This window comes from Luteibacter sp. KNZ12-1A (assembly GCF_056755675.1).
The window spans coordinates 1-53,309 of the sequence record NZ_JBPGXU010000017.1 but is presented as its reverse complement, the minus strand read 5'-3'; the positions used below and the strand labels follow the sequence as shown (position 1 = coordinate 53,309).

Annotated in this window: 52 protein-coding genes and 1 tRNA gene; 22 read left to right on the top strand and 31 right to left on the bottom strand. The window is 66.9% G+C overall.

From position 1 onward, the window contains the following. Positions 1 to 185 precede the first annotated feature (185 nt). Together ACR9ZJ_RS06095 and ACR9ZJ_RS06090 are read left to right on the top strand one after the other, a co-directional pair. Positions 186 to 3,083, top strand: a complete 2,898-nt coding sequence (locus ACR9ZJ_RS06095) for a TonB-dependent receptor domain-containing protein (RefSeq protein ID WP_481287178.1) — start codon at positions 186 to 188, stop codon at positions 3,081 to 3,083. A 23-nt stretch (positions 3,084 to 3,106) separates the two neighbouring features. Continuing rightward, positions 3,107 to 4,669: a DUF5597 domain-containing protein gene (locus ACR9ZJ_RS06090; protein WP_481287179.1), complete on the top strand. Its 1,563-nt coding sequence runs from the start codon at positions 3,107 to 3,109 to the stop codon at positions 4,667 to 4,669. 15 nt (positions 4,670 to 4,684) lie between these two features. On the opposite strand, the gene ACR9ZJ_RS06085 is transcribed toward ACR9ZJ_RS06090, so the two are convergent. The 3 genes from ACR9ZJ_RS06085 to ACR9ZJ_RS06075 all read right to left on the bottom strand — a co-directional run bounded on the left by ACR9ZJ_RS06085 (position 4,685) and on the right by ACR9ZJ_RS06075 (position 8,171). After that, complete coding sequence (locus ACR9ZJ_RS06085) at positions 4,685 to 5,422, bottom strand: 3-oxoacyl-ACP reductase family protein (protein WP_481287177.1); 738 nt, start codon at positions 5,420 to 5,422, stop codon at positions 4,685 to 4,687. A gap of 140 nt (positions 5,423 to 5,562) precedes the next feature. Next, complete coding sequence (locus tag ACR9ZJ_RS06080) at positions 5,563 to 6,147, bottom strand: TetR/AcrR family transcriptional regulator (RefSeq protein WP_481287176.1); 585 nt, start codon at positions 6,145 to 6,147, stop codon at positions 5,563 to 5,565. A 68-nt stretch (positions 6,148 to 6,215) separates the two neighbouring features. Further along, positions 6,216 to 8,171: a formylglycine-generating enzyme family protein gene (locus tag ACR9ZJ_RS06075; RefSeq protein WP_481280093.1), complete on the bottom strand. Its 1,956-nt coding sequence runs from the start codon at positions 8,169 to 8,171 to the stop codon at positions 6,216 to 6,218. Positions 8,172 to 8,281: 110 nt separating this feature from the next. Between ACR9ZJ_RS06075 and ACR9ZJ_RS06070 the strand changes: the two genes are divergently transcribed. After that, on the top strand, positions 8,282 to 9,397 hold the full coding sequence (locus ACR9ZJ_RS06070; RefSeq protein ID WP_481287175.1) for a ribonuclease D: 1,116 nt from the start codon (positions 8,282 to 8,284) through the stop codon (positions 9,395 to 9,397). A 60-nt stretch (positions 9,398 to 9,457) separates the two neighbouring features. On the opposite strand, the gene ACR9ZJ_RS06065 is transcribed toward ACR9ZJ_RS06070, so the two are convergent. Then, positions 9,458 to 10,045 (bottom strand): NADPH-dependent F420 reductase, encoded by a 588-nt coding sequence (locus ACR9ZJ_RS06065; RefSeq protein ID WP_481280091.1) that lies wholly within the window; start codon positions 10,043 to 10,045, stop codon positions 9,458 to 9,460. 21 nt (positions 10,046 to 10,066) lie between these two features. After that, positions 10,067 to 10,477, bottom strand: a complete 411-nt coding sequence (locus tag ACR9ZJ_RS06060) for a DoxX family protein (RefSeq protein WP_481287174.1) — start codon at positions 10,475 to 10,477, stop codon at positions 10,067 to 10,069. Positions 10,478 to 10,589: 112 nt separating this feature from the next. On the opposite strand from ACR9ZJ_RS06060, the gene ACR9ZJ_RS06055 reads away from it, so the two are divergent. The 3 genes from ACR9ZJ_RS06055 (at position 10,590) to ACR9ZJ_RS06045 (ending at position 12,212) form a co-directional block, all read left to right on the top strand. Then, on the top strand, positions 10,590 to 11,477 hold the full coding sequence (locus ACR9ZJ_RS06055; protein WP_481280089.1) for a LysR family transcriptional regulator: 888 nt from the start codon (positions 10,590 to 10,592) through the stop codon (positions 11,475 to 11,477). A gap of 50 nt (positions 11,478 to 11,527) precedes the next feature. After that, a tRNA-Ala gene (locus ACR9ZJ_RS06050) sits at positions 11,528 to 11,603 on the top strand. 147 nt (positions 11,604 to 11,750) lie between these two features. Next, a complete protein-coding gene (locus tag ACR9ZJ_RS06045) occupies positions 11,751 to 12,212 on the top strand; it encodes an N-acetyltransferase family protein (protein ID WP_481287173.1) in 462 nt (153 codons plus the stop codon). Positions 12,213 to 12,217: 5 nt separating this feature from the next. Here ACR9ZJ_RS06045 and chrA read toward each other — a convergent pair whose 3' ends face one another. The 3 genes from chrA to ACR9ZJ_RS06030 are packed head-to-tail and all read right to left on the bottom strand — an operon-like array spanning position 12,218 to position 14,384. Further along, complete coding sequence (gene chrA, locus ACR9ZJ_RS06040; RefSeq protein ID WP_481287172.1) at positions 12,218 to 13,405, bottom strand: chromate efflux transporter; 1,188 nt, start codon at positions 13,403 to 13,405, stop codon at positions 12,218 to 12,220. After that, positions 13,402 to 14,031 carry an ATPase gene (locus ACR9ZJ_RS06035; protein ID WP_481280086.1) on the bottom strand — a complete coding sequence of 210 codons (630 nt, stop codon included), beginning with the start codon at positions 14,029 to 14,031 and terminating at the stop codon, positions 13,402 to 13,404. The genes chrA and ACR9ZJ_RS06035 overlap by 4 nt, the downstream gene beginning before the upstream one ends. Then, positions 14,028 to 14,384, bottom strand: coding sequence for a hypothetical protein (locus ACR9ZJ_RS06030; RefSeq protein ID WP_481280085.1), 357 nt, complete (start codon positions 14,382 to 14,384; stop codon positions 14,028 to 14,030). Before ACR9ZJ_RS06030 ends, ACR9ZJ_RS06035 begins: the two co-directional genes overlap by 4 nt. A gap of 119 nt (positions 14,385 to 14,503) precedes the next feature. Here ACR9ZJ_RS06030 and ACR9ZJ_RS06025 point away from each other — a divergent pair, with 119 nt between their 5' ends. Continuing rightward, entirely contained in the window at positions 14,504 to 14,695 is a 192-nt protein-coding gene (locus ACR9ZJ_RS06025) for a hypothetical protein (protein WP_371024038.1), read from the top strand. A 4-nt stretch (positions 14,696 to 14,699) separates the two neighbouring features. Here the strand turns inward: ACR9ZJ_RS06025 and ACR9ZJ_RS06020 are convergent, their stop codons facing one another. Both ACR9ZJ_RS06020 and ACR9ZJ_RS06015 read right to left on the bottom strand, forming a co-directional pair. Then, positions 14,700 to 15,449 carry a MipA/OmpV family protein gene (locus ACR9ZJ_RS06020; RefSeq protein ID WP_481287171.1) on the bottom strand — a complete coding sequence of 250 codons (750 nt, stop codon included), beginning with the start codon at positions 15,447 to 15,449 and terminating at the stop codon, positions 14,700 to 14,702. Then, positions 15,446 to 15,685 carry a hypothetical protein gene (locus ACR9ZJ_RS06015; RefSeq protein WP_481280083.1) on the bottom strand — a complete coding sequence of 80 codons (240 nt, stop codon included), beginning with the start codon at positions 15,683 to 15,685 and terminating at the stop codon, positions 15,446 to 15,448. The genes ACR9ZJ_RS06020 and ACR9ZJ_RS06015 overlap by 4 nt, the downstream gene beginning before the upstream one ends. A gap of 163 nt (positions 15,686 to 15,848) precedes the next feature. Here ACR9ZJ_RS06015 and ACR9ZJ_RS06010 point away from each other — a divergent pair, with 163 nt between their 5' ends. The 6 genes from ACR9ZJ_RS06010 to pgaD all read left to right on the top strand — a co-directional run bounded on the left by ACR9ZJ_RS06010 (position 15,849) and on the right by pgaD (position 23,744). Then, entirely contained in the window at positions 15,849 to 16,559 is a 711-nt protein-coding gene (locus tag ACR9ZJ_RS06010; RefSeq protein WP_481280082.1) for a response regulator, read from the top strand. Beyond that, positions 16,556 to 17,899, top strand: coding sequence for an ATP-binding protein (locus ACR9ZJ_RS06005; protein ID WP_481280081.1), 1,344 nt, complete (start codon positions 16,556 to 16,558; stop codon positions 17,897 to 17,899). The genes ACR9ZJ_RS06010 and ACR9ZJ_RS06005 overlap by 4 nt, the downstream gene beginning before the upstream one ends. A gap of 223 nt (positions 17,900 to 18,122) precedes the next feature. Beyond that, positions 18,123 to 20,177 carry a poly-beta-1,6 N-acetyl-D-glucosamine export porin PgaA gene (gene pgaA / locus ACR9ZJ_RS06000; protein WP_481287170.1) on the top strand — a complete coding sequence of 685 codons (2,055 nt, stop codon included), beginning with the start codon at positions 18,123 to 18,125 and terminating at the stop codon, positions 20,175 to 20,177. Then, positions 20,174 to 22,057, top strand: a complete 1,884-nt coding sequence (pgaB, locus tag ACR9ZJ_RS05995) for a poly-beta-1,6-N-acetyl-D-glucosamine N-deacetylase PgaB (protein WP_481287169.1) — start codon at positions 20,174 to 20,176, stop codon at positions 22,055 to 22,057. The genes pgaA and pgaB overlap by 4 nt, the downstream gene beginning before the upstream one ends. After that, the gene (pgaC, locus tag ACR9ZJ_RS05990) at positions 22,054 to 23,304 is read left to right on the top strand and encodes a poly-beta-1,6-N-acetyl-D-glucosamine synthase (protein WP_481287168.1); all 1,251 of its coding nucleotides are present in this window, start codon (positions 22,054 to 22,056) and stop codon (positions 23,302 to 23,304) included. Before pgaB ends, pgaC begins: the two co-directional genes overlap by 4 nt. Beyond that, entirely contained in the window at positions 23,301 to 23,744 is a 444-nt protein-coding gene (pgaD, locus tag ACR9ZJ_RS05985) for a poly-beta-1,6-N-acetyl-D-glucosamine biosynthesis protein PgaD (RefSeq protein WP_481280077.1), read from the top strand. Before pgaC ends, pgaD begins: the two co-directional genes overlap by 4 nt. A gap of 121 nt (positions 23,745 to 23,865) precedes the next feature. On the opposite strand, the gene egtB is transcribed toward pgaD, so the two are convergent. Both egtB and ACR9ZJ_RS05975 read right to left on the bottom strand, forming a co-directional pair. Beyond that, positions 23,866 to 26,064 (bottom strand): ergothioneine biosynthesis protein EgtB, encoded by a 2,199-nt coding sequence (egtB, locus tag ACR9ZJ_RS05980; protein WP_481287167.1) that lies wholly within the window; start codon positions 26,062 to 26,064, stop codon positions 23,866 to 23,868. Positions 26,065 to 26,087: 23 nt separating this feature from the next. Beyond that, positions 26,088 to 26,465, bottom strand: coding sequence for a DUF427 domain-containing protein (locus ACR9ZJ_RS05975; RefSeq protein WP_481280075.1), 378 nt, complete (start codon positions 26,463 to 26,465; stop codon positions 26,088 to 26,090). Positions 26,466 to 26,717: 252 nt separating this feature from the next. Between ACR9ZJ_RS05975 and ACR9ZJ_RS05970 the strand changes: the two genes are divergently transcribed. The 8 genes from ACR9ZJ_RS05970 (at position 26,718) to ACR9ZJ_RS05935 (ending at position 36,408) form a co-directional block, all read left to right on the top strand. Then, positions 26,718 to 28,229 (top strand): GGDEF domain-containing protein, encoded by a 1,512-nt coding sequence (locus ACR9ZJ_RS05970; RefSeq protein WP_481280074.1) that lies wholly within the window; start codon positions 26,718 to 26,720, stop codon positions 28,227 to 28,229. Positions 28,230 to 28,285: 56 nt separating this feature from the next. Further along, entirely contained in the window at positions 28,286 to 30,010 is a 1,725-nt protein-coding gene (locus tag ACR9ZJ_RS05965) for a vWA domain-containing protein (protein ID WP_481287166.1), read from the top strand. A gap of 16 nt (positions 30,011 to 30,026) precedes the next feature. Continuing rightward, the gene (locus tag ACR9ZJ_RS05960) at positions 30,027 to 30,581 is read left to right on the top strand and encodes an RNA polymerase sigma factor (RefSeq protein WP_481280072.1); all 555 of its coding nucleotides are present in this window, start codon (positions 30,027 to 30,029) and stop codon (positions 30,579 to 30,581) included. A gap of 1 nt (position 30,582) precedes the next feature. After that, positions 30,583 to 31,311: a hypothetical protein gene (locus tag ACR9ZJ_RS05955; protein WP_481287165.1), complete on the top strand. Its 729-nt coding sequence runs from the start codon at positions 30,583 to 30,585 to the stop codon at positions 31,309 to 31,311. After that, the gene (locus ACR9ZJ_RS05950) at positions 31,308 to 31,910 is read left to right on the top strand and encodes an IMPACT family protein (protein ID WP_481287164.1); all 603 of its coding nucleotides are present in this window, start codon (positions 31,308 to 31,310) and stop codon (positions 31,908 to 31,910) included. Before ACR9ZJ_RS05955 ends, ACR9ZJ_RS05950 begins: the two co-directional genes overlap by 4 nt. Before the next feature lie 55 nt (positions 31,911 to 31,965). Further along, positions 31,966 to 33,729, top strand: a complete 1,764-nt coding sequence (locus tag ACR9ZJ_RS05945; RefSeq protein WP_481280070.1) for an ABC transporter transmembrane domain-containing protein — start codon at positions 31,966 to 31,968, stop codon at positions 33,727 to 33,729. A gap of 61 nt (positions 33,730 to 33,790) precedes the next feature. Further along, positions 33,791 to 34,813 (top strand): ligase-associated DNA damage response exonuclease, encoded by a 1,023-nt coding sequence (locus ACR9ZJ_RS05940; protein ID WP_481287163.1) that lies wholly within the window; start codon positions 33,791 to 33,793, stop codon positions 34,811 to 34,813. Beyond that, complete coding sequence (locus ACR9ZJ_RS05935; RefSeq protein ID WP_481280068.1) at positions 34,813 to 36,408, top strand: ATP-dependent DNA ligase; 1,596 nt, start codon at positions 34,813 to 34,815, stop codon at positions 36,406 to 36,408. Before ACR9ZJ_RS05940 ends, ACR9ZJ_RS05935 begins: the two co-directional genes overlap by 1 nt. Positions 36,409 to 36,412: 4 nt before the next feature. Here the strand turns inward: ACR9ZJ_RS05935 and ACR9ZJ_RS05930 are convergent, their stop codons facing one another. From ACR9ZJ_RS05930 to ACR9ZJ_RS05870, 13 genes are all read right to left on the bottom strand, one after another. Next, positions 36,413 to 37,132, bottom strand: a complete 720-nt coding sequence (locus tag ACR9ZJ_RS05930) for a copper homeostasis protein CutC (RefSeq protein ID WP_481280067.1) — start codon at positions 37,130 to 37,132, stop codon at positions 36,413 to 36,415. Positions 37,133 to 37,134: 2 nt separating this feature from the next. Beyond that, on the bottom strand, positions 37,135 to 38,154 hold the full coding sequence (locus tag ACR9ZJ_RS05925) for a glycosylasparaginase (protein ID WP_481280066.1): 1,020 nt from the start codon (positions 38,152 to 38,154) through the stop codon (positions 37,135 to 37,137). Next, the gene (locus ACR9ZJ_RS05920; protein WP_481287162.1) at positions 38,081 to 38,395 is read right to left on the bottom strand and encodes a hypothetical protein; all 315 of its coding nucleotides are present in this window, start codon (positions 38,393 to 38,395) and stop codon (positions 38,081 to 38,083) included. Before ACR9ZJ_RS05920 ends, ACR9ZJ_RS05925 begins: the two co-directional genes overlap by 74 nt. Further along, a complete protein-coding gene (locus ACR9ZJ_RS05915; protein ID WP_481287161.1) occupies positions 38,379 to 38,912 on the bottom strand; it encodes a PulJ/GspJ family protein in 534 nt (177 codons plus the stop codon). Before ACR9ZJ_RS05915 ends, ACR9ZJ_RS05920 begins: the two co-directional genes overlap by 17 nt. Next, complete coding sequence (locus ACR9ZJ_RS05910; protein ID WP_481287160.1) at positions 38,894 to 39,238, bottom strand: type IV pilus modification PilV family protein; 345 nt, start codon at positions 39,236 to 39,238, stop codon at positions 38,894 to 38,896. The genes ACR9ZJ_RS05915 and ACR9ZJ_RS05910 overlap by 19 nt, the downstream gene beginning before the upstream one ends. Positions 39,239 to 39,520: 282 nt before the next feature. Beyond that, positions 39,521 to 39,727, bottom strand: coding sequence for a cold-shock protein (locus ACR9ZJ_RS05905; protein ID WP_306846354.1), 207 nt, complete (start codon positions 39,725 to 39,727; stop codon positions 39,521 to 39,523). Positions 39,728 to 39,862: 135 nt separating this feature from the next. Beyond that, the gene (locus ACR9ZJ_RS05900; RefSeq protein WP_481280062.1) at positions 39,863 to 40,609 is read right to left on the bottom strand and encodes an S-methyl-5'-thioinosine phosphorylase; all 747 of its coding nucleotides are present in this window, start codon (positions 40,607 to 40,609) and stop codon (positions 39,863 to 39,865) included. Positions 40,610 to 40,614: 5 nt separating this feature from the next. Beyond that, positions 40,615 to 41,160, bottom strand: a complete 546-nt coding sequence (locus tag ACR9ZJ_RS05895) for a hypoxanthine-guanine phosphoribosyltransferase (protein ID WP_426284899.1) — start codon at positions 41,158 to 41,160, stop codon at positions 40,615 to 40,617. Between the two features lie 7 nt (positions 41,161 to 41,167). Continuing rightward, entirely contained in the window at positions 41,168 to 42,169 is a 1,002-nt protein-coding gene (gene nagZ / locus ACR9ZJ_RS05890) for a beta-N-acetylhexosaminidase (RefSeq protein ID WP_481287159.1), read from the bottom strand. Next, positions 42,163 to 42,687: a CYTH domain-containing protein gene (locus ACR9ZJ_RS05885; RefSeq protein ID WP_481287158.1), complete on the bottom strand. Its 525-nt coding sequence runs from the start codon at positions 42,685 to 42,687 to the stop codon at positions 42,163 to 42,165. The genes nagZ and ACR9ZJ_RS05885 overlap by 7 nt, the downstream gene beginning before the upstream one ends. 14 nt (positions 42,688 to 42,701) lie before the next feature. Then, positions 42,702 to 44,003, bottom strand: a complete 1,302-nt coding sequence (rlmD, locus tag ACR9ZJ_RS05880) for a 23S rRNA (uracil(1939)-C(5))-methyltransferase RlmD (protein WP_481287157.1) — start codon at positions 44,001 to 44,003, stop codon at positions 42,702 to 42,704. A gap of 85 nt (positions 44,004 to 44,088) precedes the next feature. Continuing rightward, entirely contained in the window at positions 44,089 to 44,694 is a 606-nt protein-coding gene (locus ACR9ZJ_RS05875; protein WP_481287156.1) for a YdbL family probable chaperone protein, read from the bottom strand. A 44-nt stretch (positions 44,695 to 44,738) separates the two neighbouring features. Continuing rightward, positions 44,739 to 46,766 carry a translocation/assembly module TamB domain-containing protein gene (locus ACR9ZJ_RS05870; RefSeq protein WP_481280057.1) on the bottom strand — a complete coding sequence of 676 codons (2,028 nt, stop codon included), beginning with the start codon at positions 46,764 to 46,766 and terminating at the stop codon, positions 44,739 to 44,741. A 45-nt stretch (positions 46,767 to 46,811) separates the two neighbouring features. Between ACR9ZJ_RS05870 and ACR9ZJ_RS05865 the strand changes: the two genes are divergently transcribed. Continuing rightward, positions 46,812 to 47,543, top strand: coding sequence for a response regulator (locus tag ACR9ZJ_RS05865; RefSeq protein WP_481287155.1), 732 nt, complete (start codon positions 46,812 to 46,814; stop codon positions 47,541 to 47,543). Positions 47,544 to 47,554: 11 nt separating this feature from the next. On the opposite strand, the gene recO is transcribed toward ACR9ZJ_RS05865, so the two are convergent. From recO to lepA, 6 genes are all read right to left on the bottom strand, one after another. After that, the gene (gene recO, locus ACR9ZJ_RS05860) at positions 47,555 to 48,247 is read right to left on the bottom strand and encodes a DNA repair protein RecO (RefSeq protein WP_481280055.1); all 693 of its coding nucleotides are present in this window, start codon (positions 48,245 to 48,247) and stop codon (positions 47,555 to 47,557) included. Positions 48,248 to 48,268: 21 nt separating this feature from the next. Further along, positions 48,269 to 49,201 (bottom strand): GTPase Era, encoded by a 933-nt coding sequence (gene era / locus ACR9ZJ_RS05855; protein ID WP_371025037.1) that lies wholly within the window; start codon positions 49,199 to 49,201, stop codon positions 48,269 to 48,271. Further along, positions 49,198 to 49,854 carry a ribonuclease III gene (rnc, locus tag ACR9ZJ_RS05850; RefSeq protein ID WP_481282684.1) on the bottom strand — a complete coding sequence of 219 codons (657 nt, stop codon included), beginning with the start codon at positions 49,852 to 49,854 and terminating at the stop codon, positions 49,198 to 49,200. The genes era and rnc overlap by 4 nt, the downstream gene beginning before the upstream one ends. Before the next feature lie 6 nt (positions 49,855 to 49,860). After that, a complete protein-coding gene (locus ACR9ZJ_RS05845; RefSeq protein WP_306846329.1) occupies positions 49,861 to 50,235 on the bottom strand; it encodes a DUF4845 domain-containing protein in 375 nt (124 codons plus the stop codon). 139 nt (positions 50,236 to 50,374) lie between these two features. Then, on the bottom strand, positions 50,375 to 51,277 hold the full coding sequence (gene lepB, locus ACR9ZJ_RS05840; RefSeq protein ID WP_481280054.1) for a signal peptidase I: 903 nt from the start codon (positions 51,275 to 51,277) through the stop codon (positions 50,375 to 50,377). A 98-nt stretch (positions 51,278 to 51,375) separates the two neighbouring features. Next, positions 51,376 to 53,166 carry a translation elongation factor 4 gene (gene lepA, locus ACR9ZJ_RS05835; RefSeq protein ID WP_481287154.1) on the bottom strand — a complete coding sequence of 597 codons (1,791 nt, stop codon included), beginning with the start codon at positions 53,164 to 53,166 and terminating at the stop codon, positions 51,376 to 51,378. Between the last annotated feature and the right edge of the window lie 143 nt (positions 53,167 to 53,309).

Genomic DNA, 53,309 nt, shown 5'->3' with positions numbered 1-53,309 from the left:
CCGTCTATGGGCCGGCGGACAGGCCGGCCGCGGGCGCCAACTGCGCCCCGGCGAGCGCGCGGCCGCGCTATCGCATTCCAACTCCCGAGGTCGCGGTCCTGCCGCGCCCCTGAGCGATCGGTCCCATGCCGAGCGCCGAGCGAACTCGCCCGTCTTCCGTACGCCCACCGCCAACGAGGGAAGCCATGCACCAGCGCCATAGCGATTCGCCCGACCACACGCCCCGCCACGTGCTGGGCCAAGCCGTACGTGCGGCCCTCCTCATCGGTCTCATCAGCGGTGCCGGATCACTGCATGCGCAGGACGCCGCTGGTGGCGAGGCCGCCGAAACCAGCAAGGCCAAGGACCTGGAAGGCATCACCGTCACTGGTTCGCGCATCCGCCGCGTCGACGTCGAGACGGCCAACCCGGTGGTCACCCTCGATCGCGCCGCCATCGAGGCCACCGGCAAGGCCACCCTCGGCGACCTCGTACAGGAACTGCCCTCCATCGCGGGTAACGCCACCAACCCGAACACCAACAACGGCGGCGGCACGGGCGCCTCCACCGTCTCGCTGCGTGGCCTCGGCGAGAAGCGCACCCTCGTGCTCGTCAACGGCATCCGCCTCGCGTACAACGACGTGAACGCCATTCCGGCGAACATGATCGATCGCATCGAGGTGCTCAGCGACGGTGCGTCCGCGATCTACGGTTCGGATGCGATCGGTGGCGTGGTCAATTTCATCCTACGCGACCATTTCGACGGTGTGCAGGTCTCCAGCGACTTCGGCACCAGCAAGCGCAGTGACGGCAATCGCCGCAACTTCTCGTTGACCGCCGGCCATACCGGCAAGGACTACGGCGTGATCGCCGGCCTGTCCTACAGCGACATCGACGCCGTCTCGGCCGATGCGCGCAATTACTCAAAGGATGCCTTGTACCTGATCGACGGCGCCTCGGTGAAACAGGGTTCGTCGGCCACGCCCACCGGCTCGGTCAACTTCAACGACGGTTCGGCCGCCTCGAAGGCGTTGGCCAGCTCGAACGGCTGCTCGCGCGTGACCCTCAACCCCGGCGTGACCGGCGCGACGGGACCAGGCGATTTCCATTGCTACACCGGTTCGGACTCGTACAACTACCAGCCATACAACCTGCTGCAAACGCCGCAGAAGCGTACCAACGCCTTCCTGCTCGGCCACTACAAGTTCAACGACTACGTGCAGGCCTACGTCAACAGCTATTTCAGCAAGACGAAATCCTCGTCGGTGATCGCGCCGATACCGATCTTCGCCAACGGCGACAATTTCCTCGCCTCGGCCAACAGCTACTACAACCCGTTCGGCGTGGACTTCGGCACCGACCGTGCCACGGGCACGTCCACGAACGACTTGAACACGCGCCTCACCGTGCTCGGCAACCGGCGCTATCAGTACAACACCTATAACCTCCAGGTGAATCCCGGCCTGCGTGGAAGTTTCGGCGACAGTTCATGGCAGTGGGACACCTCGATCAACTATGGCCGCGTGCGCCAGGATTCGATCAACTACGGCTTCCTCGATTACGCGAAGTTCAACCAGGCGGTCGGCCCATCCTTCATGGATACGGATGGCACGGTACGCTGCGGCACGGCCGGCAACGCGATCGCAGGCTGTACGCCGCTGAACATCTTCAACATCAACGATCCCTCCGGCCTGTCCAACCTGCAATCGATGGTGGTGAATCCCTCGGTGGGCAGCGTCTATACCGTGAAGCAGCTGGAGGCGAACGCCAACGGTGACCTGTTCGACCTGCCGGCCGGCACGGTGAGCCTCGCCACCGGGCTGTCGTATCGCAAGGAAAGCACGTCCACGAGCGCCGATCCCTTGTGGACCGCCGACGAGAACGGCCTCTGCGGCGTGATCGAGTATTGCGCATCCACCCTGGCCGGCCGCTTCAATGTGAAGGAGGCCTACGCCGAAACCCTGATTCCCCTGTTGGCCAACCTGCCCGGCATACGTTCCCTCAACCTCACCGTGGGCACGCGCTGGTCCGACTACAGCACCGTGGGCAGCAGCACGAACAGCAAGGTATCGCTGGAGTGGCGTCCCGTGGAGGACCTGCTCCTGCGCGGTACCGTGTCGGAAGTGTTCCGCGCACCGAACACCAGTGAACTCTATGCGGGCGTGGCCGGCGACGCCGCCACGGTGAACGATCCCTGCAACGGCTACACCGGCGGTCACGATGCCGCCTGTGCCAACGTGCCCACCGACGGCAGCTATCGCCAGGCGGATGGCCAGATATCGGGCAAGGCATCCGGTTCGGAAGTGGCCGGCTACCAGCTGAAACCGGAAACGGGGCGCTCGTACGACATCGGCCTGGTCTACGATCCACACTGGCTGGAAGGCCTGTCGTTCAGCGTAGACAGCTGGAAGATCAACCTGAAGGACACGATCTCCACGGTTTCCGCGCAGACCGTGCTCAACCAGTGTTATGCCAATCCCGCCAGCGCCTTCTGCGCGCTGATCCATCGCAACGGCAATGGCACGATCAACTACGTGGCCGAGCCCACCGTGAACCTGGGCAAGCTCTGGGCCGCCGGTACCGATTTCGCCGCGACCTATCGCCTGCCCGAGACCCGCTACGGACGCTTCACCGCCAGCCTCAACGGCACCTACATGAAGCGTTACGACATCAATCCCGACACCACCGATCCCAGCTCGGTCGTGATCCACAACGCGGGCATCTTCACCTACAGCTACGGCAACTTCCCCCGTTGGCGCGCACTGGGCACGCTGAACTGGTCGCAGGGCGACTGGAGCGCATCCTGGCGCCTGCGCTACGTGGGCCGCAGCCAGATCGGCAACGCGGATCTCCGCCAGGGACTCTCCGCCGACTACGACCAGGCCGGTGTCGAGCGCAAGATCGGCGCGTACGTCTACCACAACGTGCAGGTGGGTTATAACGTCGAACCCTGGCACACGAAGCTGGAGCTGGGCGTGGACAACCTCACCGACAAGCAACCGCCGTTGTACTACGCGAACAACACGACCAATGCAAATACCGACGTCGCCACCTACGACCTGCTGGGGCGCTTCTACTGGATGCGCGCGACGGTGTCGTTTTGAGGCGTTTGCTCTTCCTGGTAGCGATGCTCTGGCTGGCCATCGCCGCGTCGTCGGCAGCGCGCGCCACGTCCATGCCGCGTGTCGTCCACGAACAGGGCCGCCACGCCCTGCTCGTGGACGGCCGGCCCTACACGGTGCTGGCGGCACAGCTGCATAACTCCAGCGCCTGGCCCGACATGCTGCCGGGCGTATGGAACGACGTGCTGGCCCTGCATCCGAACACACTGGAAGCGCCGGTCTACTGGGAACAGTTCGAGCCGGCCAGGGGTCGGTTCGACACCCGCCATGTCGATGCGTTGGTCGAAGGCGCGCGAGCGCACGGACTGCGCCTGGTCATCCTGTGGTTCGGCAGCTGGAAGAACGGGCAGATGCATTACGTTCCGGAATGGATCAAGTCCGATCCCGTGCGCTACCCACGCGTGCTGGACGAGCACGGCCAGCCGGTCGACGACCTTTCGACCCTGGCCACCTCCAACCTGGAAGCCGACAAGGCCGCGTTCGCCGCGTTGATGGCGCATATCGAACGCATCGATGGCGACCGCCATACGGTGATCATGGTGCAGGTGGAGAACGAGCCGGGCGCCATCGGCACGGTTCGCGACCACTCACCCGCCGCCGAAGAGGCCTTCCGTGGCAACGTGCCCGCCGACCTGGCGAAGGCACTCGGCAAGCCGGCCGGCAAGACATGGACGGAGGTATTCGGCGCGGACGCCGACGAGCAGTTCAACGCCTATGGCATCGCGCGATACATCGATCAGGTGGCGTCGGCCGGCAAGGCCGTCTACCCGCTGCCGATGTACGTCAACACCTGGCTTCGCTACAAGGGCAAGCACCTCCCCGGCAACGACTATCCCAGCGGAGGCGCCACGTGGAACGTCCTGGACCTGTGGAAAGCCAGCGCACCGCACATCGACCTCATCGGCACCGATCTCTACAGCACCGACTACAACGAGTTCACCAAGGTGGTCGGCCAGTACACGCGCACCGACAACCCGCCATGGATCTCCGAGACCGGCTACGACGCCGGCAACGCGCCCTACCTGTTCCACGTGCTGGCGAACGGTGGCATCGGCTTCTCCGTCTTCGGCGTCGACAACGATCCGGACACGCCCGAGCGCCGCAAGGCCACCCAGGCGCATGCGCGCAACTTCGCGCTCGTGGACGCGATCAATGAACAGGTCGCGGCCGCCGCCTACCGGGGTACGTTGCGTGCATCCGTGGAACAACGCGGACAGGCGAAGCGAACCGTCGCACTGGATAACCACTGGCGCGCCGATGTCTCCTACGGCGCACCCCGCTGGGGCGATGCGCCCGCCGAACTGCCGGGCACGCCCGACGCGACCGGGCACGTGCTCTTCGTGCCGCTCGGCGCGGACGAGTACCTGGTGGCCGGCTTCGACGCACGCGTCGAGTTCAGCCGCGACGACGCGGACGGGCGTCACGGCCAGTTGCTGCGCGTGGAGGAAGGCAGCTATGTCGAGGGTCGGTGGAAATCGATCCGCTGGTGGAATGGCGACGAAACCGACTACGGGCTCAACTTCACGGACAAGCCCGTGCTCCTCAAGGTCCGGCTCGGCAGCTACTGAGCCGGACCGCCTGCCTCAACTCAGGAAACCACCGTCGATGCTGAGGCTGGCACCGTTGATGTAACGCGCTTGCGGACCGGCGAGATAGGCGACGAGCGCGCCCACTTCCATCGGCTCGCCAAGACGACCCACCGGGAGCATCGGGATCAGCATGTCCTCATGGCCGGTCACCATGTCGGTGGCGATCGGTCCGGGCTGCACATTGTTCACCGTGATGCCGCGCGGACCCAGGTCGCGGGCCAGCCCACGCGTCATCGCCTGGATGGCGCCCTTCGAGGCGCCGTAGATCGACGTTCCCGGCAGGCCGGCGCGATCGGCCACGACGCTGCCGACGTTGACGATGCTGCCTCCGCTGCGCAAATGCGCCGCCGCCGCCTTCGAGGCGATGAAGACCGCACGCACGTTGATCGCGAACAGTCGATCGAAGTCAGCCAGCGAGGTGTCGTCGAGCGTGGCATACACGAGCACGCCCGCGCTGTTCACCAGGATGTCGAGGCCACCGGTCGTCCTGGCGGCATCGTCGATCGCGCTGACCAGCGACGCTTCGTCGGCGCTATCGGCACGAACGGCTTCGGCCTTCCCACCGGCCGCGCGCACCTCGTCCACCAACGCCTGGGCGGCGCCGGGCGAATTGGCATAAGTGAACGTCACATGGGCACCTGCCGCCGCTAGCGAGCGGACGATGCCCGCCCCGATGCCGCGGGAACCGCCCGTGACGAACGCCGACTTGCCCTCGAGAAACTGGATGGTCATGACATGCCTTGTTATGGAATGATTGGTCAATAAATAGGGGGAAAAGAAGGGGCTTTTGCCCCTTCCCGGTCGCGCGATACGTGCCTTGAGAGGCACGTGCCGCATAGCCTATCAAATACTTGACTTATCAGTCCACTATTTTAGCGAGGCGCCAGCGCGCCCAGTGCCACCCTGACGATGCCGCGCAGGATCCCTGCCGATGCGCCACCCCGTGCCGCCACCTTGAGGCCTGACAAGGTCGCGAGAAGGAAGTGCGCCGCTTCCGCGGGGTCCAGTGTCTTTGCCAGCTCTCCACGGGCGACGCCATCGCGAATCCTGCTTTCGAACGCGAGCAGCGTTCGCGCCTTCACATCCGCCGTCACCGCCGCCACGTCGGGAGCGGTGGTGCCGAACTCGGTCACCGCGTGGATGCCGAGACAGGCCTGCCCGGTACCCGTTGCCGCCTCTTCGCCGAAACGAAGCAACGCATGCTCGATGCCGTCGAGCACCGATTCGCTGGCGAACATCGCCGAAAGCGTGGCCCCGACGCTGTCTTCCGAGTAACGGCGCAACGCCTCGAGATACAGCTTCCGCTTATCGCCGAAGGTGTCGTAGAGACTTTGACGCCCGATCTTCATCGCCGACAGCAACATGGGCGTGGTCGTGCCTTCGAAACCGTGCATGGCGAAGGTTTCGATGGCCCGTTGCAGGGCCGTATCCCGGTCGAATTCACGCGGACGCGCCATGCGAGGGCCTTTATGGAACGAAGAGTCCACAAAGAATACCATCCCGCCCCGGCGCCGGCACGCCGGGCTCAGAGTTCGCGGACGATCCTGAAACCGACGCGGGCGTTGCGCAGGTCGGCCGATGCTCCCTGGCGATACGCGGAGCGGACCATGTCCGGGGCACTGCCCCAGGAACCGCCACGAATCACGCGGCGACTGCAACCGGGGTTGACCCACGCCTCGGCCGTGCGTGGCGCGCGGATGTAGTTGTCATGCCAGCAGTCCGCCACCCATTCCGAGACGTTGCCGCCCATGTCGTAGAGACCGAAGGGATTGGGCGTGAAGCTCATCACCGGCGCCGGTCCCCAATAACCATCCTTGTAACCCTGGAACGCGTTGCTCCAGCGCCGGCCCGACCCGGAGCGATCGTTGCCACCGGTGAGATTTTCGATACGCGAGCCGGGATTTCCGTCGCCCCACCAATAGCGGGTGGTGCTGCCGGCGCGCAGCGCATATTCGAATTCCGCCTCGCTCGGCAGGCGGTACTTCTTGCCCGTGCGCTGCGAGAGCCAGTCGGCGTACGCCTTGGCGTCGTTCCACGACACGTTGATCACGGGCAGGCGTTCCTGTCCCGGCTTGCCCGCGTAGTCGTCCTGCCAGGTGACCGACGGCTCGTCGCGGAGTCCACCGCTCTGTTCGTCGTACACGCTGCCGCCGCCCATGGACTGCGACTGTGGCACGTAGCCGGACGAGCGCACGAAATCGCGGAACTGGCCGATGGTGACGCTGCTGCGCGCCATGGCGAAACCCTTGTCGACCTGCACCTCGTGCACGGGCGCCTCGTCGGCGTCGTGCCCTGCCTCGCCGTCGGGCGAACCCATGAGGAACTTGCCGGTGGGAACCACGACCATCGCCGGCGCCTGTCCCGTGGAGTCGACGAAGCGATCCGCGAACACCTGGCCCGGCTTGTAGCTGGAATACAGCTTCGCGTTGGTCACCCGCTCGTTGAAGTCGTCGATCCCGGCCAGGTCGGGGCTCACCTGTTGCGCCTTGGCCGCCAGCTGCTGGGCGAGGTCGATATTGCCGGCGTCGAGGGCCGAACGGGCCTGCGCGAGCATCGCCGTGGCGCTCTGTCGGCGCATGCCCTCGATGCGGCCACGCGTGTCCTGCAACGCCTGCGATTCCGGCGCGATGGTGGCGGCCTCCGCCAGTGCCGCGTCGGCGGCGGCGAAATCGTTCTGCGCGACGGCCGCGAGCGCCTTGTCCAGCACGCTGCGCTGCACGGTCGTGATGCCCTGCTCGGCCACGGCGTTCTCCGGATCGAGTTCGAGCACGTCGCGGTAGGTATCCAGCGCACTGTCGCCACGCGGTTGGCTGGCCTTGCCTGCCTGCAACTGCGCGGCGGCCTTGCCGAGCAACGGGCGGACCTTGTCGAGCACGGCCAGCTTCTGTTGCAACGGCGCGGCGTCCTTGGCGCTGGACGGAAGCGACTTGAGCGCCGCCAGCGATTCGCGCGCGGCGTCGGCGTCACCCAGGGCGATGTCCTGCTCGATCTCCGCGGCGAGGCGCGCACGTACCTCGTTCATGCCCTCCAGGGCGCGCTGGCTATCCGCTTTTTCCTTGAGCGCGCTGGTGAAGAGCACGGCGGCACTGTCCTTGCCGCCCACCAGCCGATCGACCGCCAACGCCTTGTCGGCTCGATCGAGCAAGGCCGTGAGTTCCGGCGAATCCGGCGTCTTCTGCGCGGGCAGCTCGATCTCGTTGGTCTTCTCGCGGCGGCGCGCGGCGATCACCGAGGCCGGGGCGAGCATGATCGGTGGCCCGGCGTCGATCTCGGACACCACCGCCGGCGGCGCGGCTTGCGGACGCTGGTCGAAGCCCATCACGGTGGGCTGCCCGCGCAGCGGCGAACGCGAGGTGTTCTGCGTGGGCTGGACGTGCAGGGCCTGCGGGAAGAAATGGTAGAACAGCGCGAACGCGAGCACGGCAACGCCCAACGCGCCGCCAATGGCGCGCTGTCGGCGGACGGTCTCGTTATTCGGCATGGTGGGCGGTTCCGTGCAGGCCTGCTATCGTGCGCTGCCACCTTAGGGAATCGCGCGCGGCAGGGCAACACGAACGTCGGCGCGCTCCCGAGTTCAACAAGGACGCCTGCATGACATCGAGCGAACTCGCTCCCGACGCCCCCTGGATCGACCGCCGCGAGGCGCTGGACGCCTGGATCGCCCCCATCGGCCCCGCCGCGGTCGTCGGGCTCGACACGGAATTCATGCGGCGCAATACCTTCTATCCCCAGCTGGCATTGCTCCAGCTCGCCCACGAAGGGCGATACGCGTTGATCGATCCCCTCGCCGTGCCCCTGGCCGATGCGCTGGCGCCGACCTTCGCCGCGCAGCCCGTGGTCACCGTGATGCACAGCGCGGGCGAAGACCTGGAGGCGATGTCGCCATGCCTGCCGGACGGCCCGCATACGCTGTTCGACACGCAGATCGCGGCGGCCTTCGTCGGCATGGGCCTGGGCATCAGCTACCGCGCGCTGGTGGCCGAGCTGGTCGGCGCCGAACTCGACAAGGGCGAAACGCGCAGCGACTGGCTGCAGCGTCCGCTCACCGAATCGCAAAAGCTCTACGCCACGCTGGATGTCGTCCATCTGCATCCCGTGCACGCCATCCTGGCCCAACGCCTGGACGAGCGCGGCCGCGCCGGCTGGCATGCCGAGGATTGCGCGCGCATGAAGCGCCGCGCCAGCCATCGTGAAGGCGATCCGCAACCGCAACGCGGGTTCAAGGCGGCCAGCGAATGGCCTGTGGAGAAACAGGCCCTGCTCCGCCGCGTGCTGCGCTGGCGCGAAACCACGGCGCGCGAACTGGACAAGCCGCGCTCGTGGCTCCTGGAGGATGTCCAGGCGCTGGACCTCGCCGGTAACATCCCCGGCACGCAAGCCCACCTCGACGAACGCACCCGCGGCACGCGTGCCCTGCGATCCGCGCAGCGGCAGGAACTCTTCGAGCTGCTTCAACGCCCCGTGGATAGCGACGAGGTCGCGGCCACGGCCCCGGTCGTCGGTCATCCCATGGGCGAAGCGAAGCGGGCCATCAACGAGATGCGCAGCGCCATCGACACCCTCGCCACCCAGCTCGACCTCCCGCCGGGCCTGCTTTGCGCCCGACGCTCGATGGAGGAATTCGTCATGACCGGCGCATGGCCCGAAGCGCTGGAAGGCTGGCGGCGCGAGGTCCTCTTCGAGCGCTTGTCGGCCCTCCTGCCGTAACGAAAGAGCCGCCGGCGCCCTTCTCGAGGCGCCCGGCGGCCTTCCCTGCTCCAACCGTTCTCAGCGCTGCTTCAACAGGTCCTGCACCATCAGCGCGCCACCGAATTGCTGTAGCAATCCACCGTCGGCGATCTTGCCCAGAACGATCGGGCTGAATCCCAGCGAGGCGACAAGCTCGGCCACGGTGTCGTTCGCCTCGGCATGATCCCCCGAGACGAAGATCACGCGGTTACCACCGTCTCGCCGGGGGTCCTCGGCGAGTACGGGTGCCGGCAAGGTATTGAACGCCTTGACCACGTGTGCGCCGGGGAACGAAGCCTGCACGATAGCCGTGGATGGACGGCCGCCGAGGTTGCGCGGCCGGAACGCCGGAAACTCGATGGCGTTGGTGGCGTCGACCACGATCTTTCCCGACCAGTCGGGGCGCAGCGCCGCGACATCGGCCACCGCGTCGAAGGGCACGGCAAGGATCACGATGCCGGCATCGACCGCACGATCGATATCGACCGGCGTGACCCGCGTGGTGAAGTCTTCGTGGAACGAATCCGGGCCGCGGCGGTTGGCGATGACGGCGGCTATACCGCTGCGGGCGAACTGGGTGGCGAGGGCGCCGCCGATGGCGCCCGACCCGATGATGGCGTAGTTCATGGCTGTGCCTCCTGGATTCGCTTAGGAAAGACGACGCGTGCGGGCGTCGAGGCTGAACCGGCCGGCGCCGTTGGCGGCAAGCAGGAGGAAGGCACCCGCGATGGAGACGTTCTTCATGAACATGATCATCTGGATCTGATCGGCGAAGTCGTGATGGAAGACGATGCCGGTGAGAAGGGTGAACCCGGCCAGGAGGACGGCGACGATGCGGGTCTTCCAACCCAGCAGGATGGCGATTCCGCCGAGAACCTCGGTCGCGATCACCAGGGGCAGCACAGCGGACGGTACGCCCATCGCGGTCATGTAGCCGGCCGTCGCCGCATAGGCCGCGATCTTGCCGAACCCGGAGAGCAGGAACAGGCCGACGAGAAAGAGGCGTCCCACCAGTTCGGTGGTGCTCTTGAGTACAGGGGTTTCGACATTGCCGCTCATAAATATCCTCGGTGGATACGTGTGTAGGTGGTATGGGAGAGAGGTTAGACGGTGGCGAAGTATCCGAATAGCCTTTATATTTCGATGGAATCCATCTTATTTAACGATACATATGCTTGACGGCGTCACCCTCGACCAACTCCGGACCTTCATCGCCGCCGCCGAGGAAGGCAGCTTCTCCGCGGCGGGGCGCAAGTTGCGTCGCGCGCAATCGGTCGTTAGCCAGACGCTTCTGAACCTGGAGGCCCAATTGGGCGTCCCTTTGTTCGATCGCAGCCAACGCTACCCGCGACTGACGGAAGCCGGACACGCCCTGCTCCGCGACGCACGCGGCGTCGCCGACGGCATGGACAGCTTCAAGGCACGCGCACGCTCGATGAAGGAAGGCCTGGAGCCCGAGCTGTCGGTGGCGATCGACGTGATGTATCCCATGCACGGTGTCACCCGTGCCGCCGGTTATTGCCGTGAATTCTTCCCACACACGCCGCTGCGGCTCTACGTGGAAGCGCTGGGCGGCGTCATCCAGCCAGTCGTCGACGGTACTTGCCGGGTCGGCATCGTCGGCTCGCTGCCATTGATACCCGAGGAGGTGCGCGCCGAACCGCTGCTGGACCTTCCCTTCACCACTGTCGCGTCGCCGATGCATCCGCTGGCCGCGATCAAGGGTGAGGTCGACAAGGACACGGCCGGAAAACACGTGCAACTGGTCCTCACCGACCGCACCGCGCTATCGGATGGCCGCAGCTTCGGCGTCGTCTCGCCGCTGATCTGGCGCCTGGCCGACATGGGCGCCAAGCACGCCTTCCTCGTCGCCGGGCTGGGCTGGGGTCACATGCCGCTGCACATGGTGCGCAAGGAGCTCGACGAGGGCACGCTCGTCACCCTGGAAGTGGAGGGCTACAACACCCGCAACATGACGCTGCCGATGCACGTGGTCTACCGCAAGGACAGCCTTCCCGGCCCCATGGCACGCGCCTTCATCTCGCAATTGCGCGCCTGAAACCCCTCTTGGCGACCGCCGGAAGCCCTGCTAACATGCCCCGCTCGTGTGGGGCGGTAGCTCAGCTGGGAGAGCGTCGCGTTCGCAATGCGAAGGTCGGGAGTTCGATCCTCCTCCGCTCCACCAAGAATCAATGCCCGACTGTCATCAGCCGGGCATTTTGATTTGGGCTTCCACCAGCCGTACCTCCCAAGCCGCCCTGCCCATGCCGTTGCCCCAAACGTTCAGCGAACGCGGCATCATGAAGGCACCCTAACCCTCCCAGGTGAAAACATGGCCGAGCCCCTCACGATCAGGTACGTGACCGACCGGGACTTCGACGCCTGGAAACCCCTGTGGGACGGTTACAACGCGTTCTATGGCCGGGAAGGAGCGACAGCGCTACCGGAGCCCATCACGCTGGCGACCTGGGCGCGTTTCCTCGATGCCGCCGAACCCATGCACGCCCTGGTCGCCGAGCGCTCGGGCCAGCTGCTCGGCCTGGCGCACTTCCTGTTCCATCGCACCACCACCAGCACGAGCGACAACTGCTACATGCAGGACCTGTACACGACGGAGGCCTCGCGTGGCACGGGCATCGGCCGCGCCTTGATCGAACGTGTGTACACCGAGGCCGGAAAGGCGGGTGCGGGACGTGTCTACTGGCAGACCCACGAGACGAACACGCACGCCATGCAGCTCTACGAGAAGGTGGCGGAAAAGTCCGGCTTCATCGTGTACCGCAAGCTGCTTTGACGCCTTCAGCCCAACGCCACGCGCGCCACGGCCGCCGCCACGCATAGCGCGACCACCGGCAAGGCCGACCAACGCGCGATGAGCAAGCCGAAAGCCGCGGCGGCGATGGCGGCGTCCGGCACATCGTGCACCGCGCTGATCCACACCGGATCGTAAAACGCGTACGCCAGCATGCCGACCACCACCGCGTTCACGCCGGCGAGCATGCGCGCCGCGTCGTTGCGCATGGCCAGCGCGCGCCAGAACGGCAAGGCGCCAGCCACCAGCAGCAGGCCCGGCAGGAAGATCGACATCAATCCCACGAACGCCCCGGCGAATCCGCCCTGCTCCCCTTGCAAGCGATAGCCAAGGAATGCGGACAGGGAAAACATCGGGCCGGGTACCGCCTGCGCCGCTCCATAGCCCGCGAGGAAGGTGTCGTTGCCTATCCAGCCGGGATCGACGACGGCCTGCTTCAACAGCGGCAGCACGACATGCCCGCCGCCGAACACGAGCGCACCGACGCGATAGAACGCGCCAGCCACCCGCCCCAGCGGCGACAGGCCCGGTGCGACGATCAAGGCGAACAGGAGCAACGACGCGAACACGCAAAGCAAGGCGAAACCCATGGACCGGCCATAGGCCAGCGGGAACGTCTCGCCTTGCCGCGCCTGCACGCCACGGCACAACCATGGCCCGAGCACGGCACCACACACCACAACACCCAGCTGCATCGCGGGACCCGTGCCGAACGCGATCGCGCCCGCGGCGGCTGCGGCCATCAGGAGGCGCGTGCGATCCGGGGTCAGCGTACGGCCCATGCCCAGCACCGCATGGGCGACGACCGCCACGGCGACCAGCTTCAATCCATGGATCGCACCTTGCCCCAGCGGCCCGGCCAGATACGCGCTCAACGTGGCGAAGGCGAACAGCAGAAGGACGGAGGGCAAGGTAAAGGCGACGAAAGCGGCGATGGCGCCCGTCCATCCCGCGCGAAGCAAGCCGATCGAAAAACCGAGCTGACTGCTGGCCGGCCCCGGCAGGAACTGGCATAGCGCGAGCAACTGGCTGAAATGCTCCTCGTCGAGCCAGCGCCGCCGTTCGACGAATTCGCGACGAAAGTAACCCAGGTGCGCGACCGGGCCGCCGAACGAGGTGAGGCCGAGCTTGAGGAAGGCCGCGCCCACTTCCCATGCGCCGCCCTCGGCGCTCATGAGGAAAGCGCCGCTTCGAGAACGGGCTTCGCCCATTCCGGCGTGCGCCGCAACGCATCGATGTCGGTGGGGCCGATCAAGCGGCCATCGGCGATCTCGGCGATGAACAGCGGATCGGGAATCGCTTCGCCACGCGCGACATCCACGCTGTTGTCGTACACCTGCAGCAAGGTGATCGCCGGCAGCAGCGCGATGAGGTTCTCCAGCGCCGCGACGTAGCGTTCGCGGATCTTCGCTTCCGGAATGTCGTGCCCGCCGGCGGCGACGCGCGCGGCGACACGGGCGATATGCCGCTCGGGCGACGACAGTCCACAAAACCACATGAGTACATCGTGCGTCCGCGCGGCGGCGGCGATCTTCGCGGGAACCGTGTTACCGCCCAGCGTGGTCTCGAAAGCGTAAGTCGTGCCACGTGCCATCGCATCGTCGAAGCGGCGCATGCCTTCGCTCCATGCGACGGCGTTCGCTTCCACCTGCGCGCATCCGGTGTCGGCGACCAACTCGCGTGCGAAGGTGTCCGGGTTGAACCAGTCGAGTCCGGCCTCTCGCAGGCGGTAACCGCCGATGGAACTCTTGCCCGCGCCGTTCACTCCCGCTAACACGTAGAGGACGGGGCGTTCCTTCAATGCGTGTCCCCGGCCTTGACCTTGCCAACCAACGTCGTCCGGCCGCGCATGAGGGAACGCAGGCGGTCGCCGGCATCGTCGGCCTGTAGCGAGGCGAGGCGTTCATCGAAACGGTGGCGAAGCGCGTCGAGCGCGGACTCGTGCCGCGACCCCGCATCGTTGAGCGCGCGCATGATGATCTCGTATTCCCCCGCGGAGAGGATCACCGCCTCGGGCTCGCTGTGGTTCGTCACCACCACTTTCCCCGCGCGGCCGATCGCCCGCATCACGCCGCGCCAGCCGAGCTTCTTCACGTCGGAAGCGGCGGTATGCGGAAGGTCTTCGATGGCGTCGAGCTTGAGGGTCATGGCCATGACGGCACTCCGGAGGGGCTTGAGGGCCAATATACCCTAATTTCCCTTTTTGGGCCGCCTACACCGGTCCCAGACAAAGCTGGCCACATGCTTGGGGCCCCTTCCAAGGAGTCCGATCCATGACCCCGCTGGATAAACCGCTCAAACGCGAACTCGAGGTCGATGGCCAGGCCTATACCCTCACCATCGACCCCGACGGCCTGAAACTGGTAGCCAAGGGCAAGCGAAACGGCGTGTCGCTTGCCTGGAAGGACGTACTGAGCGGCGACGCCGGCCTGGCCGCCGCATTGCAGGCCTCGGTCAACCCCTGACGCGTCAGAACCGGTAGGCGTAACCGACCCGGACCATCGTCGAGTTCGACCGGTCGACGATGGGGCTGTCACGAATCTCGCTTCCGTAGCGCGTGCCGCTCACGTCCAGGAACAAGGCATGGCGCTGGGCGAACGGGTAGTCGGCACGAACGCCGGCCGAGACGTTCACCGTCGCATCCGCCTCATAGGCGGGACGACCGGGACGCGCCTCGGACGAGCGGACGCCGAAATACCAGGTGGCATAGGTCCGATCGACCCATCCGGCGGCGACGTAGGGCGTGATTCGCAGCGGACCGGCGTGGAGCGGCACCCCCAAGCTCAGGTTGGCCTTCTTTCCCTTGGCGCTGCCCAGGCCTGCCAGCCAGTCGAGCGACATCTCCATCGGACCGGGTCGCCAGACCACGGCGGCACCCGCCCGGAATCCACCCTTGCGGTCGGCCATCCCGCGCAGGAACGAGGAATCGCCGGCATCGTAGCCATCGCCGAAGTCGTAGCGAGCGCGCAGGCGGAAAGAGAACGCGCCGACCGGGGCGAACTTGAAGTCGGCGCCGGTGCCGAGGATGTTGAGCCGTTGGCTTTCATAACGAATGAAAGGGAACGCCACGGTGTCGTTATCCATGCCCTTGTACGGCCGGCGCACCACGCCGAAACCCGCACCGAGCGCCCACGAGGAACCGGCATCCTCGGCGGCCAGTGCGACGGCCGGCACGGCAAGCAAGCCACCCATCGCCACGGAGAAGAAGCGACGCGTCATCGTCCGCGCCTCCCCGCTTCGATGGAGCGCAACAACCGCACCAGTTCGCCGGCCTTGCCCGAAGCGATGGCGCGTTCCGCGGTCAGGCCGCGAAGTTCGTGGATGGGATCATGGTGGAACCAATCGTCGCGGAGCGTGGGATCGGGCTCGAGGCGCGAGGCGATCGCGATCGCCTCGATGGAAGGGTCGCGTGGACGGCCGCGCAGGCGGGAACGAACGAGGACGGGCAGACGCATCGTGGCACCTGATGGGAAGAGGTGTGACAAGCGTGCCCATGGACGTTTGCTTCGATTTGTCTGTTTTCCTGCGGTGGCGACATATTGTTTCGACCGTGAAATAAATGACTTGGCGCACTCCAGCGGCTATAACGACGGTATTTTCGCAACGAGACCGACGGGCTTGAGACGCATCCTGGTAGTGGACGACGACGAGGAAATCGGTGCCCTTCTCCGGCGCTTCCTCGAACGCAATGGCTTCGAAGTGGACGTGGCCTCGTCCGGCGTGGCCATGGACGAACGACTGGCCCGTGGCACGTACGACCTGATGACGCTGGACCTCATGCTCCCCGGCGAGGACGGCCTGTCGCTATGCCGGCGCGTGCGCGCGAAGTCATCGCTGCCGATCATCATGGTGACCGCCACCAGCGCCACCTCCGAGCGCATCGTCGGCCTGGAAGTCGGCGCCGACGATTACCTGGCGAAGCCGTTCGATCCGCGCGAATTGCTGGCGCGCGTGCGCGCCATCCTGCGTCGCGCGGACGCCGCGTTGCCGGGCCCGGCCACGGGCACGCGCGTGGCCGTGCGCTTCGCCGGCTGGCAACTCGACGTCGCGCGTCGCGAGCTTCGCGCGGGCGACGGCACCCTCGTCCCGTTGTCCGGCGGTGAATTCGATCTCCTGCTGGCCTTCGTCGAGCATCCGCAGCGCGTGCTCACGCGCGAGCAACTGATCGACCTGGCACGCGGCAACCGCCACGAAGCCTTCGATCGCAGCATCGACGTGCAGGTGAGCCGCCTGCGCCGCAAACTCGGCTATGACAGCGCGGCACCGGAATTGATCCGCACCATCCGCAACGCCGGCTACATGTTCGCCGTGCCGGTGGAGAGCACATGAGCGTCTTCAACTGGCGCTTGAACACGCTCGCCGGCTGGCTGATGGTGAACATCGTCTTCGCCATCCTCATGGTGGCGCTGCTCAATGTCGCCGTCATCGCCTTCGCCAGCGTCTGGGCCCGACCGGATATCGTCCGGAGCGGACTCTTGAAGCAGATGGGCATCATGTTGAAGGCCGTGGACGCCACTCCCGTGGCCGACCGGCCACGCATGGCCGCCGCGATCTCGGATCACGAGGAATACGGCGTGCACTGGTACGCATCGCGTGACCAGGTGCCGATGCCGGCTTCGGACCAGGATGCGACATCGTTCAAGGAGCCACTGGTGGAGATACTCGGGCACCGGCGAATGGAAGCCTTCGACCCGCATGACGACGATCCCGAGGGGCGCTCCGGACAGACCCACTACATGCTCGCCGTGCAAATGGACGACGGCAGCTGGCTGACTTTCGACACCGCCACGCGCATCTGGGGCGTCCACCCTTACACGCGCTACCTGGTGATCGGGCTGTTCGTGATGTTCTCCAGCGTGGTCGTGGCCGCGGTGGCCAGCCGCCACCTCTCCCGGCCCATGCGTCGGCTCGCCGCGGCCGCCGAACGTTTCGGCGCCGACGTGAAGGCGCCGCCGATACGTCCCGAGGGTCCGATGGAGCTGCGAGTGGCCATGCGGGCCTTCAACGAGATGCAGGGGCGCATCCAGCGGTTCGTCCGCGACCGCACGGATATGCTGGCGGCGATCTCCCACGACCTGCGCGCGCCGCTCACGCGTATCCGCCTGCGCGGCGAATACATCGACGAGCCCGAGCAACAGCGCAAGCTGTTCGCCGACGTGGACGAAATGCGCTCCATGATCGACGCCGCCCTCGCCTTCTTCCGGGGCGACGGCGAGGAAGAGGCTCCCACCCGTTTCGACCTCGCCGAGCTGGTCCAGACCGTGATCGACGACGGCCGCGACGAAGGTGGCGAGGTGACCTACGCCGGCCCTGCCCGGTTGATCTATGAAGGTCGCCCGATCGCGCTGAAGCGAGCCATCGCGAACCTGCTGGGGAACGCCATGCGCTATGGCGGCCAGACCCACGTCGAACTCGACACGGACATCGAGCACGTGCGACTGCGCATCCTCGACAACGGGCCGGGCATTCCCGAGCCGCTTCAGGAGACCGTGTTCCGTCCCTTCTTCCGCGGCGAGAGCTCGCGAAACCGGAACACCGGCGGCGTCGGCCTCGGCCTGCCCACCGCGCGCAGCATCGTGCGCGGCCACGGCGGTGATGTCGTGCTGGGCAATACGGCGCATGGCTTGGCGGCGACCCTGCTGCTGCCCATCGAGTCCGCCCGGACCTGAGCGCGCCGCGGGCGCACACGCCACGTCGACAGACGATGATGGAGTTTGCGTCGAGGCTATGCCTTTCGGCCTAGCCGCGATGGCCGGCATGCCTTTTCGCGGTGCCGGCTACCCTCGGCATGGTGCTTGCAGCGAAAATACCGTTCTTCTTTTCACCCCGTGCCGGTAATGACCATCCGGAACGGCCGTTAGGGATCATGTTTACAGGATGGGACGGAATTCGATGACAGCTCCGCGCAACAGGCGTGTGGCAAGGGGACGACTGTGCCTGGCATTGCTGCTGGCACTGCACGGACCGTTGGCCGTGGCCGCCGACAAGCCCGCGGAGCGCGATGCGCTGATGGCCAGGCTGCACCAGGAGCGGGATGCGGGCCACCGCGTGGACGCCCTCGCCCTCTGCCAGGCGATCCTCGACCGCTGGCCCGCCGATGGTGAGGCGCAGGCGCTCAACGTCACGTTATTGACGGAATTGGGCGCAACGACGCGCGCCAAGGAATTGGCGGAAAAACTGCGGCCGGCCCCGGATGCCGCCGCGACGCACCGCCGCGACGCCGACCACGTCGCCCAGGAAATACGCTGGGCCGACGGCGAACCCGCCGATCCCACCCATCCCTACGCCGAAGCCGATCGCGCGGTCGCCGACGCACGCCGCCTGGCCGACGACCCGGCGCTGCCCGCCGGCTTGCGCCAACGCGCGGAACTCGACCTGCTCGTCGCGCTGGATCGCGCCGGCCTCGCCGACGAGGCCGTCTCGCGTTACGACGCCTTGCGCAAGCAAGGCGTCGAGTTGCCTCCTTACGTCCAACGCGCCGCGGCCGACGCCCTGCTGGTGAAGCGCCGGCCGGCCGAAGCCGCCACCCTCTACGAAGCGAGCATCGCGAAGGACCCCGGCCCCTACGGCGCCAACGAAAGCGAACCGCGGATCGGCCTGATGTACGCCTACCTCGAGGCGGGCGAGACGGCGAAGGCGTTCAGGACGATCGACGACCTGGCCGCGAAGGAACCGGCGTGGGAGCGCGTGCCCGGCATCCGCCTGCCGATCCAGAATGCGCGCAAGGTCGACGCCGACCTCAACGCCGCGACATTGCGCGAGTACGTGAACATGCCGGCGGAAGCGTATGCCCGGCTGGAACCGCTCAGCCGCGAAGCCCCGGCCAATTCGCAGATCCGCCGCGAACTGGGCATGGTGGAACTCGCCCGTGGCTGGCCCCGCCGCGCACAGGACGATTTCAACATCGCCGCCACGCTCGACCGCCGCGATGTCGGTGCGTATATCGGCGAGGCCGACGCAAGCCGGGCGCTGAACGACTACGAGGGCGTGGACGAGAACCTCGCCCTCGCGCAGACCCTGGCCGATCGCAACGGCCGCGTCGAGCGCGCGCTGCGCTCATGGGATCGCGAACGCGGGTGGCAGTTCGACCTGGGCACCGAACAGGGCAAGGGCTCCAGCCCCGACTTCGGCGATCGCGACGGCACCACCCAGGCGACCATCGCCAGCCCGCTCATCGACGATCACTGGCGCGTGATCGCGCTCGGCCGCTATTCGACCGCGGACCTGCCCGAGGGCGACGTGCGGCGCAGTCGCGTGGGCTTCGGCATCCGTGGCTACGCCCGTCGCCTCGAAGCGTACGTGCAGGCGCTGCCCGCGACCGACAGCTACGTGGACAAGACGGCGATCGAAGCCGGCTTCGACTGGTCGCTGAGCGATCATTGGTCGTGGGCCGCCGATTTCAGCACCGCCGGCGAAGATACCCCGCTGCGTGCGCAGTACTACGGCATCTCGGCGAAGACGCTGGATACCGCCGTGACCTGGCGTGCCAGCGAACTCACCCAGGCCCGGCTCGGCCTGTCGCGCGACGATTTCAGCGACGGCAACAAACGCAGCGGCTGGCTCGCCACGCTGACGCAGCGCCTGCACACGGCGCCGAACCTCACCCTCGATGGCGGCCTGGAACTCGGCGGCTCGATGAACACGCGAACCGACCGTCCCTACTTCAATCCGCGCCGCGATCACAGCTATGCGGTCACCGGCCGGCTGGAAAACCTGCTCGGCCAGTTCTACGAGCGAAGCGTGACCCAGCGCATCGACGTGGCCGTGGGCCAGTACGCCGAACAAGGTTTCGCCACCGACTGGATGGCCACCGTACGTTATGGCCAGACGATCCAGACCGGCCCCGGCGTGCATTTCGGCTGGGGCATCGGCTGGCACAACCAACCTTACGACGGCCGTCGCGAACACCGCGTCGTCCTCGACCTGACGATGCACTGGGGAGAATGAGTACGATGCGCCCGCTGTTGATCCTGCTTGCCCTGCTCGGGCTCGCGCTTCCTGCGTTCGCGCAGCCGGCCGCATCCGTGCAGCCGCGCCTCATCGTGCTCGCCTACCATGACGTCCGCGACGACGTCGGCCTGACCGCCGATCGCGATCCGGACGCCACCAGCACCGACCATCTCGTCGCCCACTTCGACTGGCTCAAGGCCAACGGTTACCACGTCGTCAGTCTCGACCAGGTCGTGCAAGCCAGCCATGGCGGTGCTCCGCTGCCCGCCAACGCCGTCCTGCTGACCTTCGACGACGGGTTGGAAAGCTTCTACACGCGCGTCTATCCCCTGTTGCGGGCTTATAACTACCCCGCGGTGCAGGCACTGGTGGGCTCCTGGATGGACATGGCACCGGGGCAACGCATGCCCTACAACGGGGCCGATTGCGACCGCTCGTGCTTTCTGACCTGGGAGCAGGTCGCGGAAATGCATGCTTCCCGCCTGGTCGAGTTCGCTTCGCACTCCTGGCAGATGCACCAGGGCCTGAACGCGAATCCGCAGGGCAACCTGCTGCCCACGGCGGCGGCTCTGGCCTACGACACGGCGAAGCGGCGTTACGAAACCGCCGGCGAATATGCGGATCGCATCCGCACCGACCTTACACACAGCGCGGACGAGATCGAGAAGCACATCGGCGTACGGCCGCGCGCGATCGCGTGGCCGTACGGCGCGTATACCCAGGTAGGTCGCGACATCGCCGGCGAGCTGGGCATGACGGTGACCTTCAGCCTCGGCGACAACCTGCCCAACCTGGTCCCGGGGCGCACGATTCCGCGACTGCTGGTCAGCGGCAACGTCACCGCCAACCGCCTCGGCTGGCTGATGCGCCACCAGACGCGAGTCGACCCGATACGTGCCGTGCAGGTCGATCTCGACTACGTCTACGATCCCGATCCCGCCCAGCAGGATCGCAACCTGTCCCACCTGCTCGACCGGATCAAGCGCATGCATCCGAGCGTGGTGTGGTTGCAGGCCTATGCGGACCCCGACGGCGACGGCGTGGCCGATGCCGTGTATTTTCCGAACCGCCACCTGCCGGTGCGCGCCGATCTCTTCTCGCGCGTGTCGTGGCAGTTGCGTACCCGCGCCGGCGTTCGCGTGTATGCATGGATGCCGGTATTGGCCTTCCGTTTCCCGAACGGCAAGGACCTGCCCTCGCTGGCGGGCGAACCCAAGCCCGGCGGCGATCACTACCGCCTGGCGCCGTACGACGCCACGGTGCGTGGCCTGATCGGCGACGTCTACGAAGACCTGGCGATGCACACCGACGAAGCCGGCGTGTTGTTCTCCGACGACGCCTACCTGCGCGATACCGATAACCTCGGCCCCTGGGCCAGGAATACGCCGGCGCAGAACACGCAGGCGTTGATCGATTTCACCCTGGAACTGGCCCGGCGCATGAAACGCTGGCGCCCGCAGTTACTCACCGCGCGCAACATCTACGCACGGCCGATCCTGCAACCGAAGGCCGAGGCCTGGTTCGCGCAGGCGCTGCCGGCCTTCAACAACGCCTACGACATGACCGCGATCATGGCCATGCCCCAACTCGACCGGCAAGCCGACCGGTTGGGCTGGTACCGCACGCTCGTCGCGCAGGTGAACGCCACGCCGGGGGCCATGGAGCGCACGCTGTTCGAGTTCGCCACGCGAGACTGGCGAACGCACCAGCCGATCGCCGATCGCGACCTCGCCGCGCGCATGCGCGCGGTGCAGGCCGCGGGTGCGCGCCACATCGGCTACTACCCGGACGACTTCGTCCACGACCATCCCGCCCTGGAAGCGATACGTCCCTATATCTCGGCGGCCGATTATCCTTACCGGGAGCCCGCGCGATGAACAGCGGCATCCTGCACGCGCTACTCGAGTTCGCCTTCTACTATCCCTTGGTGATGTCGCTCATCTGGATGAGCGGCGGCATCATCTATTTCGTGCGCTGGGAGCGCCGCGAGCCGGCACGCGTGCAACCGCACGTGCTGCCCTCTTATCCGATGGTCACCCTCGTCGTGCCTTGCCACAACGAGGGCGACCAGGTACGCGAGACCATCGCGCACCTCGCCACGCAGCAATACCCGAACTTCGAGATCATCGCGATCAACGACGGTTCCACCGACGACACCGGCGCGCAACTCGACCAGCTGATGGAGCAGTACCCCGCCCTGCGCGTGATCCACATGTCGAGCAACCAGGGCAAGGCCATGGGCCTGCGCGCGGCGGCGCTCGCCGCCCGCTCGGACTTCCTTGTCTGCGTCGACGGCGACGCCCTGCTCGACGACTACGCCACGCACTGGATGATGATGCACATGCTCGAAAGCCCGCGCGTCGCCGCGGTCACGGGCAACCCGCGCATCCGCAACCGCTCCACCTTGCTGGGCAAGCTGCAGGTCGGCGAGTTCTCCTCGATCATCGGCCTGATCAAGCGTGCGCAGCGCGTGTATGGGCGCATCTTCACGGTATCCGGCGTGATCGCCTGTTTCCGCAAGAGCGCGCTGCACGACGTGGGTTACTGGAACACCGACATGGTCACCGAGGACATCGACGTGAGCTGGCGGTTGCAGATGCGCCATTGGGAAATCCGCTATGAGCCGAACGCGCTGTGCTGGATCCTCATGCCGGAAACGCTTCGCGGCTTGTGGAAGCAGCGCCTGCGCTGGGCCCAGGGAGGGTCCGAGGTCCTCCTGCGCTACACGACGAAACTGTTCAAGTGGCGCCAGCGGCGCATGTGGCCTGTAGCGTTCGAATACGTGATGAGCCTGCTCTGGTCGTACACCATGGCCATCATCATCGTGCTCTGGTTGCTCGGTCGCTTTATCGATCTGCCACCGTCGCTGTACATCGACACGCTGCTGCCGCAATGGCATGGCGTGGTGCTCGGCGCGATCTGCCTGCTCCAGTTCCTCATCAGCCTGCTGGTGGACCGTCGCTACGAGACGCGCATCGGCCGCAACTACTACTGGATGATCTGGTACCCGCTGGTGTACTGGCTGCTCAACACGGCGACCTCGATCGTCGCGATGCCCAAGGCCTTGCTGAAACGCAAGGGCACGCGCGCGGTCTGGGTCAGCCCGGACAGGGGACTGCGATGAAAGCCGAAGCCATCCTCATCCAGCGGCCCGAACGTCAATCGAAGGCGCAAAAGGCGGTGTTCACCACCGTCACCATCTTCGCCTGGCTATTCTGGGTCTTCCTGTGGCTGCCCTTGCTCACCCTGGGCGCGTGGGCGTTCGGCGTGCGCAGCGCCTGGTTGCAGTTGCACGTGCTCGGTCCGATCGGCGACGGCGGCGATATCAACGTCATCCTCATCGTGGCCATCGCCTGTGCCGTCGTATTCACCAGCTGGTCGGGCTACAACCACGCCCGCTTCGCGGGAAAGCAGAAGCGTCGCGGCAACAAGCCGGTGGGCGTGGCCGAGACCGCTTCGGCGATCGGCGCCTCGGTGGACGACGCGGTGAAGATGCAGGGCCACCGGCGCTCGGTGGTCAGCGTTTCGGATGGGGGTTACATGAAGGTGATCGAGGTTCGGTGAGCGATCGCGCCCCAGGGCGCTTCCCACCCCTTGCAAGCAGCATCCCACCCTGCAAGCGGCACACAGGGTGGGAAGCGGCCTCGGCCGCGATGCTCGTAGCCGGTAGAAGGCGGCCGATCCCCTACGAAGCCGCCACCAGGGAAAACACTCCGAACGCCGGCGCCGCCGACACCCATTCCTTCTCGATCCGCCACCCACCCGCTTCCGCCAGTAATGCGAACGACGCCGGCGTGAACTTGTGCGAGTTCTCCGTGTGGATCGACTCGCTGGCGGCGAAGGCGAACGACTGACCGGCGACCGTCACGCGCTGCGCCTCGCGGCTCACCAGGTGCATCTCGATGCGTTCGAGTTCCGCGTTCCACACCGCGCGGTGTTCGAACGCCTCGGGATCGAAATCGCCGTCGAGTTCACGGTTGATGCGAACGAGCACGTTGCGGTTGAACGCGGCGGTCACGCCGGCGGCATCGTCATAGGCGGCGAGCAGCACGTCCACGTCCTTGACCTGATCCGCTCCCACGATGAAGCGCGCACCCGGCCCGAGCCGTTCCCGCACCGAACGCAGCAAGGCGATGGCCTCCGCTGGCGTGAAATTGCCGATCGTGGAACCAGGGAAGAACGCCACGACGGGACGTCCCGCCAAGGCCTTCGGAACCTCGATCGCGTGGGTGAAATCACCCACCACCGGATGCACCGCGAGCGACGGATACGCCTCACGCAAACGAGTCACCGCGCCATCCAGCGCGGCGGCGCTGATATCCACCGGAACGTAGGCGGAAATCCAGGGCGCGGCGTCGAGCAGCATCCGCGTCTTGTCGCTCGCCCCACTGCCCAATTCGAGCAGCACGGCGCCTTGCGGAATACCTGCGGCGAGCGCAGGAGCGATCTCATGAAGCAAGGCCGTCTCCGTGCGCGTCGGATAATACTCCGGCGTGACGCATATCGCCTCGAACAGGTCGGACCCCGCCCCGTCGTAGAAGTACTTCGGCGAGAAGGTCTTCGGTGACGAGGACAGCCCGGCCAGCGTGTCGCGCAGGAAGGCCAGGCGGTCGCCATCCGGCGTGAACGCGGGATCGCGCGCGAGGCGCACGCCGCTGAACATCCAGCGCTGCCCGGGCCGGTAGAAATTACGGTACGAGATCCGTGCGTGCCCTGACGGCGTGACGCTGGCGCCACCACGCAAGACCATCTGGCCGATCATGAACTTCCCGTTGTACTCACCGACCGCATCGTCCGCCGCGCGAAACCCCGGATACGGCGAGTACGAACTGGCCGTCCACTGCCAGGCGACATCGTCGACCTGCTCCAGGTCGTCGCGTGTACGCATGGCGTGCTCCCACTCCGCTTCCGTCGGCAGACGTGCACCGGCCCAGCGCGCGAAAGCCTCCGCTTCGTAGTAACTGACATGGGTTACCGGCGCGTCGGGATCGACCGGCCGCCAGCCGCCGGGAGTCATGTGCGACCAGGCTTCGCCGTCGTGCTGCCAGTAGAGCGGCGATTCCCATCCTTCCTCCTGGCGCTGAGCCCATCCGTCGGAAAGCCACAGGTCGGCGCGGCGATAGCCGCCGAGCGCCATGAAGGCCAGCCATTGGCCGTTGGTGACCAGGCGGTCGGCGATCTCGAACGGCTCCAGCCAAACCGTGTGCCTGGGACCTTCGTTGTCGAAGGCGAAGGATTCGTCGACGGCACCGATGCGCACCGGCCCACCGCCCACCGGGCGGAACCGGCCTGTCGGACCGGGTGCCGGCGCGGACCATGCCGGATCGAAGGCCGGTTTCAGCGGCGACTGCGCGAACAGGTGCTGCACATCCATCACCAGCAGTTCCTGGTGCTGTTCCTCATGGGCGAAGCCGAGCCGCAGCAGCGCTTCCAGCTCGGGGCCTATCGCGCCAGCGAGAAAGGCCCGCATATGCGTGTCCACGTGATGGCGATAGGCGATCACGCGATCGATCGACGGCCGGGTCAGCAAGCCGCGCAACGGTCGCGGATGACGCGGGCCGACGGTTTCGTAGTAGGAATTGAAGAGATACCCGAATTCGGCATCGAAGACGTCGTAGCCGGGCACGTTCGGTCCGAGCAGGAAGGTCTCGAAGAACCATGTCGTGTGCGCCAGGTGCCATTTGGCGGGGCTGGCATCGGGCATCGACTGGACGACCATGTCCTCCGGGCCGAGCGACGCGACGAGCGCCTCGGTACGCGCCCGCACGGCGTCGTAACGTTCGCGGAGCGAGAGGCCGGGCTGACATCGGGCGGCGGTCGCGCTCGTGCCGGCGCGGTGGGAGGCGGCGCCTGGCGCCCAGGTGGTGTCGACGAAAGCTTGCATGGATGGGCTCCGTGGCGGGACGGTCAGCCGGGCGTGTGCTCGATGCGCACGCGGTCGGGATAGAAAGCGAGGTGACCGCGGATCGACGAGACCGCCTCGTGCGGCTCCTCGTAGGTCCAGATCGCATTGATCGCCCTTTCCTCGTTGCCCGGGAGGCTGTAATACGAGGCTTCACCCTTGTAAGGACAATGCGTATGGTGCTCGGTCCGGCGCAACGAGGCCATGTCGGCATCGGCACGGGGGATGTAGAACACGGGCGGGTAGCTGGCTTCCTTGAGCACGAGCGCGTCGCGGGTGTCGGCGACGACCCGGTCGCCGTCACGCACCACCACCCTGCCACCCGCCGGCGCGATCGTGATGGGATGGTCGGGGCCGGGGATCTTCACGGGATGTGAGGACATGGCACGCTCCTTCGGTGACGAAATCAGGCTGACATCCTGCGACCCCTACGCAGGGAATCCAAGACGACGACCCGGAACAGGTGAGATTACCGATAGGCAAAGATTGGGGTCTTGGACCGGAAAACCGCCGCCCCGGTCCGTCAGTACCTTCACATCTTGGTCCGCCCCAGGCTTAACATCCGTTCATGGACCTCAACTTCCCGCCGTCCCCGCCGATATGACTATTGCGTTGCAGGCAGGGGGAGGCACGCCATGAAAGCAGTCATCGTCGCGGTGGCCATCGTCCTGGTCCACGTGATCGCACTGGCGAACATGCCTTCCGGGGGCATGGAAGTCTCCTATGTGTGCTTCTTTACCGTCGCGGCGCTGGCGCTCGGCAGCGTGGTATCGGCCTGGCGCCGCTCGGGGCCGCCGCGTGACCGGCGCTGGTGGTTGCTGTTCGCCAGCCTCGCCCTGTGGACCGTGGGCATGTCGCTGTCCGCCCGGCAGAACTATGTGTTGGAAAACTCCAACCCTGCGCCCGGCGACAGCATGTTCTTCTACATCCTGTACGTGCTGCCCGTGCTGGTGGCCGTCTCGTCGGCTCCCGTGCCGGCGCGCAAGAAATGGGCCGTCACGATCGACCTGATCCTGGCCGCCCTGCTCGGGGTACTGTTCTACGTGCGCACGTTCTCCATCGTGTCGGTGCAGGGCGCGATGGCGACGCAGCAGGCGATCGACATCGCCTACATGCTCGACTTCGAGAACGCCTGCCTCGCGCTGGCCGCGTCGCTGCGCTACCTGGCGACCGACCGCGCGGACGATCATTTTTTCTTTCGTGGCGTGACGGCGTTCTTCGTCACCTATGCGCTTTCCGGTTACTTCTACAACCACTATGTGGCGCTGGGTGGACATCCGGAATTCGGCACGTCGCCCTGGGACGCGTTGCTGGACCTGCCCTTCCTCGCACTCTTCGTCACGGCGACAATGCGCCAGCCGAGGCGGCACTGGCATCCGCCGGTCTACCTCGTGCGCTTCGTGCTGAGCGCGAGCCCGACCTTCCTGGCCATGAGCGTGCTGGGTTTCGGGCTCATGGTGATCCCGGGCTATCCCACGCTGGGCATCGTGGGGGCCATCGCCGCCGTGATCGGCATCGGCCTGCGCGGCACGCTGGCCCAGGTCGGCCTGGTCGAGGAGGAATACCGGTTATCGCGCAGCCGCGACGAGCTGCAAGGACTGGTCTTCGTCGACAGCCTCACCGGCCTGGCCAACCGACGGGCGCTCGACGAGCGCCTCCTGCGCGAATGGCATCGCCCGGGCCAACAGGAACCGATCTCCCTGTTGATGATCGACGTCGACTTCTTCAAGGAATACAACGACCGCTACGGCCACCTGGCGGGCGACGACTGCCTGCGTTCCCTCGTCGGCGGACTTATCGGACGCGGCGTCCGCGCGGGAGATTTCGTCGCCCGGTTCGGTGGCGAGGAATTCGCCGTCATCGCTCCCGGCACCCGCCTTACCGACGCCCTGGCCCTGGCCGAGGACCTGCGGGCACAGGTCGAGGCGCTGGCGATCATCCATCCTTCGAGTCCCTTCGGCGTGGTCACCATCAGCATCGGCGTGGCCCACGTGCAGGTGAGTGCGCATGGCGGCCCGCTGGACCTGCTCAACGCGGCCGACCGCGCGCTCTACCGGGCCAAGCAGACCGGCCGGAACCGGGTGAGCGCGGGCGAGGAACCGCGGGCGGATCCGACCCGGCTGAACGAATCGCGTCACACCGGTTAACCCCGATCCATCCCTCCCTGCGTTTCACCGTCATGTCACCCACGAGGCCATGCACGATGAATACGCTCCGCGTCACGCTTTCCCTCCTGTTCGCCGGGTTGGTCGCCACCGCCGGGGTGGCCGCCTCGGGCGATGCCTTCGCCGCGCGGCACGACACGTCACCGCCGCCGGCCGATGAGAACGGCTGCCAGCCCGGCCAAGGCATGCCGGTTCGGCGGATGCTCGCGCACGCGATGGCCGCTCCGGCCACCGCACCCGCACCGCCGGCCATGACGAAGGCCGCACCGCAGGCGCTGGTCGAATCCGTGGCGCAAATCGGTTACGCCACCGCGATCGCGCCGCCCTACCTGCCCGTCGACCGCGAGAACTACGCGCATCGCACGCCGAATTCCGTCCATCTCGCCGCCGGCGACCCGGTGTCGACCTTCAGCATCGACGTCGACACCGGCTCGTATACGAACGTGCGGCACATGCTCAACGAAGGCCGCCTGCCGCCCGTCGACGCCGTCCGTACCGAGGAATTCATCAACTACTTCGACTACGGCTACACGGTGCCGACGAGTCACGCGAAGCCGTTCGGCGTCACGACGGAATTCGCGCCCGCGCCATGGAATCCCGAGCGCCAGCTGCTGCTCATCGGCATCCAGGGATACAGCGTGCCCGCCAGCGAGATTCCTCCAGCCAACCTCGTCTTCCTCGTGGACGTGTCCGGTTCCATGGACGAGCCGGACAAGTTGCCCCTGCTCAAGGCCTCGCTGAAGCAGATCGTGCCGAAGCTGCGCGCGGCCGATCGTATCTCGCTGGTGACCTACGCCGGCGCGACCTGCGTCGCCTTGCCTTCCACGCCGGGCGACGAACACGCGAAGATCGCCGCGGCCATCGACGCGCTCGGCGCGGGCGGGTCCACCAACGGCGCCGCCGGCATCGACCTCGCCTATGCGCAGGCGGCGAAGGGCTTCATCAAGGGCGGCGTGAACCGCGTCATCCTCGCCACCGACGGCGACTTCAACGTCGGCACCGTCGGCGTGCAGGCCCTGAAAGACCGCATCGCGGAAAAGCGCAAGAGCGGCATCGCGCTGACCACGCTGGGTTTCGGCGAAGGCAACTACAACGACGAAATGGCCGTGGAACTGGCCGACGCCGGTAACGGCAGCCACCACTACATCGACAACCTCGGCGAAGGGCGTCGCGTGCTGGTGGACGAGATGTCGGCGACGCTGATGACGATCGCCAAGGACGTGAAGATCCAGGTGGAGTTCAACCCGGGAGTCGTCGCCGAGTACCGCTTGATCGGATACGAGAAGCGCGTCCTCGCACGCGAAGACTTCAACAACGACGTCGTCGATGCGGGCGAGATCGGCGCGGGTGCCCGCGTCACCGCGCTGTACGAGATCACGTTGAAAGGTTCCAAGGGCGCACGCGTCGATCCGCTGCGTTACGCCTCCGCGAAAGATACGCCCGCATCCGGTGAACTCGGTTTCCTCCGCCTGCGCTACAAGGCGCCGGATGGCGGCGCGAGCCGGCTTGTCGAGCAGCCCTTGTCCGCTGACATCGCAGGGCAAGCGAGCGAGCGCTTGCGTTTCGCCGCGGCGGTGGCGGCGTTCGCGGAGAACCTGCGCGGCGGCAAGTACGTGGACGGCTTCGGCTACGACAAGGTCGCCGAGTTGGCGCGTGGCGCGCAGGGCAAGGACGAAGGCGGCTACCGCGCGGAGATGTCGAGGCTGGCGAGCATGGCCGGCGGGATGTCGACCGAGCCTGTCGCGGAATCCCCGCGGCGATAAGGTAACCTCCCCGTCCATGGATGCTCCCCTTACCGACGACGGCGGGCTGATGCTCGCCTGGGCGGGCGGGAACGCGGCCGCGTTCGGGGAGCTTTACGCGAAGCACAAGGGTCCGTTGTATCGGTTCCTGCTGAAGACGGTGAAAGACCGGGCGGTCGCCGACGAGTTGTTCCAGGAGACCTGGAGCCGAGTGATCGTCGCGCGCCAGCGTTATCGCGCCGAGGCGAAGTTCAGCACCTGGTTGCTCCAGATCGCGCACAACCTGGCCGTGGACAGCTTCCGGCGGCAGCGTCCACGGGCCGGCGCCGAAGAGGCCGAGGCGGTCTTCGCCGCACAGGCCGCTCCGGAACGCGAGCAACCCGATCACGCCCTTTCGGATTTCGAACTGCGCCGGCGCATGCAACGCGCGATCGAAAGCCTTCCCGACGAACAACGAACGGCCTTCGTGCTACGCATGGAGAACGAACTATCCCTGGAGGACATCGCCGCCGTGACCGGAGTGGGCAAGGAAACCGCGAAATCGCGGCTCCGCTACGCCATGGCACGGATACGAGAACTCGTTGCCGAATGACATGAACCCGAACACGCCACCACCCCACGACGACGACCTGCCCGACGAGCGCGAACTCGCGGCGCTGTACGCGCGCCTGCCAAGGACCGAGCCCGACCCCGCGCTGGACGCGGCGGTGCTCGCGCAGGCCGATCGTGCGGTACCGGCCCGCCGACGCCGGGCACGCTGGCCCATCGCATTGGGATCGGCGGCGGTGCTGGTGCTGGCCGCCGGCCTGGCGTGGCAACTGCGCGACAGCCGCCCCGACGTGGCGGCGACGCTTCCCACTCCCCCTCCCACGGCGCAGCACATCGAGTCCACCGCATACGTGCCCGTGCAAGCGAGCGCTCCTGTCGTCCTGCAAGAGGCGGCACCTGCGACGCCCCCGGCGAGGATGGCGCGGCGTTCGGCACCGACACGGTCGTTGGCACCCGCTGCACCTGCGCCTGCGCCTGCGCTGCCGATACCAGCATCGGAAAGGGAAGCCGAAGCAGTCCCTGCGCAAGCATCGGGGCAGGCGTTCGCGCCGGCACCCAAGTCATCGGCCGTGTCCAAACCGGCCCCTCGGGCCTTCGGCGCCGTGTCCGATCACGCGATGAAAACGGAACTCGGTCCGGACGACCGCGTCGGCGAGATCCGGCAGTTGCTCGGCCGGGGAGAGCGCGAGGAAGCCTTGCGGCGCCTGCGCGAGCTGCGCGAGCGCTATCCTCGCTACGACCTGCCACAAGACCTGCGCGACCTGCCCCCTTGAGTGCACCGCTGGAAACCCTCGCCTCGCCCTGGCGCCACGAAGAAGAGATCAAGAAGAGCCGCTTCCTCGCCCAGGCCATGCCCGTCGAATCGCCGGCCGACGCCCTGGCATGGTTCGATTCGGTGGGCGATCCGGGTGCCACGCACAACTGCTGGGCGTATCGCATCGGCGAGGCCTACCGCTTCAACGACGACGGCGAGCCCGGCGGCACCGCCGGCCGGCCCATCCTGCAGGCCATCGACGGCCAGGGCTGCGACCGCGTGGCCGTGCTGGTCACGCGCTGGTACGGCGGAATCAAGCTCGGCGCGGGCGGGCTCGCGCGCGCCTATGGGGGGACGGCCGCGGAGTGCCTGCGCCTCGCGCCACGACTGCCGATCGTCGCCACCGGATGCCTGCGGCTGCGCTGCGAATTCGGCGAACTGGCCCTGGTCTCGGCACGATTGCGCGAGATGGAGGCCACCATCGAACAGGAGACCTTCGTCGCCGACGGCGCGGAACTGAGCGTACGGGCGCCGGTGGACCGGCTGGACGCCATCGCCGCGCGGATCGTCGACCTGACCCGGGGCAAGGTGCATCCCCGCCGCGTCGATCCATGTTGAATACTGCACCGGATGGCCCCATCCGTTGGCGAATGAATCCGGAAGCGAAGCGAGCATGAGCGACGAACGCAGGGAGAAATCACGCAAGATCGGGGCACTGCGCAATCTCTGGCCGTTCCTGAAGCCGCACAAGGGCCTCGCCATCGGCTGGCTCGTGTTCCTCGGCATATCGTCCGGTGCCTCGCTGCTCCTGCCCGTGGCGGTGCGGCACATCATCGATCATGGCTTCCTCGCCTCGAGCATCGCCACGATCAACGGCACGTTCCTGGGCCTGTTCGGCGTGGCCGTGGTCCTGGCCATCGCCACGGCCGCCCGGTATTACTGCATCGCCCTGCTCGGCGAGCGCTCGCTCGCCTCGTTGCGCACCACCCTTTACCAGCATGTGATCGGGCTGGACGTGGGTTTCTATGAAAGCACCCGCGTCGGCGAACTCACCTCCCGCCTGGGCACGGACACCGAAGTGGTGCAGACCCTGGTCGGCTCCGGCATCTCGGTGGCGCTGCGCAGCGTGGTGATGCTGATCGGCGCCGCGGCGGCCATGGCCTGGACCAGCCCGCGCCTCGCCGGGCTCACCGCACTGGTCATCCCGGCGGTGATGCTGCCCATCCTCGTCTTCGGCCGCCGCGTGCAAAAGCTCTCGCGGCACAGCCAGGACCGCATCGCCGATGCCGCCGCCGTCGCCAACGAGACCCTGAACGCCGCGCAGGCGGTCAAGGCCTACGCGCGCGAACCGATCGAAAGCCGCCGCTACGCCCGCGCCATCGACCTCGCCCTGGCGACGGCGCGCCGCCGGATCGGCATGCGTTCGCTGCTGACCGCCGCCGTGATCGTGCTGATCTTCGGCGCGATCACCCTGGTGCTTTGGGCGGGTGCACGCGACGTCATCGCCGGCGACCTCGCACCGGGCGTGCTGAGCCAGTTCGTGCTTTACGCGATCTTCGCCGCCGGCTCGGTGGCCGGCCTGTCCGAAGTATGGGGCGACGTGCTGCGTGCCGCCGGTGCCATGGAACGCATCGGCGAACTCTTCGCCGAACGGCCCGGCATCTTCACGCCCGAAGCGCCGGAGCCCCTGCCCCGGCCGGTCACCGGATCGTTGCGCTTCGAGCATGTGGAATTCCGCTACCCGTCGCGCCCGGACGTGGCCGCCCTCTCCGATTTCAACCTGGACATCGCACCGGGAGAAACCGTGGCGCTCGTCGGTCCGTCGGGCGCCGGCAAGAGCACGGTCTTCAGCTTGCTGCTCCGCTTCCACGATCCTCGTTCCGGCTCCATTCGCTTCGACGGCATCGACCTGCGCGCACTCGCCCTGCCCGAACTACGCGGGGCGATCGCGCTGGTACCGCAAGAGACCGTGATCTTCGGCGGCACCGCCGCGGACAACATCCGCTTCGGCCGCGCCGACGCCTCCGACGACGAGGTGCGCGAAGCCGCGCGCCTCGCCGAAGCGGACGGCTTCATCGCCGCCCTGCCCGATGGCTACGAAGCGGCGCTGGGCGAACGTGGCGTGCGCCTGTCCGGCGGGCAGAAGCAACGCATCGCCATCGCCCGGGCGATCCTGCGCGATGCCCCATTGCTGCTGCTGGACGAAGCGACCTCGGCGCTCGACGCGCAATCGGAAGCGGCCATCCAGCACGCGCTGGAACGCCTGGAGAAGGGCCGCACCACGCTGGTGATCGCGCATCGCCTGGCCACCGTGCAGCGCGCCGACCGCATCGTCGTGATGGACGGCGGCCGGATCGTGGCGCAGGGCACGCACGAGAGCCTGCTGGCCGAGGGCGGCCTCTACGCCGAGTTGGCACGTTTGCAGTTCGTGGCCTGATCCCACGTCGGCACCGCGGCGTTTTCGCCCTGTTGACGATCCGCCACCTACCTTCGGCCGCATGGATGGCGACCTGCTGCTACCGCGCCCCGAAGGCCTCTACTGCCCGGCGGGCGACTTCTTCATCGACCCGATGCAGCCGGTCGCCCGCGCGGTCGTCACGCACGCGCACGGCGACCACGCGCGCGCAGGCAGCGCGCTCTACCACGTAGCGTTTGCCGGTGGCGGACTGATGCGCGAGCGCCTGGGCGCATCGGCCACGATCCGCGAATACGACTGGAACGAAGCCTTCACCCTCGGCGAGACCCGCGTGTCCCTGCATCCGTCGGGACACATCCTCGGCGCGGCACAGGTCCGCATCGAAGGATGCGGCAAGGTCGCGGTGGTTTCCGGCGACTACAAGCGCGAACCCGACCCCACTTGCGATCCCTTCGAACCGGTGCCGTGCGATATCTTCGTCACCGAATCCACCTTCGCCCTGCCGATCTACCGATGGCCGCCCATGAGCCGGGTGGTGGACGAGATCCTCGACTGGCTCGACGAGTGCGCGGCACGCGGCGTGCCGGCGGTACTGTTCTGTTACGCCCTGGGCAAGGCGCAACGGTTGCTCGCCGAACTGGCCACGCGCACCGACCGCACGGTGCACCTGCATGGCGCGATGCCGCGCCTGGTCGAGGCATACCGCGAAGCGGGCGTGCACATGCTACCCACGCAGGCCGTCAGCGACTCCGCCCGCGGCAAGGATTTCGCGGGCGAACTGGTGATGGCGCCACCCTCGGCGGCGGGATCGCCGTGGATGCGCCGCTTCGCCAAGGCCTCCACCGGCTTCGCTTCCGGATGGATGCAGGTGCGTGGCGCGCGCCGTCGTCGCGGCTACGACCGCGGATTCGTCGTGTCCGACCATGCCGACTGGCCGGGCCTCATCCGCAGCGTGGAAGACTGCGGCGCGAAGCGCATCTACGTCACGCACGGCGACGGCGAGGCCTTGATCCGCCACCTGCGCGAGAACGGCCACGACGCGCTCCCGCTGAGCGCGCTCGGCGGACGCATGCCGGAATTCCGCCGCAGCGAGGAAGGCGACTGATGCGCCGATTCGCCGCCCTTTTCGAGGTACTCGATCGCACCTCGTCCACGGCCGCCAAGCGCGACGCGATGGCGGCCTACTTTGCCGAGGCTCCGCCGGAAGACGCGGCATGGGCCGTCTACGTCCTCGGCGGCGGCAAGCTCAAGCGAACCGCCACGTCGACCGAACTGCGCACCGCGCTCGCCGCGGAGGCGGGCTACGCCGACTGGCTCATCGACGAAAGCTACCAGCATGTCGGCGATCTCGCGGAGACGATCGCGCTCATGTTGCCCAGCGGCGGCGACGAGCAGGAAGACACGCCACTGCATGTATGGATGGAAGCGCGCCTGCCCTCGCTCAACGCGCTCGAATCGTCCGAACGCATCGATCTCCTGCGCGAATGGTGGCGCCCCTTGCCACGCGATCAGGTGTTCCTGGTCAACAAGCTGCTGACGGGATCGCTGCGGGTGGGCGTGTCGCACCGGCTCGTCGTGCAGGCGCTCGCGCAATGGGCGAACCTGCCGACGGACCTGATCGCGCATCGGCTCAGTGGTGCCTGGGCGCCCAGCGCCACGGCCTTCCAGGCATTGGCCGACGCCGAGCGCGCCGACGAGCATGCGGGAGAAAGGCCTTACCCCTTTTTCCTGGCCTCGCCGCTGGAACAGGAGGCCGCCTCGCTGGGCGATGCCGGCGAATGGCTGGCCGAATGGAAGTGGGACGGCATCCGCGCGCAATTGATGCGCCGCGCCGGCGATGCGCTGCTCTGGTCGCGCGGGGAGGAACGCCTCGACGGGCGATTCCCCGAGATCGAGCAGGCCGCCCTCGATCTTCCCGATGGCTGCGTGATCGACGGCGAGATCCTGGCCTGGGCACTGGATGAAGACCATCCGTTGCCCTTCACCGCGTTGCAGAAGCGCATCGGCAAGCTCAAGCCCGGGCCGAAACTGCTGGCCGATACGCCCGTGCGCCTGATGGCCTACGACCTGCTCGAACTGCACGGCCAGGACATGCGCGAACGTCCCCTTTCCGAACGCCGCGCGATGCTCGCCAGCCTTGTCGAGGAGCGGCGCCCCACGCTGATGCTCTCGCCCGCGATCACGGCGCCGGACTGGCAGGCGTTGGCGGCGGTGCGCACCGAATCGCGCGAGCGCCGTACGGAAGGGCTGATGCTCAAGCGGCTCGATTCGCCGTACCGCGTGGGCCGCAAACGCGGTGACTGGTGGAAATGGAAGGTCGACCCGTACACGATCGATGCCGTGCTGATCTACGCGCAACCTGGCCACGGCCGGCGTTCCGGTCTCTTCACCGACTACACGTTCGGTGTCTGGGACGGCGAAGCGCTCGTGCCCGTGGCCAAGGCCTACTCGGGCCTCGACGACGACGAGATCGGCCGGCTCGACCGCTGGATACGGGCGCACACCATCGACCGCTTCGGGCCCGTGCGATCAGTCGAGCCGACGCACGTGTTCGAACTCGCCTTCGAGGCGATCCAGGCTTCGGGGCGCCACAAGGCCGGCGTGGCGGTGCGCTTTCCGCGCATCCTGCGCTGGCGCACCGACCTCGCCATCCGCGATGCCGACAGGCTCGACGACCTCCGCCGCCTGGCGGCGGGCTGAGGCATCAAGCGAGGGCGGCGACCAGCGCACGGACAGTGTCGACATCCGTGCGGATCTCGCCCGCGCCCATGCCTAGCGCGTCGCCGGGCGCGCGGCGCATCGCCGAGGGAAGGCGTTTCTTCGCCGACGCGTGGAACTCGCGGGCGCGCGTGGCTTCGCGAAGCGCCAGGACATTGCCCGGCTCGATGCCCGCTCCCGGCATCACCACGATCCGTCCCCCCGCCTGCGCCACGAGCCGCGCGATGGACGAGGCACCGGCCACCGCGCTCTGCATGCCGCCGGAGGTGAGCACACGCTCGAACCCGAGATCGATCACTGTTTCCAGCGCGGAGGACTGGTCCTCGACCAGGTCGAACGCGCGATGGAAGGTGAGCCCCATGCCTTCGGCCGCGCGTACGAACAGGGCGCAGACGTCCACATCCACTTCGCCTTCGGAAGTGAGCGCGCCGACGACCACGCCATCGCAACCGAGCGCCCGGCAATGCGCGATGTCGTCGAGCATCGCCTCGACCTCCGCATTCTCGTAGACGAAGTCGCCCGCGCGCGGGCGGATCAACACATAGAGCGGAATGTCCAGGCCTTCGCGCGCCAGCGCGATCGTGCCGTGCGAAGGAGTGACGCCCCCCTCCTCCAGGCAGGCGCACAGTTCGACGCGTCCCGCACCGCCTTCCTGCGCGGCGAACGCCGATGCCACCGAATTGGCCGCGATCTCGAGCAGCGCCATGGTCAATAGCTGCTCTTGCCGGGAATCAACGCGTCCTGCTTCGCCGCGTCGCAAACCGCGTACGAGAAACCCTTCTGGATCGCCCAGGCGCCGACGTTGCCCTTCTTGTCCATCGCGAGAAAGCCGACCTGGAGATCCTTCGCGTTCGGCTTCTTGCGCAGGATGCGCTCGACCGCCTCGCGGCATGCGTCTTCGGGCGAGCGGCCCTGGCGCATCAGTTCCACGACGAGGAAGCTGCCGACGTTGCGGATCACTTCTTCGCCCACGCCGGTCGATGTCGCGCCACCCACGTCGTTATCGACATACAGGCCCGCGCCGATGATGGGACTGTCGCCCACGCGACCGTGCAGCTTCCACGCCATGCCACTGGTGGTGCACGCACCGGACAGGTTGCCCTTGGCGTCGATCGCGAGCATGCCAATCGTGTCGTGGTTGCTGGCATCGCCCGGCGTTCCACCGGGGCCCGCGTTGTAGCTCTTGACCTCGCTATTGGCGACGGGCTTGTACTTCGCCGTCTTCAGCCATTCGTGCCAGGCCTTTTCCGACTCTGGGGTGAGCAGTTCCTCGCGGGGAAAGCCCTGTTCGATCGCGAACTGCAACGCGCCGTCACCCACCAGCAGCACATGGGGCGTGCGCTCCATGACCCGCCGCGCGACGGAGATCGGATGGGCGATGTGCTCGATCGCCGCCACCGCGCCGCAGTTGCCGTTCTCGTCCATGATGCTGGCGTCGAGCGTGACCTTGCCATCGCGATCCGGATACCCGGCACGGCCGACGCTATGGTTGCGCAGGTCGGCTTCCGGTACGCGGGCTCCCTGCTCCACCGCATCCAGCGCGCGCCCGCCGGAGGCGAGCACCTTCCAGGCGGCCTGGTTGGCGGCCACGCCGAAGTCCCAGGTGGAACACACGCGCGGAACCATCCCCGTCGCGGTCGTGGCGGGAGCCGCCTTAGCGATGCCCTTGGCGGCCAGTGCCACGCCGGAGGCGATCGTCGCCCCCTGGAGGAATCGTCTGCGATCCATGGGTTGCCTCATTCGACGACGCGCCGGCCGCGCCATCGCCGATGGTCGCACGGGCGTCGCCACCGTCGCCACCATGAAGGACGCGCCCGTGCCGGAAGTCCCTCTCTGCCTGGTGGAACTCCTGTGCGGCCAGCATCCGCGACCGCGCGGAGCGCGACAACGAGGCCGCGAGGATCGCCATCATCGCGAGCACCATCAGCACCACGAGCAGGATCGCGCCACGCTCAGCGGACCGGCGCACAACCACCCCGGTCCGTCGTGCGGCTATAACGGCGCCCATCCACCGTCCATAACACCACCTCGAGCGCCTTCGCCCTGTTTTCATGGATCGGGGCGAAGGGCACGTGGCGGGGCGTGCCACCGTCGTCCTGTAACAAGGCGACGAACTCGATGCCGACGATGCCGTCGAGATACCTCCCGCACTCCGATCCTTCGCATCGCCAGAGTCCCCCGTCGGCGAACCACTCGGCATGGTCGAGCACCAGTGCCGGCGTGCCGCCATGCACCGTCTGCGTCGTGCAGCCGCGTGCCTCGACGCAACCCTTCCACCGGGCCGACGCGCACAGGTCGCGGGCGATCGCCGCATGCGCCAGCCACACCGCGTCCTCCGTCCTTGTCGCCACACGCTGGCGAACGATGGCAAGCCCCGTGATCGACAAGCCGGTCATGGCCACCGCGGCGACGATCGCGGCCACCGCCAGCCCGACGAGCAGTTCGACCAGCGTCATGCCACGAGCCGTCACGGATCGAACGGCCATGACAGGACCTCGCGCGTCGCCCAGGCGATCCGGATGGCGCACGCCGCCGGCGGCTCGCAGATCACGGAACCGGTGGCGGCCGCTCCCATTCGTTCGATGAGCGCGGCATGAAACACGTGCAGGTCGCTCTCGGAAACGGTGCCGCCGCCGGCGCGGATGCGTGCCTCCAGGCTGACCGCGATCGTGGTCGCCGCGACGAGCCGAGACGCCCTCGCATCGACGGCCATCGACTGCGCGACCCACGTCGCGGTCGACGCACTGCCGATCGCGAACACCGCCAGCGCGACGAGCGATTCGATGAGGGACGAGCCGGAGACCTGTCGCATCCCCACAGGGTCCGATGCCAGCCATGCATACGCTGCCGGAAAACGGCAAAGGCTATCGTCGGAAACCATGCCGCCTGGCGTGGGCATGCGTGGCGAGGCAAGCCTGGTAGGAGCCGACCCTGTCGGCGATGGGTGCTTGCCTCAGCCTGGCCCGCTGCCGCGGGATCGCCGACAAGGTCGGCTCCCACCACTGCAAGATCCCACCATTACAAAGGTCCTACCACCGCCAAAAAAAACCCCGCGCATTCGCGCGGGGTTTTCATGGCACCGATGTCGTGGCGTTCACGCCGCGATTTCGACGCCGGACGCCTGGGCACCCTTCGGCCCATTGGTCACTTCGAACTTCACACGCTGGCCTTCCTGAAGGCTACGGAACCCCTTGGAGTTGATCGCAGAAAAGTGGACGAACACGTCCTCCCCACCGTCCTCGGGCGCGATGAAACCGAAACCCTTGGCATCGTTGAACCACTTGACCGTACCGAAACGCATTGCGGAAACCTCTGGACATGGACTGGAAGCACCCGGATGGCGAGGCGTTCCCCATGGATCCCCTTTGCCTGCCCCCGCGGCGCGCACAAAGTATCATCATGTTTTAGACCAAAGCGCAACTGGGACGCTTTCCCCTCAGGCATCCGCCAGCAAGCGTCCGAGGATCGGCGGTACGTTCGCGGTCGCCGCCGCGAGGTGGGCGAAGATCTCCTCGATGCTTATTTCCGCTTCGTCACCGGCGCCCGCCGCATAGTTGGCGACCAGGGCCAGGCAGGCGAACTCCAGGTCGAGTTCGCGTGCGAGCGCCGCTTCCGGCATGCCGGTCATGCCGACCAGGTCGCAACCGTCGCGTTTCATGCGCGCGATCTCCGCCCGGGTTTCCAGCCGAGGCCCCTGGGTGACGCCATGCACGCCACCGTCGAGGATCGCCAGCCCTTCCGCACGCGCGGCGGCCAGGATCGCCTGGCGCAGGCTTTCCGTGTACGGCTCGCTGAAGTCGATGTGGCGCACTTCCGCCCCGTCGACATCGTTGAAGCTGGTGTAGCGGCCGTGGGTGTAGTCGATGATCTGGTCCGGCACCACGAGGGTGCGCGGGCCCATGTCGTCGCGGATGCCGCCCACCGCGTTCACGGCCACGACGCGGCGTGCGCCGAGCGAATGCAACGCCCACAGGTTCGCCCGGTAGTTCACCCGATGCGGCGGCAGCGTGTGGCTCTCACCATGGCGAGCGAGGAAGGCGAGGCGCTTGCCACGGAAGTCGCCCGTCACGACATCGCCGGAGGCCGGGCCGAAGGGCGTTTCGACCCGTTGGCGTTCGACATTCTCCAGGCCCTCGAAGGCGTACAGGCCGCTACCGCCGATGACGGCGAGATCGATACTCATCGGCGTCAGTCCTTCAGCGCGTAGATGGCCGGCAGGTTGCGCGCCTGCTCGTGGTAGTCCATGCCATAACCGAACACGTAGCGATCGGGAAGGTCGACGCCGTTGAAGTCGGCCTCGATGCCATGCGCACGGCGGCCATGCAGCTTCGTGCAGAGCACGGCCAGCAATACGCGCGATGCGCCCATGTCGAGGCATGCGTCGCGCACCGCCTTCAACGTGTGGCCTTCGTCGAGGATGTCGTCCACCAGCAACACGGTACGGCCGTTCAACGGCACCTCGGGGCGCCGCAGCCAGTGCAGGTCGCTGCCACTGGTCTCGCCGCGGTAACGGGTGGCGTGGACGTAGTCGAACTCGAGGTCGGTCTTGACCGATAACGCGAGCTGGCCGGCGAAGACCAGCGCGCCGTGCATCACGGTGAGGAAGACGGGACGCTCGCCGGCGAGGGCGATGTCGATCTCCTTGCCCATGCGGGCGATTTCGATATCGAGCTGTTCTCGGGTGAACAGGATGTCCGAACGCGCGAGCGCGTCGTCGAGCGAAGCGGCGGTCATGGTCAGGTCAGGGCTCCAGGGCGGTCACGCGCGCGATGAACCGGTCGCGTTGGGGGTTGTCGACAAGGCCTTCCCAGGTCGAACCGATCGCACCGCGCAAGGGGGCGATGCGCTCGGCCGGCGACGGGCGGCGGCCTTCGACCGCTGCGATCGCCTCGGGAACGACGTCGGGAAAGCAGGCGAGCACGATGTCGCAGCCCGCATCGAGGTTCGCGGCCACGCGCGCGGCGATGCCGCCGACGCCGCCGGCCGCGGCCATGCTGATGTCGTCGCCGAACACGCAACCGCGAAAACCGAGTTCGCCGCGCAGGATTTCCTCGATCCAAATGCGCGAATAGCCGGCAGGATGGTCGTCCACGGCGGGGTACCGGACGTGCGCGGCCATGACGGCTTCCGCGCGCGCTTCCATGCCGGCCACGAAGGGCAGCAGGTCGTCGCGCAGGATCTCGTCCTTGCCGCGCGGATCGACGGCGATGGATTCGTGCGTGTCTTCCTTGACCGACCCGTGGCCGGGGAAATGTTTCAGCACGGCCGCCATGCCGCCCAGGTGCATGCCGCGCACGTAGGCCTGCACGAGTTCCGCGGCGATGGCCGGATCGGCGTGGAAGGCACGGTTACCGATGGCCGCGCTGCCGCGTTCGAGATCGGCCACCGGCGCGAAGCTGAAGTCGACGCCGATGGCGCGCATTTCGCTGGCCATGATCCACGCATGTTCCTCGGCGCGATTCACCGCCTCGACGGGATCGCTCTCGTACAACGTGCCGATCGCGGCGAGCGGCGGCAGTCGCGTGAACCCGTCGCGAAAGCGCTGCACGCGTCCTCCTTCCTGGTCGACGCAGACGAGGAAATCGTCACCGGCGACGTCGCGGATGGAGTCGATCAAGGCCGTGACCTGCTCGCGCGAACGGAAGTTGCGCGAGAACAGGATCGTCCCGACCACTCCTGGCGCGGTGAGCCGGCCGTGTTCGTGCGCGGCCAGTTCGGTACCGGCGAGGCCGATGATCAGCATGCGGTGTCCTCCTTCCCTTCCCGCTCGGCGGCCGACCATGCCGCATAGGGCCGGCCGATCAGGTTGACGTTGTAATAGCGGGTCTGTTCGCTCACTTCGACGCCGAGCCAGTCCGGTCGCGGATAGGCGGCGTCGACCGAGGGAAGCTCCACTTCCGCGACGAACAGCCCGGCGTTATCGCCCAGGAACTCGTCGATTTCGAAGTGGGCACCATCGAGCATGACATGGTGACGAATCTTCTCGAGCACGCCATCGGACAGCTCGTGGAGCAGATGCTCCGCATCGGCGAGCGGAATGGCGTATTCGAACTCGTGCCGTTCGATGCCGAGCGTGGCCGACTTGATGTTGAGCCATGCCGCGTCACCGGCGATGCGCACGCGCACCGAACACTTCGCCTGCCCTGCGACGATGGCGGCGGCATTGACGAGGTACCCCTGCGCCATGCGTTCGCTGCGCTCCACGAGGGAACGCCAGCCGTCGTTCGCGAGGAGGAACTTGCGTTCGATTTCGACGCCCATGGGCCTCCGCTCCGTCAGCCGCGCTCGAACAGCGCGATGGATTCGACATGCGCGGTGTGCGGGAACATGTCCATGACACCGGCCGACACGAGCCTGAAGCCGTGCTTCCGCACAAGGATACCCGCGTCGCGCGCCAGCGAGCCGGGATGGCACGAGACGTAGACGACGCGTGAGGTGTCCTTGCGGGGAAGGTATTCCAGCACCTTGTCGGCCCCCGCACGCGGCGGGTCGAGCAGGATCTTGTCCCACGACTGCGTCGCCCACGGCGCCGCGCGCTGGTCTTCGAAAAGGTTGGCGACGCGGAACGAGGCGTTACCCAGGCCGTTACGGGCGGCGTTGGCCGCCGCGCGCTCGACCAGGCCATGCTCGCCTTCCACGCCGACCACTTCCGCGGCGTGCCGGGCGATCGGCAAGGTGAAATTGCCGAGGCCACAGAACAGGTCGAGCACCCGGTCCGCCGGCCGCAGGTCGAGCAGTTCCAGCGTGCGCGCGAGCATGCGCTGGTTCATGCCGGCATTGACTTGCACGAAGTCCAGCGGGAGGAATTCCAGTTCGATGTCGTCGGCCGGCACGGCGAAGGCCAGCCGTGGCGATTCGGGCCAGATCGGATGCACGCTGCTCTGGTTGCCCGGCTGCAGGTAGATCGCCAGGCCATGCTCCTTGCCGAACGCGACCAGGGCCGCCCGGTCCCGCTCCGACAGCGGCACCAGGTGACGGAACACCAGGGCCACGGTGTCGTCACCCGCGGCGAATTCCACCTGCGGGATATCGCGGGCCGCGTCGAGGCCCCCGATCAGCGCGGCGAGCAATCCCACCTTCGGCCCAAGCGCCGGATGGATGACCTCGCAGGTATCGATGTCCGCCACGAAACGCGGATTGGCTTCTTCGCGGAAGCCCACCAGCACGCGCTCCTTCTTCGCGACATGGCGAACCGAGAAGCGCCCCTTGCGCCGATAGCCCCAGGGTTGGTCGGTGAGTGGCGGCAACCACGAGGCGGGACTCGCCTTGCCGATTCGCTCGAAGTTCTCCGCCAGCACGCGTTGCTTGGCGGCGATCTGCGCGGCCGGGTCCATGTGTTGCAGCGAGCAACCACTGCACTGGCCGAAATGCCGGCACTTCGGCACCACGCGCACCGGCGATGCCTCGAGCACCTGTACGATCTCGGCGTCGTCGTAGTTGCGGTGGCGCTTGCGGTACTTCAGCAGTACGCGCTCGCCCGGCAACGCGCCGGAAACGAAGGTGGCCTTGTTGTCGATGCGGGCGACGCCCCGGCCATCGTGGCTGAGGTCGGTGATGGTGGCTTCGAATTCGGTCATGCGCTCAAAACGTAAAGCCCGGACCGCCGACGGCCCGGGCTGGCTGGGAGGACGCGCCGTGAGGCGTGCGATCCTGGCGGAATGCCTACTTGCGCTTCCAGGCGCCGGAGGCATCGCGATAATACCAGCCCGGCGGCGCACGCTGGACCCACCCCTCGGCGAAGGTCTTGCGGATCTGCGGCTCCCACTCGGGGTGACCGTTCGCCGCCGCGATGGCGCGATAGAGCGTGTCGCGGTCGTTGTTTTCCTGCTTGACGAGGCCGTCCGCCTGCGACCGCTGGTCCAGCGGCAAGGCACCCGCATCGCGCACGGCCACCAGGCCATCGGCGGTGAAGCCCACGGCGCCGCTGTCGAACAAGGCCTTCAGCTGGCCACCGAAACGGGCCTTCATGCGTGCCCGGATCGCGTCGGTCTCGGGCGTGCGGACCTGGATGTCCGGCGTTTCCGCCGCCCGCGCGGCGGGAACGACAAGATCGAGCAGCGACGCCGACGGTTGCTTGCCCGGCGCCGGGCGTGCCGGCGCGTCCTTCGCGGGCGAAGGCTTGTCGACCCCGCTTTCGTCGAGGACGTTGCCGATGAACTGGTCCGCGGCCTTCTGTGCCGCCGCCTCGGGGAAGTAGACGTTGATGGTGACGCAGCCGACGAGGGCTACCGCCGCAGCCACAATGAGGCCAATCAGGGATTTACGCATGATTTCCACTCCACTTCCTATCATTGGCTTGCCGGCTTCCGGAGTTATCGCACGACGGGTCCGTCACCTTCCGTGGCGGCTTGCAGGCGGCGGACGAGGGTATGCCAGTCGACTTCCCGCTGGTGTCCCACCACCGTCAATCGGGGCAAACCGCTGCCCTCGACGATAGTGTAGCCATCCTTCGCCGGACCCAGGCCGCCCATGCTGCAGACATCGCCCTTCAGTGTGCACGACAGGCCGATGCGCTTGTAGCCGAAGGTCTTGAACAGCTTCAGCACGGTGCCCTGGAGTCCACCGGCGATACCGCCCCCGCCCACGGAGGTGAGGTTGTTGACCGCTTTCTGGCTGATCCTGCCCCCTTCATCGGCGACGAGGCTGGCCTTGAACGACGCCGGGCTCCAGGCAACCAGGCGGAGGTCGTCGATCGCCCCGTGCAGGCGGCCGGTGATGTCGCCGAAGTCGAACACCGAGGTCAACAGGCCGAGGTCGAGGCCGCGCAGGGCGATGTCTCCGGTCAGCACGGGCGCATCGCCGAACGGACGCGACAGGGTCATGCCGGTGATATCGACGAAGCCGTCGAAGACATTCAGGGACAAGCCGCCAGCCAGTTCCACGCGGTCGTCGACATAGCGCAGCGAGGGCACGGCCCCACCGAGCGTGCCCTTGAACTGTGGCCAGCCGAGCGCGCGACAGAAGGCCGCCATGTCGATCTGGGTAAGCGCCAGCGAGGTTTGCAGCCGCTCGCCGCTGGCGGCGGCCGGGCGCAGGGAGAGCCCGAGGACACGCAACTGGCCGTCGAGGACGGGAATCGCGAACGGCCTGTCCAGCTTCAACGTTCCGCCGGCACTGCGCAAGGATGCCTCCGCCGCGCCATTCGGGATGCGGTAGATCCTCAAGGCGCGCCAGCCGAGCTTCGTCACCGGCCGCTCGTCGGCGGCGCTCCAGTCGACGGAACCGCGCAAGCCATCGATGCCGAGGCGCCCGTCGGACAGTGCCAGGTCGAGACCGCCGGTCTGCATGGCGAAGGCCTTGAGCGCACCGCCTTCCATCGTCATGTGACCGGCCACTTCACCGCTGGCCTGCAAGCCATCGAGGCCGGCATCGCGCAGCAGGCCCTTGCCATAGCGGGTGTAGGCGGCTGGAAAGCGGGCCGTGAACCGGTCGAACCGTAGCCGCGACAAGTCACCCTTGGCGGAGAAGCCGAGTTCGCCTTCGAGCTGCAAGGCGTCGGGATCGGTCAGGCGCAGGCGGGGGATCGCGAGTTCGCCTCTATGGGTACGGATGCCCACCGCCAGCTGCACGGCATGCGCCGGCAAGTCGGCATACAAGGGGCCGAGCAGCAGGTCGCCACCACGCAAGGTGGCGTCGAGGTCGATCGACTGGCCATCGGCGTGACTGTCGACACCGAGGCGGCCGCCCCCGGACAGCGACTGCCCGGCGAGCTTCCCGCCCGGACTGTCGAAGCCGACACCGTCCAGCGCGAACTGGCCCGCCGCCTGGACGCCGTCTTCCAGGATGTCGAGCGCAAGGTCGGCATCGACCCGCCCCGCCGTGGCGCGACCGGACCAGACGGTGGAGAGCAGGCCCTGCAACCATCCCGCGGGGAGGTCCTTCAGGGTGATCTGCGCATGGGTGGGCTGGTCCATCGGCAAGGCCACCTGGGCCGAGGCCTTGTCCTGGCGCAACGATACCTCGAGCGTATTCGCGGCGGCGTCGGCGACGATCCGCACGGTGGCGTTGCCGAGGGCGCCGCCCGGGGCCCCTTTCAATCGGATCGATCCATCGAACACCCAACGGCCGAGTTCATCGCGATCGAGCACGCCGTCCAGGCCCAGGCCGAGCTTGCGCCAGCCCATGGCGGGCATGTCCGCGCGAGCGGCGGTCAACTTCACGTCCAGGCCCTTGCCGCTCGCCGCCGGGTCGATATCGGCCTGCATGCCGGACATCTCCAGTCCTGGCACCTGGAGCGTATCGGCTCCCACCGACAGGCCCGCCTGCGCACCGTTCGCCCACCCCAGGGCGATCGAGACGACGAGCAGCATGATGAACGGGCGGGTTGATACGGGGAGCATGGTCGGCCATTCTGCCAAATCCAGATGAACGACACGGAACGTTGCATGTCGCATGACGCCCCTTTTCTTCACGCCACTTCCGGCGAGCGCCGCTTGCTGGTCGCCGACGACGACCCCTCCACGCGGCAGTTCCTCGCCGGCGCGCTCGGCGGGCACGGTTACAGGGTGACCCTCGCATGTGACGGCGCGGAGGCATTGTCGCTAGGGCGCGCCGAATGGTTCGATGCCCTCATTCTCGATTGCCGCATGCCCCACGCAGGCGCCATCGACGTGCTGTCCACGCTGCGTGCCGATGCCGGCTCGGCCTCGCGGGAGGCGACCGCGCTGGCGACCAGCGCGGAAGTGCCCTCCAGCCTACGTGCGGAATTACTCAAGGCGGGATTCGCGGGGATCATCGAGAAACCCTGCCGCATCGCCTCGGTGGTCGATGCCCTGGCGGCCACGCTGGGTATCGATGGGCAGCTTCGGGTGCTGGACGACCAGGCGGGCCTCACCGCCGCGGGCGACACGGCGACCATGCAGGCACTGCGCATGCTGCTTCGCGCCGAACTCGTGGAACTGGCGGTGGAGCTGGACACCGTGGCGGCCGATCCGGGCGCCCTCGTGGAGCGCATGCACCGGCTGCGTTCCGCATGCGGTTTCTGTGGCGCCGCGCGGCTGGGGACGCAGGCCAAGGTACTGCAGGCACATGTGCGGGAAACGCGCGCGGTGGTGCCGGATGCACTGGCGCGGTTCCGGGAGGAACTCGATGCGACGCTGGCCGCGTTGCCGGGCTGAACGCAAGCCCGTCAGCGAAGCACCCGCCACGCGCGCAGTTCGCCACCGCCGAGGTGAAAGCCGATCACCTGGCGCATCATGCGCCGCAGTGATGCGAGCCCGGCGGCGTCGGGCGGCTGGTCGGCGGCCAGCGCCAGCAGATCGACACCGCGGATCGCCTGTGGATCGCCGACGCGCCCCGGCATGACGCCGGATTCCGGGTCGTAGAAGTACGTCGCCGTGGGTTCCAGCGGCTCGCCCTGGACCGCGTCCACATCCAGCTGCAGCGCATACCCCAGCGAGTCGAGCATGTCGCGCTCGAAGCGCCTCAGGGTCCAGGCCAGGGGTTCGCCCGCCGCCATGCGCCGCAACGTGCGTTCGTAGAAGGCGAACAGTTCCACGTTGGGATCTTGTCGCCCGGTGAGCCGGACCACCAGTTCGTTGAGGTACAGGCCCGCGAGTCCCGCGTCGCCTGTCAGCCTCATCACCGCGCCGGAAGGTTCGGCGCCGCGAAGCGTGGCCAGTTCGCCCTTCAGGAGCATGTCAAGCTGGATACGCTGGAACGGCTCGAGCTGGGCGCGTTGCAGGCGCGCCCGCTCCTTGCGCACTCCCCGCGCGACGACGCCGATGCGGCCGTAGTCGGGGGTCAGGCACTCGACCAGCAACGAGGTTTCCCGGTAGGGCCGGGCGTGCAGGACGAAGGCGGGTTGTTGCTCGATGCGCATCGCGGCCGGCGGCCGGCCCTTTTATTCGTAGCCGAAACGCTTGAGCAGGTTTTCGTCGTCGGCCCAGCCCTCGCGCACCTTGACCCACAGCTTGAGGAAGACCTTGCGTTCGAACAGGTTCTCCATCTGTTTGCGCGCCGACGTGCCGATGGCCTTCAGCTGCGCGCCGCCCTCGCCGATGACGATGGCCTTCTGCCCGTCGCGCTCGACCCAGATCACGGCGTGCACTTCGGCGATGCCGTCGGGACGGTCCTGGAAGGCTTCGATTTCCACCGTGGTGGCGTACGGCAGTTCCTGGTCCAGCCGCAGCATCAGCTGCTCGCGGACCATCTCCGCGGCGAGGAAGCGTTCGCTGCGATCGGTGATCTCGTCTTCGCCGTAGATCGCGGCCTGTTCCGGCAGCCGCTTCAGGATGCCCTTCTCCAGGCCGGAAAGGCCCTTGGACTTCAACGCGCTGACGTAATAGACGTCGTCGAACGGATGCTTCTGCATCAGGTCGGCGACGAAGGGCAACATGACCGTCTTGTCCTTCTGCAGGTCGACCTTGTTGATCGCCAGCAGCTTCGGCATGTCCTTTTGTTCGGCGAGCGCCGCGTACATCGTCGCGTCCTCGTCGGTCCAGCGGCCTGCCTCGATCACCTGCACGGCCAGGTCGACCTCGGTGATCGCCGCGCGCGCGGCGCGATTGAGGCTGCGGTTCATCGCCCGCTTGCCGCCACGGTGCAAGCCCGGGGTGTCCACGTAGAGGATCTGCCCCTGGGGTTTGCTGGCGATACCGAGGATGCGATGGCGCGTGGTCTGCGGACGGTGGCTGACGATGCTCAGGCGCACGCCGATCAGGGCGTTGAGCAGCGTCGACTTGCCGACGTTGGGACGGCCGACGAGGGCCACGTAACCGCAGCGGAAGTCGTCGTCGACGACGGAGTCGTGTTCAGTGATGTCGATGTCATTCATATCTTGGTTTCCAGCAGACGGCGAAGCACCGCTTCAGCGGCGTCCTGCTCGGCGGCGCGCCGGCTGCCACCGTGTCCTTCGACGCGGATGGGCTCGGGTTCGTCGATGGAACAGCTGACATCGAAGATCTTGGCATGGTCTTCGCCGTAGCTGTCGGTGAGTTCGTAAACGGGCAGCGCCAGGCCCCTGCCCTGCAACCACTCCTGCAGGCGCGTCTTCGCGTCCTTGCTGGAACGTTTGATTTCCGCCACGCGGGGCATGAACAGCCTGCGTACGACCTGACGGCAGGCATCGTATCCATCGTCGAGGTAGACAGCCGCCACCAGGGCTTCGAAGGCGTCGGCCAGGATCGAATCCCGCCGGTAGCCGCCGCTCTTGAGCTCGCCCGGCCCCAGCTTGAGGATATCCCCCAGTTCGAGTTCACGCGCGATCACCGCCAGGGCCTGGCCGTTGACCAGCTGCGCGCGCAACCGCGAGAGTTCGCCTTCACTCGCGTTAGGGTGGGCCTCGAAGAGCAATTCGGCCACCGTGACGCCCAGCAGGGCGTCACCGAGGAATTCCAGGCGCTCGTTGTTCGGCCGGCCGGCGCTTCGATGGGTCAGCGCGAGGGCCGCGAGGTCGGGGTTACGGAAGGAATGGGGAAACTGCACGATCGCTCGTTACATGGACGGATTCCTCAACTGCACGGCGTTGTCGAAGTGCAGGAGGAAGTCGATGTTGTAGATGAAATGGATTTGCTTCTCGTAGTTCACGTTCAGCGTGGCGCCGTTGCCGCTACGGTCGAGCGTGATGTCCTTGGGCTGGATCGTCGCGTCGTCGACGTACTGGAAGCCCATCTTGAAGATCAGGTCGCGGCGGATGCTGTCGAGATCCTGCGTGTTGCCGCTCGTCGCCAGCTGGCTCATCGCCTTCTTCACGCCGAAGAACTCGATGTAGGCCGGCACGAGCTTCATGGCCATGAAGGCGAAGAAGCCCAGCACGAGCAGCACGATGACGAAGCCGATGAGAGTAATACCCGATTGCCTGGATTTCATGATCGTGTCCCGCCGCCGCGGCGGCTCCCCTGTTCAAGACGGTGAATGCGTGCGGGGCGCGATACGCGCCCCGCAGCGGAGATTACCTCGTCCGGCGCCATCCGCAACGCCCGCCGGCGTGACGGAGGCCTCCGTTCGGTCAATGGATGACCTTGCCCATCTTGGAAAAATCGATCCAACCGTTGCCCGGGCCGCGCCAGGCGAGCCAGACGAAGAACGCCTTGCCGACCAGGTTCTGCTCGGGCATGCAGCCCCACCAGCGGCTGTCGGTGCTGTTCATGCGGTTGTCGCCCATGACGATATAGCAGCCCTTGGGCACCTCGGACGGGACGGCGGCGTTGGGGATGTCCTGGGGCATGTTGAACGCCGGGGTCAGCGCGATCGTATGGTTGATGCTGCCCAGGTGCTCCGTGTAGAGCTTCGACCCGTAGGTCATCAGCAGGCGGTCCTCGGGACGGTTCATGCTGCCCTTGAACGGGCCGATCTCGTCCGCCCCCACGCGTTCGCCATTGATGTACAGCTCGCTGCCACGGGTTTCGATGCGGTCGCCCGGCAGGCCGATCACCCGCTTGATCCAGTTCTCGCTGGCCACCGGGGCATGCGGGTCCTGGCAGGAGATGTCGCCGCTACGGACGGTCTTGCCGTTTTCGTCCTTGCACACGTAGCCGGGGAAGCGGAAGACCACGACGTCGCCACGGCGGGGTTCGCCGTTCTCGACCAGCTTGTTGTTGAAGGCCGGCATGCGCAGGCCATAGGCGAACTTGTTGACCAGGATGAAGTCGCCGACGTCGAGCGTCGGCATCATCGAGCCGGAAGGGATACGGAAGGGCTCGGCCACGAACGAACGCAGGATGAGCACCACCAGGATCACCGGGAACAACGAGCGGGCCCAGTCGACCGGCCAGGGTTCCGGTTGCTCCGTACCGGCGGCCTCCGCCCGGGCGCGACGCGCCTTCACAAGGAACAGGCGATCGAACAGCCAGATCACTCCGAAGAGGACCGTGAGGCCGAGTAGGATCGCCGAAAAATCGAATGCCGCCATGCCAACTCCATCAGTCGTGTCGAGGGGCCGTGAGGCCCATTCCGGCGCATCCGGCGCCGGGGTTCCATAGGTGAAAGGTCATGCCGCGACGGCGGCGCTCACTTGTCCACCTTGAGCACGGCCAGGAACGCTTCCTGTGGGATCTCCACGCTGCCGACCTGCTTCATGCGCTTCTTGCCTTCCTTTTGTTTCTCAAGCAGCTTCTTCTTGCGCGATACGTCGCCGCCATAGCACTTGGCGAGGACGTTCTTGCGTAGCGCCTTCACCGTGGACCGGGCGATGACGGCAGCGCCGATCGCCGCCTGGATGGCCACGTCGAACTGCTGGCGCGGGATCAGATCCTTCATCCGCTCCACAAGTTCCCGGCCACGGCGGTCGGCGTGCGAGCGATGCACGATCAGGCTCAGTGCATCCACGCGATCGCCATTGATCAGGATGTCCACCCGCACGAACGGGCCCGCGTCGAAGCGTTCCAGGTGATAGTCCATGGACGCATAACCGCGCGAAACGGATTTCAGGCGATCGAAGAAGTCGAGGACGACCTCGGCCAGGGGCAATTCATAGGTGACCTGCACCTGGGTGGCCAGGTACTGGATGGTCCGCTGCACGCCGCGCTTCTCTTCGCACAGCTTGATCACGTTGCCGACATAGTCGCCCGGCGTGAGGATGGTCGCGACGATGATCGGTTCGCGAATCTCGGTGATCTGCTGCGGTGGCGGAAGCTTCGCCGGGTTGTCCATGGCGAGCACGGTGCCGTCGGTCTTCAGCACCTCGTAGACCACCGTCGGCGCGGTGGTGATGAGATCGAGGTCGTACTCGCGCTCCAGGCGCTCCTGCACGATTTCCATGTGCAGCATGCCGAGGAAGCCGCAACGGAAACCGAAGCCCATCGCCTCGGAGCTTTCAGGCTCGAAGAACATGGCGGCGTCGTTGAGGCGCAGTTTGTCCAGCGCCTCGCGCAGCGCGGGGTAATCGTCGGCCGACACCGGGAAGAGACCGGCGAACACGCGCGGCTTCATGGTCTGGAAGCCCGGCAGCGGAGCCGCCGCCGGCTTGCCCGCGTGGGTGAGCGTATCGCCCACCGGCGCGCCGTGGACGTCCTTGATCGAGGCGTTGATCCAGCCGACCTCGCCGGCCGCGAGCCGTTCGAGCTTTTTCCGCTTCGGGGTGAACACGCCGACATCGTCGACGAGATGCGTACGGCCGGTGGACATGACCAGGATCTTGTCACCGGGGCGGATCTCGCCCTGCATGACGCGGACCAGCGAGACGACGCCGAGGTAGTTGTCGAACCAGGAGTCGATGATCAGCGCCTGCAGCTTGTCCGTATCGCCCGGCTTCGGTGCGGGAATGCGCTGGATGATGGCTTCCAGCACCTCGACCACGTTCTGGCCGGTCTTCGCGCTGACGGGAATCGCGTCGCTGGCATCCAGGCCGATGACGGCCTCGATCTCGGCCTTGGCCTTCTCGATGTCCGCCGTGGGCAGGTCGATCTTGTTGAGGACCGGGATCACTTCCAGGCCCTGCTCGATCGCCGTGTAGCAGTTGGCGACGGACTGCGCCTCGACGCCTTGTGCGGCATCGACGACCAGCAGCGCGCCTTCGCACGCGGACAACGAGCGGCTGACCTCGTACGAGAAGTCGACGTGCCCCGGGGTATCGATGAAGTTCAGCTGATAGATCTTGCCGTCGCGCGCCTTGTACGGCAGCGACACCGACTGGGCCTTGATGGTAATGCCACGCTCGCGCTCGATGGGATTGTTGTCGAGCACCTGCGCTTCCATTTCGCGCTCGGACAACCCGCCGCACAACTGGATGATGCGGTCGGCCAGGGTCGACTTGCCGTGGTCGATGTGGGCAATGATGGAGAAGTTGCGGATGAGTTCCATGGAGCGCCGTGGTCACGTTCACCATCGCTCGCGGCGCGAACGACGCGCGCCCGCCATTTTGCAAAACCGAATCACCCATAATAGAAAGGAAAGTCTACCCCACCACCACCCCCCCCCCCCCCCCCCACAGGAAAGAAATAAAA

Coding starts and splice junctions, on each gene's coding strand:
- ACR9ZJ_RS06095 (WP_481287178.1), top strand. CDS start 186: ATGCACCAGCGCCATAGCGATTCGCCCGACCACACGCCCCGCCACGTG.
- ACR9ZJ_RS06090 (WP_481287179.1), top strand. CDS start 3,107: ATGCTCTGGCTGGCCATCGCCGCGTCGTCGGCAGCGCGCGCCACGTCC.
- ACR9ZJ_RS06085 (WP_481287177.1), bottom strand. CDS start 5,422: ATGACCATCCAGTTTCTCGAGGGCAAGTCGGCGTTCGTCACGGGCGGT.
- ACR9ZJ_RS06080 (WP_481287176.1), bottom strand. CDS start 6,147: ATGGCGCGTCCGCGTGAATTCGACCGGGATACGGCCCTGCAACGGGCC.
- ACR9ZJ_RS06075 (WP_481280093.1), bottom strand. CDS start 8,171: ATGCCGAATAACGAGACCGTCCGCCGACAGCGCGCCATTGGCGGCGCG.
- ACR9ZJ_RS06070 (WP_481287175.1), top strand. CDS start 8,282: ATGACATCGAGCGAACTCGCTCCCGACGCCCCCTGGATCGACCGCCGC.
- ACR9ZJ_RS06065 (WP_481280091.1), bottom strand. CDS start 10,045: ATGAACTACGCCATCATCGGGTCGGGCGCCATCGGCGGCGCCCTCGCC.
- ACR9ZJ_RS06060 (WP_481287174.1), bottom strand. CDS start 10,477: ATGAGCGGCAATGTCGAAACCCCTGTACTCAAGAGCACCACCGAACTG.
- ACR9ZJ_RS06055 (WP_481280089.1), top strand. CDS start 10,590: ATGCTTGACGGCGTCACCCTCGACCAACTCCGGACCTTCATCGCCGCC.
- ACR9ZJ_RS06045 (WP_481287173.1), top strand. CDS start 11,751: ATGGCCGAGCCCCTCACGATCAGGTACGTGACCGACCGGGACTTCGAC.
- chrA (WP_481287172.1), bottom strand. CDS start 13,405: ATGAGCGCCGAGGGCGGCGCATGGGAAGTGGGCGCGGCCTTCCTCAAG.
- ACR9ZJ_RS06030 (WP_481280085.1), bottom strand. CDS start 14,384: ATGGCCATGACCCTCAAGCTCGACGCCATCGAAGACCTTCCGCATACC.
- ACR9ZJ_RS06025 (WP_371024038.1), top strand. CDS start 14,504: ATGACCCCGCTGGATAAACCGCTCAAACGCGAACTCGAGGTCGATGGC.
- ACR9ZJ_RS06020 (WP_481287171.1), bottom strand. CDS start 15,449: ATGACGCGTCGCTTCTTCTCCGTGGCGATGGGTGGCTTGCTTGCCGTG.
- ACR9ZJ_RS06015 (WP_481280083.1), bottom strand. CDS start 15,685: ATGCGTCTGCCCGTCCTCGTTCGTTCCCGCCTGCGCGGCCGTCCACGC.
- ACR9ZJ_RS06005 (WP_481280081.1), top strand. CDS start 16,556: ATGAGCGTCTTCAACTGGCGCTTGAACACGCTCGCCGGCTGGCTGATG.
- pgaA (WP_481287170.1), top strand. CDS start 18,123: ATGACAGCTCCGCGCAACAGGCGTGTGGCAAGGGGACGACTGTGCCTG.
- pgaB (WP_481287169.1), top strand. CDS start 20,174: ATGAGTACGATGCGCCCGCTGTTGATCCTGCTTGCCCTGCTCGGGCTC.
- pgaC (WP_481287168.1), top strand. CDS start 22,054: ATGAACAGCGGCATCCTGCACGCGCTACTCGAGTTCGCCTTCTACTAT.
- pgaD (WP_481280077.1), top strand. CDS start 23,301: ATGAAAGCCGAAGCCATCCTCATCCAGCGGCCCGAACGTCAATCGAAG.
- egtB (WP_481287167.1), bottom strand. CDS start 26,064: ATGCAAGCTTTCGTCGACACCACCTGGGCGCCAGGCGCCGCCTCCCAC.
- ACR9ZJ_RS05975 (WP_481280075.1), bottom strand. CDS start 26,465: ATGTCCTCACATCCCGTGAAGATCCCCGGCCCCGACCATCCCATCACG.
- ACR9ZJ_RS05970 (WP_481280074.1), top strand. CDS start 26,718: ATGAAAGCAGTCATCGTCGCGGTGGCCATCGTCCTGGTCCACGTGATC.
- ACR9ZJ_RS05965 (WP_481287166.1), top strand. CDS start 28,286: ATGAATACGCTCCGCGTCACGCTTTCCCTCCTGTTCGCCGGGTTGGTC.
- ACR9ZJ_RS05960 (WP_481280072.1), top strand. CDS start 30,027: ATGGATGCTCCCCTTACCGACGACGGCGGGCTGATGCTCGCCTGGGCG.
- ACR9ZJ_RS05955 (WP_481287165.1), top strand. CDS start 30,583: ATGAACCCGAACACGCCACCACCCCACGACGACGACCTGCCCGACGAG.
- ACR9ZJ_RS05945 (WP_481280070.1), top strand. CDS start 31,966: ATGAGCGACGAACGCAGGGAGAAATCACGCAAGATCGGGGCACTGCGC.
- ACR9ZJ_RS05940 (WP_481287163.1), top strand. CDS start 33,791: ATGGATGGCGACCTGCTGCTACCGCGCCCCGAAGGCCTCTACTGCCCG.
- ACR9ZJ_RS05935 (WP_481280068.1), top strand. CDS start 34,813: ATGCGCCGATTCGCCGCCCTTTTCGAGGTACTCGATCGCACCTCGTCC.
- ACR9ZJ_RS05930 (WP_481280067.1), bottom strand. CDS start 37,132: ATGGCGCTGCTCGAGATCGCGGCCAATTCGGTGGCATCGGCGTTCGCC.
- ACR9ZJ_RS05925 (WP_481280066.1), bottom strand. CDS start 38,154: ATGGATCGCAGACGATTCCTCCAGGGGGCGACGATCGCCTCCGGCGTG.
- ACR9ZJ_RS05915 (WP_481287161.1), bottom strand. CDS start 38,912: ATGGCCGTTCGATCCGTGACGGCTCGTGGCATGACGCTGGTCGAACTG.
- ACR9ZJ_RS05910 (WP_481287160.1), bottom strand. CDS start 39,238: ATGCGACAGGTCTCCGGCTCGTCCCTCATCGAATCGCTCGTCGCGCTG.
- ACR9ZJ_RS05905 (WP_306846354.1), bottom strand. CDS start 39,727: ATGCGTTTCGGTACGGTCAAGTGGTTCAACGATGCCAAGGGTTTCGGT.
- ACR9ZJ_RS05900 (WP_481280062.1), bottom strand. CDS start 40,609: ATGAGTATCGATCTCGCCGTCATCGGCGGTAGCGGCCTGTACGCCTTC.
- ACR9ZJ_RS05895 (WP_426284899.1), bottom strand. CDS start 41,160: ATGACCGCCGCTTCGCTCGACGACGCGCTCGCGCGTTCGGACATCCTG.
- nagZ (WP_481287159.1), bottom strand. CDS start 42,169: ATGCTGATCATCGGCCTCGCCGGTACCGAACTGGCCGCGCACGAACAC.
- ACR9ZJ_RS05885 (WP_481287158.1), bottom strand. CDS start 42,687: ATGGGCGTCGAAATCGAACGCAAGTTCCTCCTCGCGAACGACGGCTGG.
- rlmD (WP_481287157.1), bottom strand. CDS start 44,003: ATGACCGAATTCGAAGCCACCATCACCGACCTCAGCCACGATGGCCGG.
- ACR9ZJ_RS05875 (WP_481287156.1), bottom strand. CDS start 44,694: ATGCGTAAATCCCTGATTGGCCTCATTGTGGCTGCGGCGGTAGCCCTC.
- ACR9ZJ_RS05870 (WP_481280057.1), bottom strand. CDS start 46,766: ATGCTCCCCGTATCAACCCGCCCGTTCATCATGCTGCTCGTCGTCTCG.
- ACR9ZJ_RS05865 (WP_481287155.1), top strand. CDS start 46,812: ATGTCGCATGACGCCCCTTTTCTTCACGCCACTTCCGGCGAGCGCCGC.
- recO (WP_481280055.1), bottom strand. CDS start 48,247: ATGCGCATCGAGCAACAACCCGCCTTCGTCCTGCACGCCCGGCCCTAC.
- era (WP_371025037.1), bottom strand. CDS start 49,201: ATGAATGACATCGACATCACTGAACACGACTCCGTCGTCGACGACGAC.
- ACR9ZJ_RS05845 (WP_306846329.1), bottom strand. CDS start 50,235: ATGAAATCCAGGCAATCGGGTATTACTCTCATCGGCTTCGTCATCGTG.
- lepB (WP_481280054.1), bottom strand. CDS start 51,277: ATGGCGGCATTCGATTTTTCGGCGATCCTACTCGGCCTCACGGTCCTC.
- lepA (WP_481287154.1), bottom strand. CDS start 53,166: ATGGAACTCATCCGCAACTTCTCCATCATTGCCCACATCGACCACGGC.